Source organism: Desulforhopalus sp. IMCC35007 (assembly GCF_005116575.1).
Taxonomy (GTDB): Bacteria; Desulfobacterota; Desulfobulbia; order Desulfobulbales; family Desulfocapsaceae; genus Desulforhopalus_A.
The window spans coordinates 57,672-115,342 of record NZ_SWCN01000002.1 but is presented as its reverse complement, the minus strand read 5'-3'; the positions used below and the strand labels follow the sequence as shown (position 1 = coordinate 115,342).

Annotated in this window: 52 protein-coding genes and 4 tRNA genes (2 of these 56 cut by a window edge); 21 read left to right on the top strand and 35 right to left on the bottom strand. The window is 43.6% G+C overall.

All coding sequences use genetic code 11. The annotated features are described in order from the left end of the window. The 9 genes from FCL48_RS02370 to rlmKL all read right to left on the bottom strand — a co-directional run. Positions 1 to 470 carry the 5' portion of a hypothetical protein gene (locus FCL48_RS02370; RefSeq protein ID WP_136870638.1) on the bottom strand. It extends 406 nt beyond the left edge of the window, so 470 of the gene's 876 nt are visible here — the first part of the coding sequence; the start codon lies at positions 468 to 470; the stop codon falls past the left edge of the window. Further along, positions 463 to 729 (bottom strand): PqqD family protein, encoded by a 267-nt coding sequence (locus FCL48_RS02365; RefSeq protein ID WP_136870637.1) that lies wholly within the window; start codon positions 727 to 729, stop codon positions 463 to 465. Before FCL48_RS02365 ends, FCL48_RS02370 begins: the two co-directional genes overlap by 8 nt. 82 nt (positions 730 to 811) lie before the next feature. After that, positions 812 to 1,321 (bottom strand): PaaI family thioesterase, encoded by a 510-nt coding sequence (locus FCL48_RS02360; RefSeq protein ID WP_136870636.1) that lies wholly within the window; start codon positions 1,319 to 1,321, stop codon positions 812 to 814. A 6-nt stretch (positions 1,322 to 1,327) separates the two neighbouring features. Continuing rightward, entirely contained in the window at positions 1,328 to 1,525 is a 198-nt protein-coding gene (locus FCL48_RS02355; protein WP_136870635.1) for a hypothetical protein, read from the bottom strand. A gap of 31 nt (positions 1,526 to 1,556) precedes the next feature. Further along, positions 1,557 to 2,189: a hypothetical protein gene (locus FCL48_RS02350; RefSeq protein WP_136870634.1), complete on the bottom strand. Its 633-nt coding sequence runs from the start codon at positions 2,187 to 2,189 to the stop codon at positions 1,557 to 1,559. Further along, the gene (gene amrA, locus FCL48_RS02345; RefSeq protein WP_136870633.1) at positions 2,186 to 2,761 is read right to left on the bottom strand and encodes an AmmeMemoRadiSam system protein A; all 576 of its coding nucleotides are present in this window, start codon (positions 2,759 to 2,761) and stop codon (positions 2,186 to 2,188) included. Before amrA ends, FCL48_RS02350 begins: the two co-directional genes overlap by 4 nt. After that, complete coding sequence (locus tag FCL48_RS02340; RefSeq protein ID WP_136870632.1) at positions 2,755 to 3,789, bottom strand: 3-oxoacyl-ACP synthase III; 1,035 nt, start codon at positions 3,787 to 3,789, stop codon at positions 2,755 to 2,757. Before FCL48_RS02340 ends, amrA begins: the two co-directional genes overlap by 7 nt. Before the next feature lie 183 nt (positions 3,790 to 3,972). Continuing rightward, a complete protein-coding gene (locus FCL48_RS02335; RefSeq protein WP_136870631.1) occupies positions 3,973 to 5,649 on the bottom strand; it encodes a response regulator in 1,677 nt (558 codons plus the stop codon). Positions 5,650 to 5,892: 243 nt separating this feature from the next. Beyond that, on the bottom strand, positions 5,893 to 8,031 hold the full coding sequence (gene rlmKL / locus FCL48_RS02330) for a bifunctional 23S rRNA (guanine(2069)-N(7))-methyltransferase RlmK/23S rRNA (guanine(2445)-N(2))-methyltransferase RlmL (protein WP_136870630.1): 2,139 nt from the start codon (positions 8,029 to 8,031) through the stop codon (positions 5,893 to 5,895). Between the two features lie 274 nt (positions 8,032 to 8,305). Here rlmKL and FCL48_RS02325 point away from each other — a divergent pair, with 274 nt between their 5' ends. Next, positions 8,306 to 8,941: an OmpA family protein gene (locus tag FCL48_RS02325; RefSeq protein ID WP_169309044.1), complete on the top strand. Its 636-nt coding sequence runs from the start codon at positions 8,306 to 8,308 to the stop codon at positions 8,939 to 8,941. A gap of 57 nt (positions 8,942 to 8,998) precedes the next feature. Here FCL48_RS02325 and cmk read toward each other — a convergent pair whose 3' ends face one another. The 5 genes from cmk to FCL48_RS02300 all read right to left on the bottom strand — a co-directional run bounded on the left by cmk (position 8,999) and on the right by FCL48_RS02300 (position 14,823). Further along, positions 8,999 to 9,682, bottom strand: a complete 684-nt coding sequence (cmk, locus tag FCL48_RS02320; protein ID WP_136870628.1) for a (d)CMP kinase — start codon at positions 9,680 to 9,682, stop codon at positions 8,999 to 9,001. 82 nt (positions 9,683 to 9,764) lie between these two features. After that, on the bottom strand, positions 9,765 to 11,222 hold the full coding sequence (gene gatA / locus FCL48_RS02315) for an Asp-tRNA(Asn)/Glu-tRNA(Gln) amidotransferase subunit GatA (RefSeq protein ID WP_136870627.1): 1,458 nt from the start codon (positions 11,220 to 11,222) through the stop codon (positions 9,765 to 9,767). 70 nt (positions 11,223 to 11,292) lie between these two features. After that, entirely contained in the window at positions 11,293 to 11,577 is a 285-nt protein-coding gene (gene gatC / locus FCL48_RS02310) for an Asp-tRNA(Asn)/Glu-tRNA(Gln) amidotransferase subunit GatC (RefSeq protein ID WP_136870626.1), read from the bottom strand. Positions 11,578 to 11,595: 18 nt separating this feature from the next. Further along, positions 11,596 to 12,702 (bottom strand): HD domain-containing phosphohydrolase, encoded by a 1,107-nt coding sequence (locus FCL48_RS02305; RefSeq protein ID WP_240744717.1) that lies wholly within the window; start codon positions 12,700 to 12,702, stop codon positions 11,596 to 11,598. Positions 12,703 to 13,578: 876 nt separating this feature from the next. Further along, positions 13,579 to 14,823: a YeeE/YedE thiosulfate transporter family protein gene (locus tag FCL48_RS02300; RefSeq protein WP_136870624.1), complete on the bottom strand. Its 1,245-nt coding sequence runs from the start codon at positions 14,821 to 14,823 to the stop codon at positions 13,579 to 13,581. Positions 14,824 to 15,126: 303 nt separating this feature from the next. Here FCL48_RS02300 and FCL48_RS02295 point away from each other — a divergent pair, with 303 nt between their 5' ends. From FCL48_RS02295 to FCL48_RS24895, 4 genes are all read left to right on the top strand, one after another. Next, positions 15,127 to 15,384, top strand: a complete 258-nt coding sequence (locus FCL48_RS02295; protein ID WP_136870623.1) for a sulfurtransferase TusA family protein — start codon at positions 15,127 to 15,129, stop codon at positions 15,382 to 15,384. A gap of 123 nt (positions 15,385 to 15,507) precedes the next feature. Beyond that, the gene (locus FCL48_RS02290; RefSeq protein WP_136870622.1) at positions 15,508 to 15,822 is read left to right on the top strand and encodes a peroxiredoxin; all 315 of its coding nucleotides are present in this window, start codon (positions 15,508 to 15,510) and stop codon (positions 15,820 to 15,822) included. Between the two features lie 10 nt (positions 15,823 to 15,832). Then, a complete protein-coding gene (locus tag FCL48_RS02285) occupies positions 15,833 to 16,135 on the top strand; it encodes a hypothetical protein (protein ID WP_136870621.1) in 303 nt (100 codons plus the stop codon). Positions 16,136 to 16,153: 18 nt separating this feature from the next. Continuing rightward, the gene (locus FCL48_RS24895) at positions 16,154 to 16,327 is read left to right on the top strand and encodes a hypothetical protein (protein WP_169309043.1); all 174 of its coding nucleotides are present in this window, start codon (positions 16,154 to 16,156) and stop codon (positions 16,325 to 16,327) included. A 57-nt stretch (positions 16,328 to 16,384) separates the two neighbouring features. Here the strand turns inward: FCL48_RS24895 and FCL48_RS02280 are convergent, their stop codons facing one another. Beyond that, the gene (locus FCL48_RS02280; protein WP_136870620.1) at positions 16,385 to 17,482 is read right to left on the bottom strand and encodes a serine hydrolase; all 1,098 of its coding nucleotides are present in this window, start codon (positions 17,480 to 17,482) and stop codon (positions 16,385 to 16,387) included. A 363-nt stretch (positions 17,483 to 17,845) separates the two neighbouring features. Here FCL48_RS02280 and dnaN point away from each other — a divergent pair, with 363 nt between their 5' ends. The 4 genes from dnaN to FCL48_RS02260 are packed head-to-tail and all read left to right on the top strand — an operon-like array spanning position 17,846 to position 25,079. Beyond that, on the top strand, positions 17,846 to 18,976 hold the full coding sequence (gene dnaN / locus FCL48_RS02275; protein WP_136870619.1) for a DNA polymerase III subunit beta: 1,131 nt from the start codon (positions 17,846 to 17,848) through the stop codon (positions 18,974 to 18,976). Positions 18,977 to 19,017: 41 nt separating this feature from the next. Further along, positions 19,018 to 21,432 (top strand): DNA topoisomerase (ATP-hydrolyzing) subunit B, encoded by a 2,415-nt coding sequence (gene gyrB, locus FCL48_RS02270; protein ID WP_136870618.1) that lies wholly within the window; start codon positions 19,018 to 19,020, stop codon positions 21,430 to 21,432. Positions 21,433 to 21,478: 46 nt separating this feature from the next. Next, a complete protein-coding gene (gene gyrA, locus FCL48_RS02265; RefSeq protein ID WP_136870617.1) occupies positions 21,479 to 24,043 on the top strand; it encodes a DNA gyrase subunit A in 2,565 nt (854 codons plus the stop codon). Next, the gene (locus FCL48_RS02260) at positions 24,012 to 25,079 is read left to right on the top strand and encodes an NAD(P)H-dependent glycerol-3-phosphate dehydrogenase (RefSeq protein ID WP_240744716.1); all 1,068 of its coding nucleotides are present in this window, start codon (positions 24,012 to 24,014) and stop codon (positions 25,077 to 25,079) included. Before gyrA ends, FCL48_RS02260 begins: the two co-directional genes overlap by 32 nt. Before the next feature lie 2 nt (positions 25,080 to 25,081). Here FCL48_RS02260 and FCL48_RS02255 read toward each other — a convergent pair whose 3' ends face one another. Genes FCL48_RS02255 through FCL48_RS02245 form a run of 3 tightly spaced genes read right to left on the bottom strand, consistent with a single transcriptional unit; the run spans position 25,082 to position 27,889 of the window. Next, positions 25,082 to 25,756 carry an XTP/dITP diphosphatase gene (locus tag FCL48_RS02255; RefSeq protein ID WP_136870616.1) on the bottom strand — a complete coding sequence of 225 codons (675 nt, stop codon included), beginning with the start codon at positions 25,754 to 25,756 and terminating at the stop codon, positions 25,082 to 25,084. A gap of 25 nt (positions 25,757 to 25,781) precedes the next feature. Beyond that, positions 25,782 to 26,324 carry an epoxyqueuosine reductase QueH gene (locus FCL48_RS02250; protein WP_136870615.1) on the bottom strand — a complete coding sequence of 181 codons (543 nt, stop codon included), beginning with the start codon at positions 26,322 to 26,324 and terminating at the stop codon, positions 25,782 to 25,784. Between the two features lie 11 nt (positions 26,325 to 26,335). Further along, positions 26,336 to 27,889: a sigma-54-dependent Fis family transcriptional regulator gene (locus FCL48_RS02245; protein ID WP_136870614.1), complete on the bottom strand. Its 1,554-nt coding sequence runs from the start codon at positions 27,887 to 27,889 to the stop codon at positions 26,336 to 26,338. Between the two features lie 175 nt (positions 27,890 to 28,064). On the opposite strand from FCL48_RS02245, the gene FCL48_RS02240 reads away from it, so the two are divergent. Both FCL48_RS02240 and FCL48_RS02235 read left to right on the top strand, forming a co-directional pair. Next, positions 28,065 to 28,150: transfer RNA gene (locus tag FCL48_RS02240), tRNA-Ser, on the top strand. Positions 28,151 to 28,162: 12 nt separating this feature from the next. Beyond that, positions 28,163 to 28,254 (top strand) — tRNA-Ser (locus tag FCL48_RS02235). A 65-nt stretch (positions 28,255 to 28,319) separates the two neighbouring features. Here the strand turns inward: FCL48_RS02235 and FCL48_RS02230 are convergent. The 5 genes from FCL48_RS02230 to FCL48_RS02210 form a co-directional block, all read right to left on the bottom strand. Beyond that, positions 28,320 to 28,811, bottom strand: a complete 492-nt coding sequence (locus tag FCL48_RS02230) for an SH3 domain-containing protein (RefSeq protein ID WP_136870613.1) — start codon at positions 28,809 to 28,811, stop codon at positions 28,320 to 28,322. 34 nt (positions 28,812 to 28,845) lie between these two features. Next, positions 28,846 to 29,712: a ParB/RepB/Spo0J family partition protein gene (locus tag FCL48_RS02225; protein ID WP_136870612.1), complete on the bottom strand. Its 867-nt coding sequence runs from the start codon at positions 29,710 to 29,712 to the stop codon at positions 28,846 to 28,848. Between the two features lie 2 nt (positions 29,713 to 29,714). After that, positions 29,715 to 30,491 carry a ParA family protein gene (locus tag FCL48_RS02220; RefSeq protein WP_136870611.1) on the bottom strand — a complete coding sequence of 259 codons (777 nt, stop codon included), beginning with the start codon at positions 30,489 to 30,491 and terminating at the stop codon, positions 29,715 to 29,717. A 1,701-nt stretch (positions 30,492 to 32,192) separates the two neighbouring features. Further along, positions 32,193 to 32,270 (bottom strand) — tRNA-Glu (locus FCL48_RS02215). Positions 32,271 to 32,284: 14 nt separating this feature from the next. Next, positions 32,285 to 32,360: transfer RNA gene (locus FCL48_RS02210), tRNA-Lys, on the bottom strand. 271 nt (positions 32,361 to 32,631) lie between these two features. Here FCL48_RS02210 and rdgC point away from each other — a divergent pair. From rdgC to hemW, 5 genes are read left to right on the top strand one after another with little or no spacing between them, the layout of a single operon-like run. Further along, positions 32,632 to 33,237 carry a recombination-associated protein RdgC gene (gene rdgC / locus FCL48_RS02205; RefSeq protein ID WP_136870610.1) on the top strand — a complete coding sequence of 202 codons (606 nt, stop codon included), beginning with the start codon at positions 32,632 to 32,634 and terminating at the stop codon, positions 33,235 to 33,237. A gap of 51 nt (positions 33,238 to 33,288) precedes the next feature. Continuing rightward, the gene (locus FCL48_RS02200; RefSeq protein ID WP_136870609.1) at positions 33,289 to 33,837 is read left to right on the top strand and encodes a hypothetical protein; all 549 of its coding nucleotides are present in this window, start codon (positions 33,289 to 33,291) and stop codon (positions 33,835 to 33,837) included. A gap of 27 nt (positions 33,838 to 33,864) precedes the next feature. Then, on the top strand, positions 33,865 to 35,289 hold the full coding sequence (gatB, locus tag FCL48_RS02195) for an Asp-tRNA(Asn)/Glu-tRNA(Gln) amidotransferase subunit GatB (RefSeq protein ID WP_136870608.1): 1,425 nt from the start codon (positions 33,865 to 33,867) through the stop codon (positions 35,287 to 35,289). Positions 35,290 to 35,308: 19 nt separating this feature from the next. Further along, entirely contained in the window at positions 35,309 to 36,046 is a 738-nt protein-coding gene (gene radC, locus FCL48_RS02190; protein ID WP_136870607.1) for a DNA repair protein RadC, read from the top strand. Then, on the top strand, positions 36,047 to 37,177 hold the full coding sequence (gene hemW, locus FCL48_RS02185; RefSeq protein ID WP_136870606.1) for a radical SAM family heme chaperone HemW: 1,131 nt from the start codon (positions 36,047 to 36,049) through the stop codon (positions 37,175 to 37,177). Positions 37,178 to 37,268: 91 nt separating this feature from the next. Here hemW and FCL48_RS02180 read toward each other — a convergent pair whose 3' ends face one another. Further along, positions 37,269 to 37,940, bottom strand: a complete 672-nt coding sequence (locus tag FCL48_RS02180; RefSeq protein ID WP_136870605.1) for a GntR family transcriptional regulator — start codon at positions 37,938 to 37,940, stop codon at positions 37,269 to 37,271. A 234-nt stretch (positions 37,941 to 38,174) separates the two neighbouring features. On the opposite strand from FCL48_RS02180, the gene FCL48_RS02175 reads away from it, so the two are divergent. The 3 genes from FCL48_RS02175 (at position 38,175) to FCL48_RS02165 (ending at position 43,515) form a co-directional block, all read left to right on the top strand. Beyond that, positions 38,175 to 39,086 carry a proline dehydrogenase family protein gene (locus FCL48_RS02175; RefSeq protein ID WP_136870604.1) on the top strand — a complete coding sequence of 304 codons (912 nt, stop codon included), beginning with the start codon at positions 38,175 to 38,177 and terminating at the stop codon, positions 39,084 to 39,086. Between the two features lie 58 nt (positions 39,087 to 39,144). After that, positions 39,145 to 40,785 carry an L-glutamate gamma-semialdehyde dehydrogenase gene (pruA, locus tag FCL48_RS02170; protein ID WP_240744715.1) on the top strand — a complete coding sequence of 547 codons (1,641 nt, stop codon included), beginning with the start codon at positions 39,145 to 39,147 and terminating at the stop codon, positions 40,783 to 40,785. Positions 40,786 to 41,043: 258 nt separating this feature from the next. Next, positions 41,044 to 43,515, top strand: coding sequence for a bifunctional aconitate hydratase 2/2-methylisocitrate dehydratase (locus FCL48_RS02165; protein ID WP_136870603.1), 2,472 nt, complete (start codon positions 41,044 to 41,046; stop codon positions 43,513 to 43,515). Between the two features lie 61 nt (positions 43,516 to 43,576). On the opposite strand, the gene FCL48_RS02160 is transcribed toward FCL48_RS02165, so the two are convergent. Further along, positions 43,577 to 45,880 (bottom strand): response regulator, encoded by a 2,304-nt coding sequence (locus tag FCL48_RS02160; RefSeq protein WP_136870602.1) that lies wholly within the window; start codon positions 45,878 to 45,880, stop codon positions 43,577 to 43,579. Positions 45,881 to 46,136: 256 nt separating this feature from the next. On the opposite strand from FCL48_RS02160, the gene FCL48_RS02155 reads away from it, so the two are divergent. Beyond that, positions 46,137 to 47,597, top strand: coding sequence for a lytic transglycosylase F (locus FCL48_RS02155; protein WP_136870601.1), 1,461 nt, complete (start codon positions 46,137 to 46,139; stop codon positions 47,595 to 47,597). Between the two features lie 109 nt (positions 47,598 to 47,706). On the opposite strand, the gene FCL48_RS02150 is transcribed toward FCL48_RS02155, so the two are convergent. Both FCL48_RS02150 and FCL48_RS02145 read right to left on the bottom strand, forming a co-directional pair. Then, positions 47,707 to 48,453 carry a phosphatase gene (locus FCL48_RS02150; protein WP_136870600.1) on the bottom strand — a complete coding sequence of 249 codons (747 nt, stop codon included), beginning with the start codon at positions 48,451 to 48,453 and terminating at the stop codon, positions 47,707 to 47,709. Positions 48,454 to 48,526: 73 nt separating this feature from the next. Next, positions 48,527 to 49,243, bottom strand: a complete 717-nt coding sequence (locus tag FCL48_RS02145; protein ID WP_136870599.1) for a fumarylacetoacetate hydrolase family protein — start codon at positions 49,241 to 49,243, stop codon at positions 48,527 to 48,529. A 185-nt stretch (positions 49,244 to 49,428) separates the two neighbouring features. On the opposite strand from FCL48_RS02145, the gene FCL48_RS02140 reads away from it, so the two are divergent. After that, a complete protein-coding gene (locus FCL48_RS02140; RefSeq protein WP_136870598.1) occupies positions 49,429 to 50,268 on the top strand; it encodes a DUF4405 domain-containing protein in 840 nt (279 codons plus the stop codon). A gap of 407 nt (positions 50,269 to 50,675) precedes the next feature. Here FCL48_RS02140 and FCL48_RS02135 read toward each other — a convergent pair whose 3' ends face one another. The 8 genes from FCL48_RS02135 to nikC all read right to left on the bottom strand — a co-directional run. Next, positions 50,676 to 51,104 (bottom strand): hypothetical protein, encoded by a 429-nt coding sequence (locus tag FCL48_RS02135; protein ID WP_136870597.1) that lies wholly within the window; start codon positions 51,102 to 51,104, stop codon positions 50,676 to 50,678. 236 nt (positions 51,105 to 51,340) lie between these two features. Then, positions 51,341 to 52,483, bottom strand: a complete 1,143-nt coding sequence (locus FCL48_RS02130; RefSeq protein ID WP_136870596.1) for a diguanylate cyclase — start codon at positions 52,481 to 52,483, stop codon at positions 51,341 to 51,343. A gap of 401 nt (positions 52,484 to 52,884) precedes the next feature. Continuing rightward, positions 52,885 to 53,916: a dipeptidase gene (locus FCL48_RS02125; protein ID WP_136870595.1), complete on the bottom strand. Its 1,032-nt coding sequence runs from the start codon at positions 53,914 to 53,916 to the stop codon at positions 52,885 to 52,887. A gap of 18 nt (positions 53,917 to 53,934) precedes the next feature. Next, the gene (locus FCL48_RS02120) at positions 53,935 to 55,008 is read right to left on the bottom strand and encodes a dipeptide epimerase (protein WP_136870594.1); all 1,074 of its coding nucleotides are present in this window, start codon (positions 55,006 to 55,008) and stop codon (positions 53,935 to 53,937) included. 11 nt (positions 55,009 to 55,019) lie between these two features. Continuing rightward, positions 55,020 to 55,805 (bottom strand): C40 family peptidase, encoded by a 786-nt coding sequence (locus FCL48_RS02115; protein WP_169309041.1) that lies wholly within the window; start codon positions 55,803 to 55,805, stop codon positions 55,020 to 55,022. Between the two features lie 45 nt (positions 55,806 to 55,850). Then, entirely contained in the window at positions 55,851 to 56,627 is a 777-nt protein-coding gene (locus FCL48_RS02110) for an ABC transporter ATP-binding protein (protein WP_136870592.1), read from the bottom strand. Beyond that, complete coding sequence (locus tag FCL48_RS02105) at positions 56,614 to 57,498, bottom strand: ABC transporter ATP-binding protein (protein ID WP_136870591.1); 885 nt, start codon at positions 57,496 to 57,498, stop codon at positions 56,614 to 56,616. The genes FCL48_RS02110 and FCL48_RS02105 overlap by 14 nt, the downstream gene beginning before the upstream one ends. 12 nt (positions 57,499 to 57,510) lie before the next feature. Next, positions 57,511 to 57,671, bottom strand: partial view of a nickel transporter permease gene (gene nikC / locus FCL48_RS02100; protein ID WP_136870590.1) — the 3' end only. Its footprint extends 763 nt past the window's final position; 161 of the gene's 924 nt are visible here — the last part of the coding sequence; its start codon lies off the right edge, out of view — the gene reads right to left on this strand; it ends in the stop codon at positions 57,511 to 57,513.

Here is a 57,671-nt window from a genome sequence, read left to right as displayed (position 1 = left end):
ACGGGCCTTGTAAAAGGAATTATTTTCGGATTTGTACCTTGTAACAAAACCAGCTCATCCGTCAGATACCTCCATCCTCTGGACACCAGCCACGCGGTCAGAGTGCTTTTCCCGGAGCCACTCTTTCCAGGCAGTAATATACCGCCTTGTCCCGAATGAACAGCCCCCGCGTGAATGGCCAGCCCATCCTTTAAATCGACGATACATTGATAAATTATTTCATTTATCAAGGCGTAAGCCAACTCGTAACAATCATCTCCACAGTATAGTCGTCTCTCTTCACAGCCCAGCGTAAACCTTGAGTGAGCATAATCTACCTCAAGATCATAAACTGAACGTGGATTGTTCGACGTGTTATTTGGAAGATCACCACAAAGGAATTCAATCAGCTCTCGTGAATCACTGCCCTGCCAGTTAATTTTGATATTCTGCTCAGCAAAACCGACATGAAAACTCCCTGTATTATGCATTGTCTTTCAAGAGTGCATCACTTGCAGCAAGGGAGGTTACGGCTGTAAGGACATCTTTTCGAATCTCATTTCTCTGCTCCGGATATTCTTTTTCGAGAAATGTGATAATTTCTTCTATTGAAGTACCACTTTCACACATCTTCCAAACCAGATAAGCGGTTTGATTCAGATATATTCCTGTGGCATTGGATACGGTATACAGGAGAATTTCATTATCAAATTCTTCCACCTTAAATTCAGGATTTACTCTATAATTCATCGCGCATTAGACGGGTTATTTACTATTAACTGTTTAATATCATTAAAACTATACAACAAACCACCATAAGTTATATCGTCCATCAGGGAAGATCGACAAAATCAGGATCATCACCCTTGGGAAGCACCCTCCATTCCTCACCTTCGTGATCAAAATCGGCAATCTTGTCGATATCCATCTTCAGATATTTTCCCTGCGCTGTGACTGCAACGCTGCCATCAGCCAGAATAATCTCACCCTCGGCCAGAAAATACCTGCTTTTTTCTGAAACTACTCTCGCCAGAACCCGTACTTCTTCGTTGAGAGGTACGGGTTTTCGAAATTTCATTGAAAAATCAATGGTAACACCCCAGATATCCTCTGAGCCTTTCACCATGATAACGCGGCCAATTGTCTCATCAAGTATAGTGGCAGCGATGCCTCCGTGCAGTCGGCCCGGGTAGCTCTGGTGTTCTTCTGCCGGTTTGAAAATGGCCATTAACCGGCCATCCTCCAATTCATAAAAATTACTCTTTAAGCCAAAGTTATTCGCCACTCCGCAGACAAAACACATCTTCGAATTGGGTTGTTTTTTTATAATTTTCAACCGCATACACAGCTACCTTCTGTTGAGGTTACATTCCCGGGTAAGCTCTATGGCCTTATCAAGTTGATGGAAGAACCGGTTAATCTCTTTGGTTTCACCTTCCTGGGTCGCCAAATGTTCATACATGGCAAAGAGTTTTGTCAGAACGTGTACGGCCTCTTCATCGTCTATCTCACCCAGGGCTTCCCATATTTCATTTTGTGTCCGCATATTTCTTCTCCTGCCTCAGATCTCAAAGGGGCTACCCATTATTTTCCTCACCACAACCAAAAGATAACTCCGGCGGCCCTTTCACAAGCATTTCCGCTATGGTCAGTTTAACCTTTGGGTGAAGATGCCTTTTCATGTGGAGAAGTTTATTTTCCAGCAGTGCCAGACGTCGAAGCAGAGGGGTCCGCTCAACAGGCCTTACAGTATCTTTCATCCCTTGTTTTTCCACTATCTCCTGGCAGACAAAGCATCCAGGAAAGTGCATGGATTGACCATCCGGCCGAGTTATTTTTGCCGGAACCCCATGGGTTCTGCAGACAAGCAGCCGGTGTTTATAGAGCTGGCAAAGGCCATCCTTATTGACAGGACACATGACCTGGGGTCTTTGACCCGATAGCTGAGCCTGTTCGCAGGCTTCCAGATATTTTTTTGCCCTGTCAACGAGGGCTTCCTGCTCTTTTTCTGCAAGCCCCCTCACCCCTTCCCAGAGGTATGCCCACTCTGCATAGGTGTGATGAAGAAAATAGGAATCACAACAGTTATCCGGGCAGCCTGTACAGCTAAAGTTCAATTCATCTGCGACCCGTTCGTACTCTTTTTGCAGCTCGGCGTAAATATCTTCTAAATCTCCGATTTCATTCAGAGAAAGTCTTAATTCCTTCATAGTTTTTCCTCTGAAAAACTCTCTACCTGATAGGTTTCAATGGATATCTCATCTGTTATCCAGCACTCTTTTGGCAGACCAGCCTTCAGACACAGATGTGCTAAAAAGAGCGAGGGGTCTGTAAGCTGCTCCCACACCTGGGGTAAGAAGGTTGCACTCTGCCTCCCTTTTTTTAAAATCACACCATCAATACCCGGCCGCAATTTTTCCAGCAGATCAGCACCACCCGTGTGACGAAGCTCGACTGCTGGAGTAAGTACTGACACCTCTATTTTTACCTGCCCCAACTCTTTTACAGTAAGAGGAGAAAAACGCTGGTCATCAAAGGCCGCGTGTAGCGCGTTGTCGCTGACGCCCTGCCATAGCGGGCCAACAGGCACCAAGTTACCGATACATCCCCGCAGTTTTCCTGCAAGGGTCAAGGTGACGAACACCGCCCTTTGCTGCAGTAAATCAGGATCGTTTGGCACCGCCACAGGACTTCCACCAGAAAATTTATGCACAAGTGTTTCCCGTGCAAGCCGAAGGAGAACGGCTCCCTGTTCGTTGGTGAGATGAGTTTTATTTACCATTCTACCCCCAGCATCATACAGTTTATCCCGCTGCCAATCCCAAGCAGTGCTCCTTTTTGTCCCGGGGTGTATACCTGTTGCTCCATGGCCATTGCCATGGTGATAGGCGCGGAAACTGAGCCGACGTTCCCCAGAATTGCGAGGGTTTCAAAATTTTTATCAGGAGATAAACCAAGGTTTTCAAAGAGAAGTCTGGCGTGGGCGGATCCCACCTGATGGCAAAAATACCGATCTATATCCTCTCTCCCCCAACCCTTCTTCGCCGAAAACCGCGTCCAAGTGCTCTGAGCAGTTTCAACGCCCCGGTGCAGCAGTTCCTCAGAATTTGTTGCCATCAGGGTTGAGTTACTCTCTTTCCCCCCATGACAGAGATCACTATGGCTTGTGTTGGCCTGCCAGGCTCCGTGAACCAAACGTACCCCGTCTTCTGAACCCTTTGTTTTTCGCATAAAAAGACCCACTGATCCAGAACCTATGGTAAGCGATGCAAAGGCTGGTTTGATGGATTTGCGGCTGAGTGTCGGGTCGCTCAGCAATGTAACAAGAGTTGACTCGAGTAGGTCTTCTGCTGTTTCTCCAGAAACAATAAGACCATTGCTAACCTGACCAAGTTCAATCATATTGGCCAGCATCACCATGCCGTCCAAAAAACCCAGACAGGCATTGGAAATATCAAAGATGAGCGCAGACTGTGGTAAGCCAAGATTATTGTGAACAAATGAGGCGGTGGCCGGCTCCATCATATCCCTTGAAACCGAGGTGAAAATAAGACAATCAATTTCTTTGGCATTGACGCCCGCCTTTTCAAGCACCCTTCTGCCTGCCATGGTGGCCGCATGACTGGGCTGTGTCCCCGGGTGCCAGAGTCTGCGCTGTTTGATACCACTCATCAATTCCAGGCGTCCCGCTGGCAGGTGCAGCCGCTCATAGACGGGTGCCAACCTTTTTTCAATATCTTCTGAGGTTATGGTGCGAGGTGGTAATTCATAACCAAATGTATCAAGACATACTTGGGAATAATGTATCATCGAAAATCTTACGTTTTTTACTTATCTTTTTTAAGAAGCACTGTCCTGCCCCTCAATCTTTATGATGTGCAATGGCTGTAAAAACACCCCGGCTGCGATGTGATAACAAAATCACAACTGCTGAAAGTCTGCTGTCGTGATCCATAAATCGCGAAAAGCTTTACTTCCCGAATGGTTATAGGGTCACCCGTTGAGATGCTGTAAGACCTTTTCCCTGGTAGCTGGCCGGGTAATCACCCCGTCAAAATCATTTCCAGCATCTGTCTCAGCTGTTTCAGTAAGGTTTAAAATTTTTGCCCGTTGTCCTGTGTATTGCTCAAGCTGGCGGATCGTTTTCGCAGCCTCTCTTCCTTGAAGCTCAGGACTGGTGGTGTCCAGGATGATAAGATCAAAATGCGTCAGAGACGCCTCATACATCGCCGATCGCCAGGTTTCTGCAATAGTCACCTGCCATCCTGATTCAATGAGGCTGCGGACAAAAACATTCTGGCTTTCAATATTACTGTCCACCACAAGGGCCCTGTTTGTAAGGTGTTGTTGTAATACCTCTAATATCTCTTTTCGGACCAGAGGTTTGGTGAGATAGTCGTCCATTCCGGCCTGGAGACATTTTTCTCTGTCTCCCACCATTGCATGGGCGGTGAGAGCCACAATGGGAATATGCCCCCCATGGGCATGCTCGTAAGATCGAATCCGTCTGGTTGCCTCAAGCCCGTCCATACCCTCCATCTGGATATCCATCAGGACAAACTGATATTTGCCGCTGCAGGCCTCTTCCACCGCCTCTTCGCCACTTGCAACCGAAAAGACATCAACCCCCAGCTGAACCAGAACCGTTTCAATAAGAACACGATTTATGTATTCATCTTCTGCGAGCAGAACCTTGGCACCCCGCAGGGCATAGGTTGCTTCTTCTTTAATGTTTTCAACTGTTTCCGAGGTCTGCTCCTCAAGAAACGAGATATCAGCAACCTCTTTGTACGGAAGGATAAACCAGAACCGGGTTCCTCGCTTGCCACTTTCAACACCGATCTCCCCTCCCATAAGCTTCACAAGCTGAGAGGTGATGGTCAGCCCAAGTCCCGTGGTGCCAATGGACAACGGCATGGCGACATGAGGCTTGAGCTCCTGCTTAAAGTAGTAGTTGATCTGCTCGAGTTTTTCTGCTGCAATGCCACAGCCTGTATCCTGTACCGTGAATTTCAGACGCAGATTGTTGTCTCCATCGTAACCATGGTTTTGAATAGCAATCGAAACACTCCCCTTGTCGGTGAATTTGATCGCATTATTAACAATATTGGTCACAATCTGAACCAGGCGCCCCTCATCGCCATGGACATGGGTGGGAACATCGGCATCGACTGTGCATGTGAAGGAAAGATCCTTGTCCTGGGCCGCCTGGCTCATCACATAGAGATCATGATCAAGACTCTCTTTAAGGTTGAAATCCTCGGCTAGAAACTCAATCTCTCCGGTTTCAATTCTTGAAAAATCAAGTATCTCATTGACCACAACGAGCAGCCTGTCTACAGAGGAGCCGACCATCTCCAGATAGAGTCGCTGGTCCGGTGAGAGCTCGGTTTCAAGCACAAGATCCGTCATCCCGACGATCCCACTCATCGAGGAACGGATTTCATGGCTCACATTCTCTAAAAACACCGACTTTACCCGGCTGGAAAGTTCAGCTCTTTTGAGGCCAGCCTCACATTCCAGACGATCAGCCTCGCAGAGCTGGGCACTTCGATTGCCAATAATTGCCTGTAGAGCTCTTTTTTTCAGCAGTTTATTGGTACGTTTTTGTTCAACCAGTTCCGCCTCTAACTGTTGTATTCGTTTTTCTAACTTTTCTCGATCAGACACAAAACCCTCCAGTCGCTGTTGGTTGCCACAATCAGCCGTTCACCAGTTGATGAGGTTAAACTGCTATGATTATTTCAGAAAAACAATATATATGGTCTGTAGCAGTGTAAAAACTATTGCCGCTTCTGTCTACAAGAGTCTTGGTTCAGTGGCAATCTACTCAATTTTTGTTCGACAAGCACGAGCTGTGTGCAGCCTCATTTTTTAAATCCCGCTGAACTCAATATGAGTGCCCGTTGTACACTACCAGATTCTTTCTTTATGTCTGATTTCCCAACACCTGTGGATTTTCTTATTTCTGGAAAAATCAAAGGGAATTGTCTGAGCTGTTATTTCCTTTACTTCATACCTTTCCACTACCGTATCATCGAGCTGAAATTTTCTAAAATTTGTGGAAAAAATCAACAGTCCTTCTGTGTCCAGTCGTGCCATGGCGAGATCTATCAGACGCTGATGATCTTTTTGAACATCAAAAACACGATTGTCTTTTTTGGTATTTGAAAAGGTCGGCGGATCAACAAAAATAAGATCAAACTTGGAATGGGCAGCCCCCAGCCATTCAAGACAGTCACCCTGTTCCACCTTGTGTTTCACCTCGGAAAATCCGTTTACGGCAAGATTTAACCTGGCCCAGTCAAGATAGGTGGAAGAAAGGTCAACGGTGGTGGTACTCGCAGCCCCTCCCATGGCGGCCTGGACTGTCGCTGCACCGGTATAGGCAAAAAGGTTGAGGAACCGTTTACCTTTTGCCTCTGAGTATATTTTCTGCCGAACAGGTCGGTGATCTAAAAACAGACCGGTATCAAGGTAGTCTGTAAAATTGACCAGCAGGGAACATGCTCCTTCCCTCACCTCATACAGCTTTTTTTTGCTATCTTTCTTCTCGTACTGACGGGTGCCTTTTTGCCGCTCTCTTCTTTTGACAAAGATCCGGTTGGAACGAACGCCAAGAACATCACGGATCACCTCCAGTCCATGGCGCAGACGACTCGCGGCCAGTTCTTCGTCAACGGTCTTTGGTGCTGCGTACTCCTGAACATGGATCCACTTGGAATACAAATCAATACTAAAATTATAATCGGGTAAATCACTGTGGTAGATTCGGTAACAACTGACCTTCTCCCGCTCCGCCCATTTCTGCATTTTTTTCATGTTTTTCAGCAGGCGGTTGGCAAACTCCCCCTTTTCCGCTGTTTCAACTTCACCAAGACGCCACTCAAATTCAGGTTCTGCATCAGCGTGAACCTCACCGATAAGCAGTCTGCAAGGGATCGAGCCGTTATAGAGTCTGTATTTTTTTTCCCAGGCAAAAGTAAAACTATCGGTCAAGTCAGGATTGGAGATGAATGCTCCGAGACGCCAACCCACAAAACGTTCTTTGGCAATGCGGCCATAGGCACGGTAAAGACGGGCGACATACTCGGTTTCCGACAAACGCTCCCCATAGGGAAGATTGGATAAAACCATGCCCTTACTGCTTGGCGGCTGCAAAAAAGCTAGTTCCGCCTGTCTGATTTGTATATAATCCTCCAGACCCGCCTGTTTTATATTCTTTTTGGCCGCACTCACGGCAACATGATCAGAATCATAACCGATAATAACAGGCCATTTTTTGAGCAGTCCGGCATCCTCTCTTTCCATGGCCTCGTCAACGAGGTGACGCCAGAGTTGATCATTGTGACCTGCCCATTCGTAAAAGCCAAAATAATTTCGACTGAGACCCGGTGCCGAGTCTCCAAACATCATGGCTGCCTCAATAAGCAGGGTGCCGCTGCCACACATGGGATCGATAAGATCTCCCCCTTCTTTCGGCCACCCGGAAAGAGCAACAATGGCAGCTCCCAGGGTTTCTTTTAATGGGGCTATGGTTCCTTTTGCCCGATAGCCCCGTCTGTGCAGACTCTCTCCAGACAGGTCAATAAAGAGTGTTGCCTCACTTCCTTCAAGATGGAGCTGGAACTGTACACCGGGCTTATCCCCGCGAACAGATGGGCGTTCACCCAGGCTGTCCCGGAACGAGTCAACCAGAGCGTCTTTTACTTTTAATGCCGCAAATTTACTGTGGTTGATTGGAGATTTTCCACTGATGGTACAGTTTATTGCAAACGAAGTTTTGACATTCATGTGCTCCTGCCAGCACACCTTTTTTGCCTTTTGATACAAGGTTTCTTCATTTTCAACGGGAAATGATGATATTTTAAGCAGGATACGGGAGGAAAAACGCGACCAGAGACAACAGCGGTAGGCTGTTTCCAAATCACTCTCCCAACTCACAACCCCCTGTCCCACTTCTATGTTTTTCCCACCAAATTGAGTAATTTCCTCTTGAACCAGAGACTCGACCCCGGTGGCGCAGGTTGCAACTACATTGTACATTTTCATATATTATACCTTTCACCTTATTTTGATGGATAACTGCCAACCATACTAACAGGTGATTATATACAGTCATTTGGAATACTGTTTATGAGTCGCGGCTGTCAGACATAAAACCTGCAGCCAAAAAACAAATGTTTCTTACCGTTTTCTCTACGTTTCTTCTTGACCTCTACAACAATCAGACTAAATTAGATATTAATTTTGTCCCACTGTTACTTATATAAAAAAAACTGCGTCTACGATACTATAAATGCGTTTATCAACCACAGGAGCCCCAATGAAGAGAAAAATTTTAACAACGCTTGTTTTGGCATGTACCATCACCTCATTTTTTCTCGTTTCTGGTTGTAGCAAAAAAAATGTTGTCCCGCCCGACGTGGGCGGTGATGGATCGTCTATGTCGGGTGGTAATGATATTAATTATCCACTGGCTGGAGGAGGTTTTTCAGAAGACAACCTGCCTGCAGAAGGAAGGCTTGACGACTCCACATACGGTTCCGCAGGTCAAAGCGGATTAAACGACCCAAGACACAACGCGGACCAACAATCCGATGAGTACAAAAGAGCCAATGGAAGATGTTCTCCCGGTCTTTTTCCTATCTATTTTGAATTTGACCAGGCTGGTGTCGGCTCTTCAATGACCGAGATCCTCATTAAAAATGCAGACTTTCTCAACTCTATGCCCAACTCACATGTTGTCATCGAAGGTAACTCAGACGAAAGGGGAACCAACGAATATAACCTGGCACTTGGAGAAAGAAGAGCGATCAACACCCAGCAGTACCTGATCAACCTGGGCGTTGACCCAGCTCGTATGAGAACCGTATCATTTGGAGAAGAAAGACCTCTTTTCCATGGCCAGGATGAAGATTCCTACAGTCATAACCGTCGGGTTGATTTTGGTTTAGAATAAGAAAAAGGGCCCAGAGCAAAAGCTCTGGGCCCTTTTCGGTTGAAGACATAACAGCTCTTATCTTTCTTTTTTTATCTTTTTTAGAATCAGTGACACGACCTCATCAACACTGATTTCTGTGGTATCAATTCTCACCGCATCTGCTGCCTGCATCAGGGGAGCTATCTGCCGCTCACTGTCATTTTTATCCCTTGTACGAGTCATAGCAAGAATCTCATTCAAGTCGGCATCAACCCCTTTGGCTTTGAGTTGACTAAAACGTCTTCTGGCCCTTTCCTCAGCTTTTGCATCAAGAAAAAATTTATATGCCGCATCCGGAAATACCACGGTTCCCATATCCCTACCCTCAGCTACAATGCCACCTTTCTCACCATAGTTTCTCTGTATCGTTGTAAGATAGTCCCTTACAACAGGCAAAGCCGAGACATTGGAGGCGACCATCGCCATTTCAGGAGTGCGGATTGCATCACTGACATCTCTGGTATTGACCAGAACCCCCACGTCACAGTTCTTGTCAAAAGCCGGAAGTAACTGCAGGTCAAGTGTTGCCAAAAGTCTTTTGATCGCACTGGAATCAGTCAGGTCAACCCCCTGTTCCTGCAAAAAAAGACCGACCCCACGATACATGGCTCCGGTGTCAAGATAGGTAAAGCCCGTGGCGGCGGCCACCATCCTACTCACGGTCGATTTACCAACCCCAGCAGGGCCATCTATGGTGATTATTTGCTGTTTATCAGACATAAGAAAATTCTTCCTCAACCCCTCAATTCATTGTATCCGCAATGTCCAACATAGCTACGGGAAAAATTATCCTCTGAAGCACTTATATATCCAGTTTCCTCGGTTGAAGTTGTAGTGCCTGTTCCAGATTAAAACCAATTTTGAATAGTTTGTCTTCAGTGAAATGGGCACCCTGTAGCTGCACGCCAACAGGAAGACCGGCCTGGGTAAAACCACCGGGAATTGACATACCCGGAATCCCTGCAAGATTTGCAGAAATTGTGAGTATATCAGACATATATACCGCAAGTGGATCATCGGTATTTTCCCCCATTTTCCAGGCAGCCATTGGAGTGACCGGAGAAATGAGAGCGTCACAGCTCTCAAAGGCCTTTTTAAAATCATTGAGGATAAGCGTTCTCACCTGGGAGGCTTTTTTATAATACGCATCATAATAGCCTGATGACAGCGCATAGGTGCCTATTAGAATCCGCCGTTTTACTTCCTCCCCGAAGCCTAATGACCGGGTCTCTTTATACATCTCAAGAAGGCTCTGGGTATTTTCCTTTCGATAGCCGTAAAGTGCCCCATCATAGCGGGCGAGGTTGGAACTCGCCTCTGAAGAAGCGATAAGATAGTAGACCGCCACACAATATTCGGTGTGAGGCAGTGAAATCTCGACTATTTCAGCCCCTTTTTCTTTGAGGACACCGATCGCATTGTTAATAACAGCCTCAACTTCGCTATCAAGACCTTCTGTGAAATATTCCTTGGGTACCCCTAATTTCATACCTTCTAATCCGGCAGTAAGAGACGCTGTGTAATCGGGTACTTCTCTCTTAACAGAGGTGGAATCCATGAAATCATGACCGGCAATCACCTTCATTACCCTCGCACAATCCTCAACCGTTCTGCTTAATGGCCCTATCTGGTCAAGGGATGAGGCAAAAGCCGTGAGACCGAAGCGGGAAACCCGGCCATAGGTGGGTTTCATACCCACAACACCACAAAGAGATGCGGGTTGTCTGATCGATCCGCCAGTGTCTGAACCAAGGGAGGCAACACACTCAAAGGAGGCAACTGAAGCCGCTGAGCCTCCAGATGATCCTCCGGCTACATAGCCTTTTTTATACGGATTTTGCGGAACTCCGAAACAGCAGGTTTCTGAAGTTGATCCCATGGCAAATTCGTCCATGGTGACTTTCCCAAGAATAACACCACCGGCTTCTTTTATTTTTCTCACCACGGTTGCATCATAGGGAGGAATAAAATTTTCCAGCATTCTGGAACCACAGGTCATTTTTAGATTTTTTGCACAAAGAAGATCTTTGAGTGATACCGGAATCCCGCATAATTCTCCAACCTTACCCTGTTTTCTGTTCTTATCCGCCTGTTCAGCCTGCCCAAGAGCACCCTCCCGGTCAACGGTGATAAAAGCCGAGACGTTTTGATCAATAGCCTCAATTCTATCGAGATAGCTCCGGGTAAGCTCAACGCTGGTAAGTTCGCCGGCCGCCATTTTTTCCAGAGCCTCTGAGAGGGATAATTCGTAGAGTTTCATGTACACCTCAAAAAAAAGCGGACACCTCAGTGTCCGATTCATAATTCAAAATAAAAATGATAAAGAGTCGCTAAATAATTTTTGGAACCTGAAAAAACTCACTATTATGCTCTGGTCCGTTTTTGAGAGCATCTTCCTGGGAAAGAGATTCTTTCACCAGATCTTCACGAAAGGCATTACTCACAGAAAATACATGAGTGGTCGCTTTTACATCCGTGGTGTCGAGTTCACCCAGCTTATCCACGTAGGAAAGAATGGTGTCAAGCTGACCTGTCATTGTTTCAAGTTCCTCTGCAGACAGATTCAGTCGAGCCAGGTTTGCAACATGTTCAACTTCTTTTTTACTAATTTTCATTTAGGTAACTGTATAAAATTAATTATTATTCTGATAAAAAGCATCCATGTATTCAGGGTTGAAATAGTTCTTGCCAGGAGTGAAATTTACAACAGAACGGGAAAAATAGTCCACCATTGTTTTATCAAACTGTGTTCCACTGCATTTATCAAGTTCTTCTAATGCCTGTTCCATGGACATATTGGTTCGGTAGTTTCTTCTTGATGTCATTGCATCATAACTATCTACCACGATAATAATTTTAGTCAAATCATCAAGTTTATCCCCTGTCAGCCCATCCGGATATCCTTTGCCGTCCATTCTTTCATGATGATGACGGATGATAAACTGTTCCCGGCTCATAAACCCCAGAGGTTTAATGATGTTTGCTCCAACACTCGGGTGCTTGCGAATCAACAACCATTCTTCCTCCGTCAATTTACCTGGTTTCTGGATGCAGGAAAGATCTATGACCAGCTTACCTATGTCATGAAATTGGGCCGCTCTTCTTAAAATCGTTATTTCACTTTCAGGTAGGTCCATGGCGTTACCGAGCAAAAGAGCATATTCCGTAACGCGCATTGTGTGCCCTGCCGTATAGAAATCCTTTTCCTCCATGGCGTTCTGGAGGCTTGTCATCAGTTGTACCGTCGCTTTTTCAAGGCTGTTACTGTAAGTAATTAAGAGTTCGTTCTGTTTTTCCAGCTGAGCCGCTTTCACCCTGACATCATCCTCCAGGGCAAGTTTATACTCCCTTTCCTGGAGCACATACATTCTTTTTTCCATAGCTCTTCGAATTTTAACATTAAAGATATCGAGATCTTCTATGGGTTTTGTTAAAAAATCGTAGGCACCGAGATTAATCGCCTTTACCGCATAATCCATTGAACCCGCACCTGTTAGAAAAAGAACAGGTATATCATAATTGAGATCATTGAGTTTTTTCATGGTCTCAAAACCATCCATTTCTGGCATGTTTATATCGAGAATAACCACATCATAGGTGTCATCTATCGCCTGTAGAACACCATATCCGTCTGCTGCTGTCTCCACCGTGTAGCCAAACATTTTTAAGATTTTTGAGATAGTCGTGCGGACCATAACATCATCGTCGGCTATGAGTATTTTTTTCGGTTCTTTTGTCACTGCAATTCTCCGGAGTTTGCTGTCTTTGAAAGGCAAAGATATTTCATCTCTTAACATTCCAATATGTTTTTGCCACTTCTTTTACCCTTTTAATAGCGGAATGGGGTGACTGCCCGCTTTATAAAATACGGTACATTTTATCATCTGAAAATAAGGGAAAAACGTGTATAGAGTCTGATCTCTGCAAATTAACCAAATAGCGTAAAACACCTTCATTTGCAGGTGTTGCAGCCTAACCACCTTCAAGATTCATTAATAACCTGCCATGATCAGGGTAATACCCATCAAATTCAACTGATACAAGAATCATCAGAAGCTTATTCCGATGGAAAACCTTTCCACCATGCTATTTGAATAGTTGCATATTCAATATTTCCGCGGCCTCCTGGATGAAGGATGTTAAGGGTGTATCCCTCTCCCCACCCCAAAATCTGTGAGACCTGTTGCACCAGAAAACCAAGAGAAATTTTTCTAACGAATAAAAAGACACTTCTGTTCCCTTACCGTGATGCACTTGCCAGTTAAATATTAGTATCTTTTTAAGGCCAATATTTTATTATCTGTCCGGGCATTTAACATGGTCAAACCCCAATTCATGTTCTTTAATTCGCCCGTTGGTATACCAAGGAAACCGGAATACGGACCTTGATAAAGATCATTATTAAAAATATAGTTCTACACTTGGTCTTTTAAATGCTCTGCGCTGTATGTGTAAACTCCATGCAACTTGCCAAGTGCAGATACATTAATTTGCCAATGGTTGTAGTATAGCTCAACAGCTGTTGCAGAAACAACAAACAGCACTGAAAAATACAAAAAAAAACGCAGTCCATGTTACCATGAACTGCGTTTTTATAAGATATGTTGCTAATTCAATCACATCGGAACAATCAACTTGTTGGTCTCTTCATTCCAGGTAACAATCAGGTACCAAAGCACCATAACACCAGCAATTACAAAAAGCGTAGGTCCATAACCTAAGGCCTCGGGCAGATAGACATAGGAACCAAGCACCCCATCCGCTTCATATTCTGCATCACGGAACCAGGCGGTCATAATAGAGGAAGTGATACTAAAAAATGGCACAACCATCATCAGTTTCACCTGTCCCTCACCTACCCGCCAGAGAGTTCCTGAGCCACAACCGCCTGCAAACATGGCACCAAGGCCAAATATAAAACCACCGACGATACCACCCCAGCCAAAGGTACCACGAACATAATTCGCGGTAGCAAGCACAGATTCACCTTCAGCTCGCATTGGAACTGCGTACTTTAAAACAGCAGCACCAATCGCCACAATAACGATGGAGAGCATTACTGATTTTGCAAGGGTACAGTCACCGGTCATATGAGGCTCTCGAAAACCCTGAACCATACACCATCTACCACGCTGCATTGTATATCCAAGACAGGCTGCTATAAGAATAACACCACTCAAGGACGCTATGTAGTCACTGTCTTCATTACCGGCATAAGCATATGAGGCGGCGATAATTCCAATAATGCCCAGTACACCAAGACCGTAAATTACACCTTTTGGCAAAGAGATTGTTTTAGAACCACCATCACCCCAGGTGATATGTTCCATTTCAAGATAGAGCAGTTTCAGTCCAAGGATGACACCAAAGACCAGACCAAACATCATGGTAAAACCATTTCCGGCAAGGTTACCAAGGGCGTTATAGAATCCACCGACATTACAACCACCGGCAAGTGTTGCACCAATTCCCATGAGAATACCGGCTATAACTGCTTTAACCATCTCCCTGTAGGGTGGAATGCGTAGGGCAAAATCTTTTCCTAAGCAAGCAGAAATAAAGGCTCCTACCACAAAACCAATACCGATCACCGAACCCGAATTAACAAAAATTGATCCGGGTGCCTCATCGTAATATGCAAAAACTCCGGCTTCGGAGCCAAAAAGACTGGCCGCACCGTACATAATCCAGTCACCCCAGTTCCTGATAGCTCCAACAGCACCCCAAGGTCTCCACCAGGCCATCATCATAACCGAGAAAAAGGCTACAACAACTCCTGTGACATAAGGGTTCCACTCCTTTTCACATAATAATCCGAACAGCTCTTTAGCCTTATTTTTAAAAACAGACTCCTCACTCATAACAAATGTCTCCTGGTTAAAATAAGCATACAAATACATCGATTTTCATGATATTTTTTTTACACAGCACCTCTTTATTTGTCAAGATAAAGGACTATATTCGCTATACGCTAACATATTATAGTAGCATTTAAATAATAATGCTATTTCCGGTACTTAGAAATACGCTTTTTTAGCTTCTTGACAGATAAAATTTGCTACAGTATTTATCAGGGTTGGGAATTTACGTTTATATACGTTTATGTGTCTTAAGAGTGCAAGTTATGTAGATTCACTTTAATTAATTTTTGTAGGAGAACAAAAATGAGCGATTTCAAAACAGTTGCAGACGACGTAGTTGCTAAAAGCGTTCTTGATGCTAAAGGGCTCAGCTGTCCTATGCCTCTATTACGTACCAAAAAAGAAATTGGTAAATTAGCCGCTGGAGAAATTCTTCAAGTCGACGGTACCGATCCAGGCTCTAGAAACGATATACCTGGGTGGTGTGAACGTTCAGGTCACGAATACCTCGGAGAGAAAGAAGGTTCCGGTTTCATCAGCTTCTTTATCAAAAAAGGTTGATTTCAATACAGTCCAATAATGTATTGATGAGTATCCCGCTCTGAATGTGTTTTCCATTTTTCGAAAACACATTCAGAGTATTTTTTATTATACACAACCATCTTTTTTGTGGAGGAAGTAAAAATGGCAAAAAGTTTAGGTATTTTTGTTACCACTCCTGATAACCTTGATCACGTCATTGGCATAACCAAAGCTGCGAAAGCCAAGGGTTCAAACGTTAAGGTTTTCTTTACCTGGAAAGCCACCACCTTAGCAAAAGACCCCAAGTTCCCAGGTCTTTGCAAACTTGCCGACGATGTATCCATCTGTGTTGACAGTTACAAAAAACAGGGTTTTTCAGTTGACGATGTTCCTGAAGGTCTGGATCCGAAGAAAATGGCTACCCAGGCTCAGCATGGTATTATAATCGAAGATTTCGATTGCTATTTAAGTCTGTAAGGAGAGAGTAATGGAATATAAAAAAGTATGTTTAATGTACAGACACGAAGATTACGCTCTTGATGGAATCCGTTCTGCTCTTGGTCTTGCTGTAGAAAATATGTATGCCTATGGCGTCGTTATGGACAAAGAGATTGATGAACTTGATGAACTCAATCAAGAAAGTATTGAAATGCTCCGCGATATGGAAGGCGAGGTTTTTTCAACGGTTGCTGCTAATGTTGAAAAAAATGGATTCGAAGCCATTACTATCGAAGAACTTGGTGAAAAACTCCGTGAAATGACTCACATCGTCCCATACGGAATTAAATAATTTTCCAGGAGCATAAAAATGAAAATACTCAATGTTTACAGATCAGAGCCTGATGAAACTGTACAAAAGCTCGTAGAAATAGTCACCCGTGACCGTGAAGCTGATACCTTCGACCTTTATGCGGGTAATCCGGATTACGATGCTCTTGTTGATAAAATTTTTGCAGCCGATCAAACAATCTGCTGGTGGTAATATAATCCTGTTATCTCTTGCACTGACTTAGCAGGGAGCATCCTTTAAGCTCCCTGCTCATCTTTTCATTATAACATTGTGGATAAGTGGTCTGAATTTTTGAATACCCTCAATGTTACTACCACCACATAAAACACGGTTCGTCAGTAAAACAACTATCCTGTTTTGCATTAAATCCAACCAAAATGATGTGCCGGTAAAACCAAGATGACCGAGAGTCTGCTTGGAATAATAACTGCCACTGCTCGACCTGTTTTCACTGGGTGTGTCAAAGCCTAGGACCCACCGTCCTCTTCGGGCTATCATCCTGTTTTTTATTTGGCAAAAAGACAGATTCGGGTGTGAATAACTTCCCTTATATATTTTTAGCAGAATTGAACAAAATTCAAGAACGGCCTTGGCCGAACCAAAGAGACCAGCGTGACCTGCCACTCCACCAATTGATCTGCAATTATCGTCATTGACCAAGCCATACAACTCTTTATTTGACCACTGGCAATGTCCAGTTGAACAGAAGGTCATATCTTTACCTTTTTCATTTCTGTTGAAAAACAGCCCATTATTTAGGCCCACAGGAGCTGTTATTTTGTTTTCCCAGAAAATATCCAGTGGTTCACCGCTTATTTTTTCAACTATTTTACCAAGAAGAATATATCCCAGATCACTATACACCTCTCCTTCCCCTGGTAAATACTCGGCTTCCTCCTCCAATATACGTTCGATAAGTATTCTTTCTCTTGTTTCCATAGGATGGGTAATGAGCTCGTGGAAAAACTCCCTGTGGGCAGGTAAGCCCGATGAATGTTCAAGAAGATGGAGGATATGTATATCTTTCTGCCAGGGTTGAGTAAGGTTAAAAAAATCGGCTAAAGGATCACTGAGGGCAATTTTCTTTTCTTCCAGTAGGACAAGTATGGCTAAAACGGTGACCAGTGGTTTCGTCAGAGAAGCCAGATCAAAAACTGTCTGGTTATCAACCTGTTCAAACTGGAAAGATCTTCCTGAATAACCGTAGGAGTAAACAACCTGGTCGACTGGGTTCAGAGCGTTATAGGTATAACCTACAGAACAACCCGTAAAAACGTTGTTTTGTATATTCTCAATGATGTTTTTTTTTAGACTGTACTCTATATCTTGCCGCAAGGTTGTATCCATTTTATCCGACTTATTATTATATTGAAATTTTTGTCTATTTTTACTAGGTTAGAGCGAGCTGAATGGTATAAATATATGTATGATATTTCGATAAAATCAGCACATACTTTCGTGTCAATTTTTTAGATATCAACAGAACTATCAACAATCAATAAACAGACTCTTGTTCATACATTCTTGATAGGTTGTTAATCGTATTGTTAATAACTCGATATAAACAAAACCGAGTACATACTAACTATTGTTTTGTTAAAAATATTTCTAATATATTTAAATATTTATATTGGTAATTAACATCTTAGACCTGATAATAACAGTAATATAAAAATATATAATAAGGCCCTTTGTCAAAGGAGTTTTTCTATGGCACTTCACTGTACAGTCAGTAAGAATGATTTTCAGGACGGATTAAACAGTCTGCAAAACATCACAAATAAAAAAGGAACTCTGGCAATACTTTCCAATGTTCTTATCGAAACGGGTAATGGTGGACTTACTCTTACAGGTACAGATCTTGAAGTTGGTCTCAGACTCTTTGTTCCAGCAGAGATACATGGAGATGGTTCTCTTACCCTTCCTTCCAAAAAAATATTTGAAATTGTCAGAGAATCAGGTTCTGAAACGATATCCATTGAAGAAACGGATAACAGTTGGGTTAACATTAAAGCAGGCTTGAGTACCTACAATCTTGCTGGAATGCCAAATGATGAGTTTCCAGAGTTTCCAGCCTATGAAGATGAAAATTTTTTCAGTTTTCAGTCATATATTTTTCTTGAGTTGATAGAAAAAATTATCTACTCAATCGCAAATGAGCAGGAGAATATCTATTCTTTAACCTCAGTGCTCTTTGAAAAAGAAAAACGAGACAACACGAACTACTTGAAAATGATATCATCCGATGGACACAGACTTTCCATCATGGAAAAAGATGTTTCTATTGATCTCGAGAATATGCAGCTCAACGATGTTACTCTTATCCCTAAAAAAGGTATCCAGGAGTGGAAAAAGTTCTGCGAGGGAAGAGATACTATTGAGATCTCTTTTGAGGAAAAACAGGTTGTACTCCGTGATAACAAAGCCGTCATGGTTATTCGTCTGAAAAGTGGTGAATTCCCTCAATATTCAGCCATTGTTAATGCGGTTGAATTGACCAACTGTGTAAAAATTAACAGAATTCCATTCTTAGATTCTTTAAAAAGGATAAATTTATTCACTGAAGATATTTTTCACACCATATCTTTGCAGATAGAACAGGGTAAGATGATTCTTTCTTCACAGAATGCAGATCTTGGTAATGCCAAAGACGAGCAGGCCATTATTTACAATGGTGAATCTTTAACACTTGGTTTTAACTGTAGATATTTTATAGAAACGCTACAGGTTATGGAGTGTGAAACCGTTGAAGCGTATATAAACTCCAACGCTAGTCCATGTCTTATGAAATCCGAGGAAGATAAGGGTTTTATAAGTATAATCATGCCTATGCAGCTGTAAGACAAAGACAAAAAATAAAATTTTTAAATAGAGGTTTAAGTGTGACTGAATCAAGCAACAACTATGATGCACAACAGATACAGGTTCTTGATGGTCTTGAGGCAGTAAGAAAACGACCTTCGATGTATATTGGTAATACTGCCGAAGAAGGTCTCCATCACCTTATTTGGGAAATTGTAGATAACAGTATAGATGAGGCACTGGCTGGTTACTGTAGCCGTATTAGAGTGACTATACATGAAGATAATTCTGTATCCGTGGAAGATGATGGTCGTGGCATTCCTGTTGATAAACATCCCACTGAAAACATGACAGCTCTTGAACTGGTCATGACCACCCTGCACGCAGGGGGTAAGTTTGATCATTCGAGTTATAAAGTTTCTGGAGGCCTTCATGGTGTAGGTGTTTCCGTTGTTAATGCTCTTTCCACAGATGCAACTGCTGAAATTCGCAGAAATGGGAAAATTTATAAACAATCCTACAAGCATGGAGAGATTACCGGCCCCCTCGAGATCATAGGTGAAAGCGAAAAGACTGGTACCAGAATAACTTTTAAAGCGGATCCTGAAATATTTACGGAAACCACTGTTTATAGTTATGAAACAGTAAAAAACAGAATTCGTGAACTCAGTTTTCTCAATAAAGGCTTGAGAATAGTACTTAAAGATGAGCGCAGTGGAGAGGAAGATAAATTTCACGCTGAGGGTGGTATTGTCTCCTATGTGGAATATCTCAACCGGAAGAGAACCCCGGTATTTGATGAGCCTATTCTGGTAAGCGGTGAAAAAGATGACGTTGAAGTAGAAATTGCCCTGCAACATTTTGACGGTTATTCTGAACGTTTATTTTCTTTTGTTAACAACATTAACACCCGTGAAGGTGGCAGTCACGTGGCCGGGTTCAGGTCTGCGCTCACCAAATGTATTAACAGGTATGCAAATGATGACATCATTCCAAAGAACATGCGGGAAAAGGTTGGAGGTGATGACATTCGTGAAGGTCTGACCTGTGTTATTTCTGTACGGGTTCCCAATCCACAATTCGAAGGGCAAACGAAAACAAAGCTTGGAAACAGTGAAGTAAAGTCCATTGTTGAATCCATTTGCAGTGAAAAGCTGACTCTATTTCTGGAACAGAATCCGATTATAGCAAAAAAGATACTTTCCAAGGTTGTTGATGCTGCAAGAGCCAGAGAAGCCGCGAAAAGAGCAAGAGATCTCTCCAGGAAAAAAGGTTCAACCAGTCTCTTAATGGCAGGAAAACTTGCGGAATGCCAGGAGAAAGATCCTGCTAAAAGAGAGATATTTATTGTGGAGGGAGACTCCGCTGGTGGATCTGCTAAACAGGGTAGAGACAGGTCGAATCAGGCAATTTTACCGCTCCGTGGTAAAATACTTAATGTAGAAAAGGCCCGTTTTGACCGTATTTTAGGCAGTGAAGAGATAAAACATCTTATAGGTGCCCTTGGTTGTGGTATTGGTAAAGATGAGTTTGATCTTGAAAAGCTCAGATATCATAAAGTTATCATCATGACCGATGCTGATGTGGATGGGGCGCATATCAGGACGTTGCTTCTCACCTTTCTTTACAGACAGATGCTGCCTCTGGTTGAGGGTGGATTTGTATATATTGGTCAACCTCCTCTCTATCGTCTTGGCCGAGGAAAAAAAGAGCAGTATTTTCTCGATGAGAATAAATTAAACAGCCATCTCTTTACCCAGGCCAGTCAAAATCTCAGCCTGGAAGCAAAAGATGTTGAAAATACCCTGATTGAAGGAGAATTTTTTATAGAACTCCTTGAAAAAATATCGGTGTATCAGCGGATCACCGCTTATATGAACAGAATGAACATCTGGGATGAAATGCTTTTTTTCCTCCTTGATAACAGCATTCGTTCAGCGGATCAGTTTAAAAATGAAGATTTTGTCAAAGAGTTAAAAGAAAAACTTCCAGAAGATAAGCTGGTCATTGGTAACGTCCGTTCCTGCAGGTGGCGTCCTGACTGTTATGAATTTGATGCTGCTGTTCGTGGCAAGGTGCAGATAATGATGACGGTAGGGCCTCAAATTCCGCTCATAAATGAATATAGAACGGCCCTTGGAATATTCTCAGTTATTCGACCATTTCTTAATTCCTCTTTTACGATCAAACAGTTAACTGCTGGTGGGCAGGAAAAAGCCATAGAGGTGGCTGACTGGAAAGAAATGCTCAAACAGATTCGTGATGAATCTTTCAAAGGAAGCCATCTTCAAAGGTACAAAGGTCTTGGTGAGATGAATCCTGAACAGCTTTGGGATACCACCATGAACCCTGAAAATAGAACTTTGATGCAGGTAACTGTCGATGATGCGGAAATTGCTGATGACATTTTCACGACACTAATGGGTGATAAGGTAGAACCAAGGCGCGATTTCATCCAAACCCACGCCCTTGAAGTTACTGATCTTGATATTTAAGTATCACATACATTTTCGAATTTAATTTCTACCCAGATATACTCTTATGAGCACAGAAACAGATAAAAGTACAGAGCAATTCCCTACTATTTCAATAGAAAAGGAATTACAGAAATCCTACCTTGATTACGCCATGAGCGTCATCGTAGGACGAGCCTTGCCCGATGTTCGCGATGGTTTAAAACCTGTTCATCGCCGGGCACTTTTTGCCATGCGGGAACTCGGTGTCCATTTCAACAGGCCCTATGTCAAATCCGCAAGAATCGTCGGTGATGTCATCGGTAAGTACCATCCCCACGGCGATACTGCAGCCTATGACACGATTGTAAGGATGGCCCAACCTTTTTCTCTTCGATACCCACTTGTAGACGGACAGGGAAACTTTGGATCTCTTGACGGTGATTCTCCCGCTGCGATGCGTTATACCGAAGCGAGGATGACCAGGATCGACAGAGAAATCGTCAATGATCTTGAAAAAGAGACAGTAGACTGGATACCCAACTACGATAACTCTCTTATGGAACCTTCGGTAATGCCGAGCAAGATTCCAAATCTTCTGATTAACGGATCCTCCGGTATTGCAGTTGGAATGGCGACAAATATTCCACCCCACAACCTGACTGAAGTCATCGATGCACTCATTGCTCTCATTGACAATAATAACATGACGGTTCATGAAATAATGTCTGTTATTACCGGGCCTGATTTTCCAACAGGCGGGCAGATATGTGGTCGTGCAGGCATTCGTGAAGCTTACGAGACCGGTCGTGGAGTCGTTATTATGCGAGCTCTTACGCATATAGAGAAAATAAAAGAAGGAAAGCGTGAAGCAATTATCATAACAGAGATCCCATATCAGGTAAATAAGGCCTCTCTGGTTGAAAAAATTGCCGAACTTGTCAAGGACAAAAAGATTAATTCAATTTCGGAAGTAAGGGATGAATCCGACAGGCATGGTCTACGGGTTGTTATAGAGCTGAAAAAGGATGAAATGTCTGACATTGCCTTAAATCAACTCTTTACCATGACCCAAATGCAGAAATCTTTTGGAATCAATCTGCTTGCTATCGTTAATAATAAACCAGAACTCCTGAATCTTAAGCAGATTCTGGAACATTTCATTTCCCATAGAAAAGTAATTGTCTATAGGCGTACAGCGTATGAACTTCGTAAAGCTGAGGAAAAAGCCCATATCCTGGAAGGTCTCAATATAGCCATTAACAATCTTGATGAGGTTGTCGCTTTGATCAAGGCTTCTAAAAATCCTTTAGAGGCAAAAGAAGGATTGATCAGCAGATTTGATCTCTCTGAGATTCAGGCTCAGACGATTCTCGACATGCGTTTACAAAGACTCACCGGCCTTGAGCGGGACAAGATTGCTAGTGACTATGCTGAAATTATAGCTGAAATTATCAAATTAAAAGAGATTCTTGGTAATGAAGTTCTGATCATGAATATCATCAGAGATGAATTCAATGAAATTAAAGAAACCTATGGTGATGACAGAAAAACGGAGATCATCGACGCCATTGATGAGATTCTTCCAGAAGACCTCATCGTACCAGAAGATATGGCGGTAACAGTGACCCATTCCGGATATATCAAAAGAAATCCAGTTTCACTCTACAGGTCGCAACATCGCGGTGGCAAGGGTGTGACAGGAGTGAAAAACATTGAAGAGGATTTTGTATCGAACCTCTATGTAGCATCAACCCTGGATACCTTCCTGTTCTTTACCAATCATGGTAAAGTATTCTGGAGAAAAGTCTATCAATTACCTCTTGCAGGAAGAACAGCTCGAGGCAAAGCCATTGTCAATCTTTTAAATCTTGCAGATGATGAGAAAATTGCGGCAATTCTCCCTATTAGCAGTTTTGAAGATGAAACAAATCAGAAAACTATCCTGATGGTGACCAAGTCTGGACGTATTAAAAAGACAAGTCTTCAGGAGTTTGCAAGACCCCTGCGTAAAGGTAAACGAGCATTAACTATTAACGAAGGCGATGAGATAATAGCTGCACATGTGCTCAACGGTGAAGATACTATCCTTCTTGTAACCCAAAAGGGTATGTGTATTCATTTCCAGGAATCTGACATTAGGACGATGGGGCGTACAGCTGCTGGTGTACGCGGAATACGGCTTGGTAAGGGTGATATGGTTGTCAGCGCTATTGTGGTAGAATCGGACAACTCAATTCTTATAGCCACGGAAAACGGCTATGGAAAGCGGAGCCCGATTGAGGAATATCGCCTGCAAAATCGTGGTGGAAAAGGTGTTCGAGGAATTAAACAGAGTGTCAGAAACGGCGATGTTATAGCTGCAAAGCAGGTTGACGATGAGGTAGAAGTTATTCTCATAGCTGACTCAGGCAAGATGATACGAATGGATTTAAGTACGATAAGGGTGATAGGAAGATCAACCCAGGGCGTTCGTTTGATCAATCTTGATGAGTCCGAGAGGGTTGTAAGTCTCGATAGTGTAGCAAAGGACAATAGTGAGGATGACGAAGATTTGGATATCGACGGAGATGATATTGCCACAGATGTCTCCAGTGAAAATGATCCTGTAGAATCTCCTGATGAAACCGATGTATCCGAAAGTGATGATTGATCTTTCTAAAATCGCTGTAATAGGCGCTGGCTCATGGGGTACGGCTCTTGCCATACTCCTGGGTCAAAAATTTACTAACGTTCAACTGTGGGCCCATAGAAAGGCTCACACTGACAAAATTCAGATAGATAGAGAAAACCAAAGATATCTTCCTGGTATTAAATTTCCTGCCTCGCTTTTTGTAACCAACGATCTGCAGCTGGCGGTCACAGATGCCAGCCTGATTGTTATGGTGGTTCCCTCCCACTCGTATAGAGATGTTTTCACAAAATTAATAGGGTATGTTGGTCCTGGATGCCCGATCATTTCTGCTGTTAAAGGGATTGAAAATGACAGTATGCTAACCATGACCCAGGTTATGGATGAGGTACTGTCGGATTATATTGCTCAAAACTGCAATGGGGATCCTGCGAACTATTACAATATTGAATTTGGTGTTCTTTCAGGACCTTCTTTTGCCAAGGAAGTAGCTAATGGTGTACCTACAGCTGTTACTGTCGGTTTTAAAAATATTGATCTCGCAAAAGAGATTCAACATGTTTTTGTAACCGACTATTTCCGGGTATACGCGAGTACCGATGTTATAGGTCTTGAGATTTCTGCAGCACTGAAAAACATAATAGCCATTGCAACAGGTGTGTGCGATGGTCTTGGTTATGGCTTAAATACGCGAGCCGCTCTTATTACCAGGGGGCTTGCCGAAATGAAAAGGCTGGGTCTTGCTCTTGGTGCAGAGGAAGCAACTTTTATGGGGTTAAGCGGGGTTGGTGATCTCCTTCTCACCTGTACTGGCAGTCTGAGCCGCAATAGAACTGTCGGATTAAAACTTGGTGAAGGAAAAAATCTTGCACAGATAAAAGATGAAATGGAAATGGTGGCCGAGGGAATTAAAACCACCCGGTCTGTTCATGAACTTGCTCAGAAGATGGGAATTGAAATGCCAATTCTTGAGCAAGTATACAAAATTATCTATGAAGATAAAAATTGCGCGGAGGCCGTAAATGACTTGCTCAAGAGAGAACTTAAAGTTGAGTAATTTTATTGATCGGACCAATCGTTGTTGGTGAACTCACTGTGGTCTGGTTTGGGAGGTTTTTCTTCAAAAAGACGTTGATCAAGCCATTTTTTAATCATATGTACTTCTTCCTTCACCTGGGCAAGGGCTTTTCCACGATGGCTTACTTTATTTTTTTCATCCATGGAAAGTTCAGCAAATGTCTTGTCAAACTCCTCAAAATAAAAGACGGGATCATACCCAAAACCGTTAGCACCTCTTCTTTCATCAATAATAATTCCTTCGCATCGCCCCTCATATGTAAGAGCAGGCCCAGATGGAACGGCAATAGAAAGGACACATTGAAAATATGCTTTTCGGTTGTCAACTCCCTTAAGTTCTTTCAAGAGCTTAGTGACATTCTCTTCATCGCTTGCATTTTCTCCGGAATAGCGGGCAGAGTAGACACCAGGGGCTCCATCCAATGCTTCAACAACCAGCCCAGAATCATCTGCTATGGCTGGTAATCCAAGAACCTTAGCAGTATGCAGGGCCTTTTTGTAGGCATTGTCATCAAAGGTTGCACCATCCTCTATTACATGTGGGATGGGACCAAAATCAGCAAGGGATCTGACTTCTATATCGAGATCTTTTAATATCTCTTTAAACTCACGAAGTTTATTTTGATTTGTCGTAGCAATGACGAGCATCGATAACATATTATTTTCCTTGTTATTATGTAGATTATTTGCTTCTGAGGCTTTTGTCGTACCTTTCCTGTTCACTGTAGATACAACCGCAGTACGGTTGTCTGTACAACTCTTTTTCAATAGAGAGGTCGATGCCCTGTTGCCAACCGGTTCTAAAGTCTTCATAGAGAAAGTTCAGCGAATACTGCTCGGCAAGTGTTTCACAACTTTTTTTTAGAAGCTCATGGTTTTGATAGCGGCTGTAGAGTAGTGTCGTCGTAAAACCATCATAACCATGTTCTGCAGCATATTCAGCGGTTTTCTGCAGGCGCATCTGATAACAGATGGGACAGCGAACCTCTTCTTTAAAAACAACTTTTTGCAAGAATTCGGTAAGGCCATACTTGTCTTCAGTAACGAGTGGTAGTTTTTCGGCGGTGGCATAGTCTTTTAAGGTGGTTAACCGTCGTTTAAACTCCTTAAATGGATGGATGTTCGGGTTATTAAAATAAGCGGTTACATCGTGGTTTTGTGTCCTCAGTATGCTAAGTGGATATATAGTACAGGGAGCACAACAGGCATGGAGAAGGATATTCACGTCTTTACCAGCTAAATTTTATAGTTTTTCGGATCAATATTATATTGATGTATTTTGTAATTGATAATTCTCAGACTGGTGTCGAGATCCTTTGCGGTTTTTGTCTGATTGCCATTATTTCTTTTGAGTCCCTCTATAATGAGTTCCTTTTCAAAATTTTCAACCGATACAGACAGAGAATAGGGATTATCTCTATGAGAGGATTCGGCAATCTGTAGTGTCGGTGGGAGATGTATGCCCTTAATGGCGTCTCCGTCACATATAATGACAGCCCGTTCAATGCAATTTTGCAGTTCCCGTACATTACCCGGCCAATGATATTTAATGAGCATATCTATTGCTGATGTAGATATGCGTTTGATTTTTTTGTTATTTTCCGATGAATATTTTTCAAGAAAAAATTCGGCAATGAGCAATATATCTGTTCTTCGTTCGCGCAAGGGTGGCATATAAACAGGAAAGACATTGAGTCTGTAATACAGATCTTCACGGAAATGCTTTTCAGCAACTGCATTTTCGAGGTCTCGGTTGGTAGCTGCAACCAGGCGAACATCACAGGTCATCTGTTTTGTCGAACCAAGCCTTTGAAATGTCCTTTCCTGGACAACATTGAGGAGTTTGACCTGGACGGAATTACTTATTTCACCAATCTCATCAAGAAAGAGAGTTCCTCCTTCAGCCTGTTCAAAGCGGCCAATTTTACGGTCAGTAGCTCCGGTAAAAGCTCCTCTTTCATGGCCGAAAAGTTCACTTTCAAGCAGGGTTTCAGGAAGAGCGGAACAGTTTACAACTACAAAAGGATGATCCTTTCTTTTACCGTTATAATGTAAAGCCTTGGCGACCAGAGTTTTTCCTGTTCCAGATTCGCCACGGAGCAGGACCGTGGCATTAGAATCGACAACCCTGTGAATCATCTCGTAGACATCCTGCATCCTTGAAGAATTACCGATTATGTCATTAATCTTGTTTTTTTCGGAGAGCTCTCTTTTAAGTTTGAGGTTTTCCGTAAACAGCTCTTCGGTTTCCCGGTTTACCTTTTGGATTCTAACCACAGTCTGCGCAATAATTGAGGATAGAACTGTCAGATATTGAAGATCAGTATTTGCCTGTTCTCCAATTCCGTCTTTATAGAATCTGTCAATACTGAGAGCACCTATGACGTTATGGCCGTTTTTTATAGGTACACAGAGAAACGATCTTTTCTGTTCAATAACATTTCCCCTTGCCCTTGTTCTATTGAGAAAGAGGGGTTCTTCTGATATCTGCGGAACTATAATGGGTTCACCCGTCGATACTACTCTGCCTGTGATGCCCTCACCAATTTTGTATTTCCCGCGTTTTCTGCTTTCTGCAGTAAGGCCGTAGGCAACTTCTATTTCAAGTTTGCCGGTCATTGGGTTGACTATGGTGACCGTACCGTTTTCCATCCCTTTCATTTCAGAGAGTATCTGCATCGCTTTTTCAAGGCAGTCTCGTAATTCAAGGGAAGAAGCCAGTTGTTTCGTAATTTCATAGAGAGCAGTTAGATCTTCCAACTGTTGTGATATATCGGTGTGCACAGCCATTATGTAAGATATTTTAAATTAAGGTTATAATATTATGTAACTATCAGGGTATTATAACAGGGTGGAGATATTTATCGAACCTTTATTACAAAAATGTTCTATATAGCATTAAATACAATTTTTTCAAAATCATATTATTGACAGATTATTTAACTAATGGTACAAAGTCTTCCACGGAGGAATGGCCGAGTGGTTGAAGGCGGCGGTCTTGAAAACCGTTGTACGAAAGTACCGTGGGTTCGAATCCTACTTCCTCCGCCAATCATATATTTCGGAGAGGTGACCGAGAGGCCGATGGTGCTCGCCTGCTAAGCGAGTGTGGGGGTAAAACTCCACCGAGGGTTCGAATCCCTCCCTCTCCGCCATATAAATTAAAAGAGCCCGTGAATTTTAACAATTCACGGGCTCTTTTTTGTAGAATGGTTTACAATCAATATCCCCAGAGTAAACTTTCCTTTATCCACCCTGTTAATCCGGAATCGTGTTTGATATTAACCCAACCGGATTTTCGTTGTAGTGTTTGAAAAACCACTCCATACTGAGCCTTTCCTACAATATCTGATTTTGTGCCAGGTTCTTTCCGTATATTAATCTTTTCCTCACTATTGCGGTTTACTTTAACAATGACGTGTGGACTATATTGGGTGAGAGATTTGTGAATCCAGCCTGAATCATTTTCAAAGTCTTTCACTTCATACCAATTGCCTTTTTTGCTTAATATGGTAAGAGGGTACCCGTCACCATATTCCCAAACTATAGAGTATTTTGTTCCTGGACCTTTGCGTAAATTAACTTTGTCGCCTTTTATACTTATCATCTCGGCGGACGCAGAAATAGCAGATATTAACAAGAACACAGAGACAAAAATTGTAGCTAGTGAAACCTTTAAAACACTGAATTTATTAGTAAATATTTTATCCATCTTGAAAAAACCACCTAAAAAATTTTAGTATTAATTAATCACCTAAAAGCATAGCTGTGACTCTATCCAGATCATCTAAAGAATAATATTCTATTTCAATTTTACCCCTGCTGCCATTTTGTGAAATAATAACCTTTGAGTTAAGTCTATTAGTGAGTTGAGTCGTTAATGCCATTCGATAAGACTTTGGAATTTCTTCGGTTATTTGTTGAGGACTTTTATGGCCAGAGGTTGTGGAAGGGGGTGATCCTGCTTTTTTTATTATTTTTTCCGCCTGCCGCACGGATAACCCGTTCTTAATTATGAGATCTCGTATTTCTCTCATTGCCATGGGATCATCAATGAGTTTCAACAGTGCTCTTGCATGGCCTTCAGAAAGTATTCCTTGTATAACATCTTCCTGGAATTGTTCGGGGAGTTTAAGTAAGCGGAGCAGGTTAGTAATTGTCGAGCGTTTTTTACCTACCCTTTTTGCTGTGTCCTCCTGGGTATAACCAAAACGCTCGATAAGTTTCCTATAAGCCTCCGCTTCTTCAATAGGATTTAAATCCGTCCTTTGAATGTTTTCAATAAGGGCCAATTCTAAAAGAGAATCGTCGTCTTCAACATCAAAGACAACAACAGGTACTACAGTAAGCCCAGCAAGTTTAGAAGCCCTTAGACGTCTTTCACCAGCTATTAGTTCATATTTACCATCAACTCCGTTTTTCACTATCAGGGGTTGTATAACGCCTTTTTCTTTGATGGAGTCGGAGAGTTCCTGAAGATCATCTTCTTTAAAATGAGTACGAGGTTGAAATTTATTTGGAATAATATCTTTTATATTACACTCAAAAAATTTTTCACTTTCATCTCCAAACAGTACGCCAACTCCTTGCCCTAATCCGGTTTTCATCACCATACTTATTTCCTTTGTTTATTAAGAAATTCCTTGGCAAGTTTCGTATAAGCAACTGCTCCAGTAGAGGATTTGTCGTAATCTAAAATTGATTTTCCATGACTTGGGCATTCGCTTAATCGAACATTTCGAGGTATCACAGTTGTAAATAGTTGATTTACAAAATGGTTTTTTAATTCTGCAGCAACTTGATGAGTAAGTTTGTTCCTTTTATCAAACATAGTCAGTACCAACCCCTCAATATAAAGTGCTTTGTTGAATGATTTTTTAACGGAACGTATTGTAGAAACAAGTTGAGCTAAACCTTCCATTGCGAAATATTCACATTGCATAGGTATCAAAACGGAATCACATGCAGTTAATGCATTGATTGTTAACAACCCTAAAGAAGGTGGGCAATCAATTAATATGTAATCATAATCCTGCGCAACTGGTTCCAGCATATATTTAAGTCGCAACTCTCTGTTTTCAACGCCGATCATTTCAATTTCTGCGGCAACCAAATCAATACTGGAAGGAACTATATCCAGATTAGGGGATTGAGTCGGCATGCGAACTTCTTGAACCGAATACCCGCTTGAATATGCATGATAAAGATGAATATGTACTTTTTTCATATTAATTCCAACTCCACTTGATGAATTTCCCTGTGGATCAGAATCAACAATTAAAACTTTTTTCTTTCGTTGAGCGAGGGCCGCTGCAAGATTAATTGACGTAGTTGTTTTACCAACGCCACCTTTTTGGTTTGCGATTGCAATTATTTTAGCATTTTTGTTCATTTATAACGTCTACCTCCATAGTATTTCGCTAAAAATAATCGGTTTTCACAAAAATATCTTCAAAATAATGAAAAATGTGCGAAAATTAAAGAAATCAGTAAAAAATCACTTGAACCGCATCAAGCATTATTAATGTTTCACGTGAAACATTGGATGAGAAGTATAATGAGTCCTGATTTTCTGATTATCAGTTTTTAGACTGTAAGAGAAGTGTTTGTTTTGAATTGGAAAGTATTTCAAAAGATTGTCGAGAGGGTGATGTTGTTAACATTACCGTGAGAGATGGGTTGTAGAAGTTTTGGTTGACCATCTTTTAAAACATTCTTGAATTCTCGGACGAGACTTATCTGGCAGGTAATTATATGGATCATACAAATGGATCCAAGGAGATATAATGATGGTCGAAAAGATTGTTAAACATCGTAAAGAGAACGAAAGACCTTTTTTTAGAGAATCTCACTATATCTGAGGAAGAACAATAGTTCACTGCCTTTAAATCTCACTTTTAGAAAGGGAGTTGATTCTAATCATGATAGCATAATAATTTTGCTATTGTTTGTGAAATAGAAAATTAGCGAGCAACAGTTATTAAAAACAATAGTATCAGGTTGTATGAGCATGATGAAATGAAATTATTTTCTGTGTTTGAATATAACAAAGAATTTATGACCGGTGACATTTGGTGAGATATTGCAAACGCACTATCAATATCATTTTGAGGAGTAACAGAAGTTTGGCAGCGATGCATCAACACAATAGCCTTGCATGTATATAATATCCTATCAAATAGAAAAATTGCGGTGAAAGAGAATAAAGGGTCTTCTGGTTTTGAAGAACCAAAGAAAAAATTCTTGAATTGGATCTGTCTTAGAAAAGGAAGAGGGGGTGAGAGTTTTCAAAAAACTTTCAGATATTTTTGAACAGGGAGAGACACCCACACTACCCAATTAATATCATCATATAAATTACGGAAAAGCCGAATTCCCTGTGGATAGATACATAGGACACATTAACCTTGGGGTTATGGAAATTATCATCGCCTATATGAGAACAACCTTTAAAAAATTTGTTTATCGAGAGGAGGGCAGCCGCTGAACTGCTTGGATGTTTTGTTGATTTTCTATGATCCTGATCATGTTGAGAAAATCAATTAAAAAGAGACCAAACAAAATTAAGAGATAACCTTGGATTTTCCCCCACCAAACACAGGAGAGAGATGAAGAGACTGTCGTCAACGTTAGCTGGATATATAGCCGTGGAATATAAAAGATGACGTAGATGTGTTCGGAGGTTAATTTTAGTTACGTTTAAGGAAAATGATAACTCAATATTCAACGTAGTAATTATAAAAACAAATATGGATTACGATTATTTTTAATGATTCTAATATGTTCGGTTAAATATAGTTCATCACGAAAACGCGTACCTGGGAGCATGAAGGTCATACTTTCTAGTGATAGTATAATTTACTCAAAGGTGAGCCCGAAACGAACAAGCTTTTAAATGTGTGTTGTTTTTAAAAACCTTAAATATATCAAAGACATAAGTGTAAAGTACTACTGTTTCTCGGAGAATTGTTAAGAACAGCAAATTATGGAAGGGAAATAACAACAAATGTACATTGACCGAAATTTATACTGCTCTCGCACATGATAATAAAAAAGGCCTTTAGCTCTTAATGAGCTAAAGGCCTTCTATATATGGCGTCCCCAACCGGATTCGAACCGGTGTTGTCGCCGTGAAAGGGCGATGTCCTGGACCTGACTAGACGATGGGGACAGTACAATTTTCCATGGTGGGTCGTGCGCGACTCGAACGCGCGACTCTCTGATTAAAAGTCAGATACTCTACCAACTGAGTTAACGACCCGTGGAGCGGTTTATATACAAAAACCTCGAAGAGGTGTCAATAAAAAATTAACATATTTTTGTTTTTTTTCCATCTAGGTCAAATAATCAGGAGTAAATTATACGTTTTCTTACGACAACAAATCCAGTAAGAACTATAATAAGGTTGTCGGTGATAACAAGTAGTGCTATATGAATCACTGTTAAAACATCGTTATTTTCCACAATAAAGTGGCGTCTTAGAAGTGTTTTTCTCTCTTCTAAACCTCAAGAAATTTTACATATATTATATTATGGGTTTGTTAAAGGGTTCGGGAAGTTTTGTTCGGTTCTCAGTGGAAGGCGAATTACCTGAAAATTTGCTTGATTATGTTGCAAGCCGGGTAGCCTCTTTTTCTTTTCAGGATATTGATGATACCTACGATGAATATTCAATTGGCTGGGTTTCCATTCTGAACATGTTTGATTCGCAATTCAAATACGCTTCATACGTGGCTGGTGACTATATAACCTTGACTCTTCGGGTTGATGAAAGAAAGGTCTCACCAGCAATTCTTAAAAAAGTCGTCCAGAAAGAAGAAGAACGTGAGCGCCTTGAAAAGGAGTTGCCCAAATTGAGTAGATCGATGAGGGTGCAAATTAAAGAGCGTGTACGTACAGAGTTGATGAGAAAGGCAATACCTATCCCCACCACCTATGAATTATGCTGGAGTCTAACGGATTCGACTCTTCTGTTTTTCAGCACAAATAAAAAGGCACAAGCTCTTTTGGAAGATTATTTTAAGGAGAGTTTTGGACTTCTTATCCGCCAGCAAATTCCTTATATAACGGCTGAACATCTTCTCGATGAGGAACAGGTCGCACAGCTTGCACGGATAACTCCAGAGATATTTGTCTAATATATTCAAAAATTAAGATGGGTTTGCCACTGAATGTGGCATATATTACATATGGATTTAGTTGATTTAATAGCAGAAAAACGTTTTCTGGGTCAGGAATTCTTAACCTGGCTTTGGTGGAAAAGTGAGGAGAGAGGTGGTAGTATCGAATTACCTGGAGATGGTGATATCACGGTGGTCTTTGAAAAGCATATGTTGCTCGAATCGGGTGAAGGTGAATCGAGCGAGAAGATAATATGCACAGGACTGCAGGCAGAACTTCAGGAGGCACGAACCGGTCTTCAAATGGGAAAAAAATTGGAGCAGGCCAGGATACTCATTAATCATAGTAATTATGAGTATAGCTTTACCCTTGCTGGTGCTCTGATGGAGTTCAGGAATGTTCGCTTGCCGAAAACAGAAGCCACAGAAAACGACAAAGGAGAGAACCCGGAAGAGGTCGAAGGGATGATTCTTGAACGTATTTATCTGTTTGAAGAGTTGATACGGGTAGTTAATACCTTGTTCAAGATGTTTCTCGTGGTACGGGTATCGGCTGAATGGCGGGAAGAACTGAGTAAAATAAGGAACTGGGTGGAAAAATCCGCTGTGGTTGTCTGAAAAATAATGTTGAACGGTAGGTAAATTATGGAGTTTGAAACAGTCATTGGGCTTGAAATACATGCTCAGTTGAATACGAAAACAAAGATTTTTTGCGGTTGCTCAACGACTTTTGGTGCTCCACCAAACAGCCACACCTGTCCGATCTGCCTTGGAATGCCTGGGGTTCTACCGGTGCTCAATAAGGCAGTCGTCGAGTCTGCGATAAAACTTGGTCTTGCGACCCATTCGGTGATTAATCGCTTTAATCAGTTTGCCAGGAAAAATTACTTTTATCCAGATTTGCCCAAAGGTTACCAGACCTCCCAGTTTGATCTACCTATCGTTGGCAGGGGTGAGATAGAAATAGAGGTAGACGGGGTAAAAAAGACCATAGGAATTACCCGAATTCATATGGAAGAGGATGCCGGAAAGCTCATTCATGATGAGGTTGAACCTGTATCCCATGTTGATCTGAACAGAACGGGTACCCCTCTTCTTGAAATCGTCTCCGAGCCGGATATGCGTTCTCCCGAAGAAGCGGTCGCCTATTTGAAGAAACTACACGCTATTGTCCGTTATCTTGGAATATGTGATGGCAATATGCAGGAGGGGAGTTTTCGCTGTGATGCGAATATATCACTTCGCCCCGTCGGCCAGAAGGAGTTTGGTACAAGGACAGAGCTGAAAAATATGAATTCATTTCGGCATGTTCAGCATGCTCTGGAATATGAGGTTCGACGTCAACGGGATATGCTCCTTGACGGGGAGACGATTGTTCAGGAGACTCTTTTATGGAATCCAGACAAGAACTGTTCTGAATCCATGCGTGGAAAGGAAGATGCGCACGATTATCGATATTTTCCCTGCCCTGATCTTGTCCCGGTGGAAATAAGTGATGAGTGGATTGAGCAGGTACGAAAATCCCTGCCTGAACTCCCCGATGAGAAAAAATCCCGCTTTGAATCGGAGTATGGTTTACCCGAATACGATGCTGTGTTGTTGACATCGGATAAAGAGTTGGCTGATTATTTTGAACAGGTCGTGGCAGCTGGAGTACAGGCCAAGAAGGCTTCCAACTGGATGATGACCGAACTCTTGCGAGAATTAAAAGGGGAGGAGATTTCAGATTGTAAAGTGACGCCTGCTCAACTTTCTTCGCTGCTTTTAATGGTAGAAAAAAATACTATCAGCGGCAAAATCGCCAAAACAGTATTTTTAGACATGATGGAGTCAGGTAAAGATCCCGAAACGATCGTCGAGGAGAAAAACCTGATTCAGGTTTCAGATGAGAGTGAGCTCATGGCGATAGTTGCAGAAATAATAGCAGCGAACCCGACCCAGGCGGAAGATTTTCGCAATGGTAAAAGCAAAATAATGGGATTTTTTGTTGGACAGTTAATGCAGAAGACAAAGGGAAAAGCAAACCCTAAAATGGCTAATGACCTGTTTGTAAAAGCACTTTCAGAGTAACGTCAGCTATCTGGAGATTGTGGATAAAGAACAATGGCAGCATAAGGGCGCGGGGCACAGAGGGCGTCTTCGTGACCGTTTTCTCGTCTCTGGAATAGCAGGGCTCAGTGATGCCGAGGTGTTAGAGCTCCTGCTCTCCTTTGGTACTCCCCGAAGTGACTGCAAAGAGGCTGCACGGGCACTGCTTCAACAATATGGAACGTTCTCCAAGGTGCTCGATGCCCCACCCGTCTCTCTTGCTAAAATCAAGGGAATAGGGCCAAAGAACAGCTTTGCCATACAGTTTATCCAGGCGGTTGCAGGTCATTATCTGAAAGACCGTATCCGAGGAAAAAGATACCTCCATTCATCAAAAGATGTGGCTGATTATCTCATTTATTCAATGAGAGGGCTTAAAATCGAGGTCCTCACTGTTTTATTTCTTGATTCTTCACATGCTATTATAGATTCAGAAATCGTCGCTGAGGGCACATTAAATGTGAATACCGTTTATCCACGGGAGATTATTAAACGGGCCTTGGATTTTCATGCGGCTGCCATTATCCTTGCCCACAATCACCCCTCAGGGGAGCTCAGACCTTCTCACCAGGATATCAGACTGACCAAGACGCTTTTTCTTCTCTGTAGCTGTATGCAAATACAGCTGCTCGATCATATTATTATCGGTAATGGCACTTTCAGCTTTGCCGATGATGGCATGATGACCACCATCCGGGAGACCTGTCAGCGAACCTTAAGTTCATTAACATCTTCGTAGATGACCAGTCTTTATCTGCATATTCCATTTTGTCTGCGAAAGTGTCTGTATTGTGCTTTTTCGTCCCGTGTGGCACCTTCTGCACTCCACGGTCGTTATGTCGACGCCCTGATGTGCGAGATCGATTTTCTACAACATCACCCGTCGGTGCAGGATCCCCTGAAAACGTTATTTATAGGCGGGGGGACACCCACCTGCATACCATCAGACCAACTAACCTCAATTATCGATCATTGCAGGAATACTTTTGGCTTTAGTGCGGGAGCAGAAATAAGCGTAGAGGCGAATCCTGGCACAGTGGATGAAGGCTACTGCGAAAGCCTGCTTATGGCAGGTGTCAACCGCCTCTCCATGGGTGTACAGTCTTTTTTTGATGAAGAGTTAAAGATATTAGGACGACTACACACAAGTTCTGAGGCCGAAGGTGCGATACTGGCGGCAAAACGGGCAGGTATAGCCAACATAAATATAGATCTGATGTATGGGCTCCCAGGACAGACGCCCAAGAGTTGGGTTTTGTCGCTTGAAAAGGCCCTTTCGTTAACACCGCAGCATCTCTCTTTATATCAGTTAATGGTGGAAGAGGGGACGCCTTTTCAGGTAATGGATGGAAAAAGTGAGCTCCTGCTACCGGTAGAGGATGAAATCCTTGAGATGGATGAAATAACCAGAGAGCTGACGGAAAATAGTGGCATTATCCAATATGAAACGTCAAATTATGCAATAGAGGGGAAGCAGTGCCTCCATAACATCAATTATTGGGAAAACCTGGATTATTTAGCAGCGGGAGCTGCAGCTGTAAGTTTTATAAAGGGTGTTCGGGAAAAACGCACTACAGATCCAAACCACTATATCAAACAGATTTCCACAGGAAAATCGGTCATTGTTGAAGAGGAACAGTTAACCATGGAAGAATCTTTCCGGGAAACAGTGATTATGGGGTTGCGATTGAAAAGAGGGGTTTCTACCAAAAATCTCCTCACAAGATATGGTCTAACCCCGGAAAAACATTATGGTTCAATTCTCACTCGTCTGCAACATCTGGGAATGGTAGAGCAGACCCCGTCACATTTAAAGATTACCGATAAAGGCTGGCCACTCTCCAACCAGATAATGGCTGAACTGGTATAATAAACGTTCCCGCTGTAACTTAAAAATATCGACGTATTCTGTAAATTCAAATCTTTGAGTTGTGCCTGATGGCTACAGCGACCACCTTTTTTTAAAGGGTAATATAATCTTCGGGTAGTTCCCCTACAGCCTGCAGACCATTAATAGAGCTGTTGATATGGGCTCGAACCGCGGCTCTGGCCTTTATACGGTCTCCGGTTGCAATAGCTTCCACAATATCAAGATGCTCTGTTGTGGGACTGTACTCAATCTTGAAAAAGGGATCGTAGAGGATCAGGTAGATTCGGGTTTTGTCGAGCAGTTCTTTAATGTAGGAACTCAGAACCTTGTTGCCCGACATTTCTGCAATTCTCAAATGGAAACTGTCGTTGGCTGCATAGTAATTATCAAGATTTTTCTTATCAAAGACTGCGGCTTCAAAATCAATAAATCCGTGCAGCTCTTCAATCTGGGCCCTGGTGCAGTGTTCAGCAGTTAAGCCAACTGCCATGCATTCAAGTTCTGCGCGAACCAGAAATGTCTCCTCAATTTCGCGTTTGGTGGGGGTTATGACAAAGGCCCCTCGATTAGGAATACTGTTGACCAGTCCTTCAGCTTCAAGTCTTTTTATGGCACTCCGCACGGGAGTACGACTTACGCCGAGTTTTTGTGCGAGAGTTACTTCCACAAGTTGACTTCCCTGTTTGATATACCGTTTTCTGATAGCTGTTTTCAGCTTGTGGTACACAGAATTCTCAGAGTTTTGTTTTGTTGAAGAGATCATTCTACAGAGTTGGTTGATGTTATACAGAATTTGTAGACCAGTGTTTATATTCCTTCAAAGACACATGTAACTATTTTTAGCACAATACACAAAATAAGTTGACATTACCCCTGTAAACAACGTACTAAATGTGTATTCATATATTGTATACAATTATCCAGTGCAACACAAGGGTTCCGAACATAAGAAATGGAATCACCTGTAGAGCATCAAAACCTACCCAAGGGAACGACCATGATTAACTCAATGATTGCAGGGATTCTGCCATATATGCCTAAAAAATTGGTGTGGATGTTTTCAAAAGAATACATTGCGGGACAAACCATAGAAGAGGCTATTGTAAATGCAAAAAAACTCAATGCCGAAGGAGTCATGACAACAATAGATGTCCTTGGTGAGTTTATTACCACCCTGGAAGAGGCTGAGAACAACAAGAACGAATATCTTCAAGTTGTAGATGCAGCCGAGAAAGCAGGGGTTGATGGAAATTATTCTCTTAAGCCGACTTTTTTCGGCCTGTTAATAGATAAAGATGTGGCCTATACTCATATACGCGAGGTCGTTGCAAAAGCCGCTTCATATAATAACTTTGTCCGCATTGATATGGAAGATTCTCCCTGTACAGATATGGAAATCGAAATGTACAGGAAGTTAAAAGAAGAGTTTCCCCGTAACGTCGGTCTGGTTGTGCAGTCCTGCCTCAGAAGGACCCACCGGGACATTGAAAACCTCAAAGCGGTCAACACAGAAGAAAGTCCGGTAAATCTCAGGGTCTGCAAAGGAATTTACGTGGAACCAGAGGCGATTGCCTATAAAAAATATGAAGAGATCAATGCACATTTCCTACGGGATGTTGAATTGATGTTCCAGGAAAAAATGTACCCGGGGATCGCCACCCATGATACCCCGCTTATTGAAGGGGCGTTTAAGCTTATTGAGAAATACAATGTACCCAAAGAGAGTTATGAATTCCAGATGCTCTATGGGGTAACCCCGGCCTTGAGAAAATCGATTGTGGATAAAGGGCATAGGATGCGTGTTTATGTTCCTTTTGGTAAAGACTGGTTTGGATATAGTACAAGAAGACTCAAAGAAAACCCAAAGATGGCAGGAGTAGTGCTGAAAGCACTTTTCAAAAAAGGTTGAGTTCAACCGTTTTCTTGGTGAGACAATGAACGACTAAAGACACCAGAGGAGTATAGTTATGAATCTTATGAATAATGCAGTTATCAACACCCCCCAGCCTGTAAATGAACCAATTTTAGGGTATGCACCAGGGAGTCCTGAGAAAAAAGCGGTGAAGGCTGCTCTTGCTGAAATGGCTGGAAAAGAGTTGGAAATACCTCTCATTATTGGCGGCCAAGCGGTGAAAACCGGCAATATGGGTAAAGCAGTCATGCCCCATGACCATAAACATGTACTGGCAACGTATCATAAAGCTGGGGCCAAAGAAGTTCAGATGGCCATTGAGGCGGCCATTAATGCTCAACAGATGTGGCAAAGTTTTCGCTGGGAAGAGCGATGTGCTATTTTCTTAAGGGTAGCGGATCTTCTGTCTACAAAATATAGGGCGTTGATCAATGCAGGTGCCATGCTGGCCGGTGGCAAAAACATCTTTCAGGCAGAGATAGATGCAGCCTGTGAATTTATTGATTTTCTCAGGTTTAATGTTCGTTATGCACAGGAAATCTACGAGCGACAACCCGTATCTTCCCCAGGCGTCTGGAACTATGTACAGCACAGACCACTGGAAGGCTTTGTGTTTGCGGTGACGCCTTTTAACTTTACAGCTATCGCAGGTAACCTGCCGACAGCACCCGCGATTATGGGTAACACTGTGGTGTGGAAACCTGCATCATCTCTTGTCTACACCCCCTATCTGATCATGCAGATCCTCGAAGAGGCTGGTTTACCCCCTGGGGTAATTAATTTTGTTCCGGGTTCAGGTGCCAGTGTCGGTGATGTCTGTCTGGCCGATTCACGCTTGTCCGGGGTACATTTTACCGGCTCCACCAGGGTTTTTCAGTCAATGTGGAAAACCATAGGCAGCAATATAGCAAATTACAGATCCTACCCACGAATTGTTGGGGAAACTGGAGGAAAAGACTTTGTTTTTGCTCATGCCAGTGCCGAGATAAAACCTCTTGCCACAGCCCTTGTCCGGGGTTCTTTTGAATATCAGGGGCAAAAGTGTTCTGCTGCCAGCCGCGCATATATTCCAAAATCGATCTGGCCTGCTGTTGAGGCCGAGGTGAGAGCACAGATGACCCGGATTAAGATGGGCTCACCCGTTGATTTCACAAATTTTGTGGGAGCAGTTATCGATAAAGCCGCTTTTGATTCCATCGCCGGCTACATCGACTATGCAAAAAATAATGACGGTGCCGAGGTTATCATCGGTGGAAATTGTGATGACAGTGTTGGTTACTTCATTGAGCCCACAGTAATTCTTGCATCAGACCCCCATTTTAAAACGATGGTTGAAGAAATATTCGGACCGGTTCTGACGATCTATGTCTATGAAGATGACAAATTTGAAGAGACCCTTGATTTGTGTGATACCTCATCCATGTACGCTTTAACCGGAGCAATTTTTGGTAATGACCGCAGGGCGGTGAGCTTTGCTGCAGGAAAACTCGAGCATGCAGCGGGTAACTTTTACATCAACGACAAGCCCACAGGTGCGGTGGTTGGTCAACAGCCCTTTGGTGGTGGTCGAGCCTCAGGAACCAACGATAAAGCAGGTTCTCAGGCGAATTTGATGCGCTGGGTGTCCACCCGAACCATAAAAGAGACCTTCGTCCCTCCCGCTGATTTTGTCTATCCATTTATGGATGAAAAATAGTAAAAAACGTCGTATTGGCCCCGCTTTCTCCCGGGACTTGTTCCTCCCCGGGAGAAAGTGGGCTGGCCTCCCGATTTTTTCCAACAGTTCTGTTCTTGCTCTTTTTTCTTCGTATATTTACTAAAATCCGCCGCATTTTTTTCCACCTTGGTTCGAGCAAGGTTTATTGCTATACTGCCTGTTCTGTCGGTTATTACCCATAAGATTATTTGAGCGAAAAATATCGGAAATTTAAAGAATACGCGAAGAGGTACATCTATGTTAGATGCATATAAACGAGACGCTAAAGCACGTAAGGATAAAGGATTACCACCATTACCACTGACACCACAACAGACGGAGGGAGTAATAAAACTTCTTCAACAGGGCAGTAGTGAAGGTTCATTTTTACTCGAACTGCTTGCCGGTCGAGTAGAACCTGGAGTGAGTAAATCCGCAAAAATCAAAGCAGCGTGGCTGAAAGCGGTCGCTCTTTCAGAGCTGAGTGTACCGGAGCTTACTCCTGCACAAGCGGTGGCCCTGCTGGCTGAGATGGGGGGGGGTTATAATGTTGAAGCCCTGGTCGAGTTACTGGAAGTTGAAGCCGTAGCTGAAGAAGCCGCCAACGCCTTGAAAAAACTGATTAAAGTGTATGATGGCTTTGACAGGGTTGCAGAGCTGTCCAGAACCAGCGCCTCCGCAAGAGATGTCATAGAATCCTGGGCTCAGGCGGAATGGTTCACCCTCGCTAAACCCCTTGCCCAAAAGATGGAGCTTACCGTTTACAAGGTTGATGGCGAAATAAATACCGATGATTTTTCTCCGGGAAACCAGGCGCAGTCCAGAGCAGATATTCCTCTTCATGCAGATTTTTTTGGTATGAAGAGGTTTCCCGATGGAATACAAACCATAGCAAAATTTCGCAGTGAGGGAAAACAGGTTGCCTTTGCAGGGGATGTGGTTGGTACCGGATCATCAAGAAAATCGGCGGTCAATTCCCTTCTCTGGCACACCGGTGACGACATTGCCGGGGTTCCCAACAAGAGGGTTGGCGGGGTTGTATTTGGGGGTACCATAGCTCCGATTTTCTATGCCACAGCCAGAGATGCGGGGATTATGCCCATCGAGTGTGAAATGGGTTCAATAAAAACCGGGGATATCCTCACTCTGGATGTGAACAACTGGCAACTGGCAGATCAGGCTGGAAATGTAGTACCAATGAAACCTGCATCTCCCGCTATTCTAGATGAATACCGTGTTGGCGGGCGTTTGAATCTGATTATCGGCAAACAACTGACCCGCGCTGCCTGTGACTTTTTAAACCGGAGTTTCCCGGATATCTTTGCAGAAGTGACAAACCCTCAACCAAAACCGGGCCAGGGGTACAGTCTTGCTCAGAAGATTGTCGGTAAGGCCTGCGGGCTTGAAGGTGTACTGCCCGGCACCGTTTGTGAGCCGAAAATGACCACCGTTGGCTCCCAGGACACCACCGGACCGATGACCATGCAGGAAATTGCGGAACTTGCCTGTCTTCGCTTTAAAGCAGGCATGTTTATGCAGTCGTTCTGTCATACGGCAGCCTATCCGAAGGCCTCTGATTTTGGTCGCTGGGAGATTATGCAGGAGATGACAGTCGCCTGCGGGGGGCTGAGCCTGAAGCCGGGGGATGGGGTTATCCATCCATGGCTCAACAAGATGTTGGTACCCGACACCGTTGGTACCGGTGGTGACTCCCATACCCGTTTCCCCCTGGGAATCTCTTTTCCTGCTGGATCCGGGTTGGTGGCCTTTGGAGCAGCGCTTGGGTTTATGCCCCTTGAGATGCCGGAATCGGTTCTGGTGCGTTTTAGCGGTAAACGAAAAGCCGGAATCACCGTAAGGGATATGGTCAATGCCATTCCTTACACGGCAATTAAAAAAGGACTGCTCACCGTTGAGAAGAAGGGCAAGAAAAATATCTTTGCAGGGGCTGTTCTAGAAATTGAAGGAGTGGATGATCTTTCTGTGGAGGAGGCTTTTGAGTTGACCGACGCATCAGCGGAACGAAGCGCTGCAGGTTGTGCGGTTCGTTTGCCTCTTGCTACAGTTGTTGCCAATGTAAGATCTAATGTTGAACTTTTGCAATCTCTTGTGGCAGACGGTTATCAAGATGCAACCTGCATTAACAGGCGGATTGCAGAGCTTGAGACCTGGTTGCAGAAACCTTCCCTGCTCGAGCGGGATGAGAATGCCCAGTATCTTGAAATTATAGATATAGATCTTGATAAGATTACCGAACCAATCCTTGCCTGTCCGAACGATCCAGATGATGTGAGACTTCTTTCACAGGTAGCTGGTCAAAAAATTGATGAGGCCTTTATCGGTTCCTGCATGACCCATCTGAGCCATCTCCAGGCGGCCTCAAAAATTCTCGAAGGTGAGGCTTACGCAAAGGCACAACTCTGGCTGGCACCGTCGACCCGTATGGATAAAAAGGCCATAGAAAAAGAAGGTGGTCTTTCTGTCTTTGGTCAGGTGGGAGGCAGGGTTGAAATTCCAGGCTGTAGTTTGTGCATGGGAAATCAGGCACGGGTTCGCCCTGGAGCGACTGTCATGTCGACCTCCACCCGAAATTTTGATAACAGACTGGGGGACGGTTCTCAGGTGTATCTTGCATCAACGGAGCTGACGGCAATAACGGCTCTTCAGGGGGTTATTCCGACAGTTGATGAGTACTTTGAGCTTTTTAAAAATAAACTGGAGATAAATTAACTCTTTACTCTGTGCTTAGCCCCTGGTCTTCAAGGGGCTAAACACAGAGTCTCTATCATATTTATAACGGTTCTGCGGGAGGGTGGACTGGACGGGTTTGTTTGATGTGGGCGGGTACCTGCTGCCGTTCCAGTACAGTTGCTATCTCAATACGGAGTTGATCCGGACATACCGGTTTTGATACATATCCATCCATTCCCGCAGCCAGACATTTTTCCCTGTCTCCTTTTACAGCATATGCCGTCATGGCAATTATTGGTACATGACGTCCCGTATTCCTCTCATCTCGACGGATAAATCGTGTTGTTTCGTACCCATCTAGCTTAGGCATCTGAATATCCATAAAAATGAGATCGAATTCCTCTTGTTTGTGTATTCTGATTGCCTCAAGACCATCTTCAGCGATGGTTACCTCCCAACCTTCTCTCTCCAGAATGGTTGTAGCAAGGGTTCTGTTGATATGTTCATCTTCGACCAGCAGGATGTTAAGCGGAGAGTGTTGTATATCAATTGATTGTACAGGCCGATTCTTCGGGGGGTGGGAAAGGGGAAATTCTCTCGCCTTGCCAGGAGAAAAGCAGATGGCAAATTGAAAACAGGTACCGACACCATGTTTACTGGTGACAGAGATCGTTCCTCCCATTATTTCAACAAGTTCTGCCGCTATAACCAGACCCAGACCAGTCCCGCGGTTATTTGAGTTTCTGGTCGTGCTGATTTGACTAAAAGCCTTGAATACCTTGGAAATTTCATTTTCAGGAATACCTATCCCCGTGTCTTTGATGAGAAAATCAAGTTCAACAGTTCCACCCACAATAGAGGTTTTTTCATATACAGAGATAGAAACTTCACCGGATTGGGTAAATTTTATACCATTACCAACAAGATTGATGAGTACCTGACTGAGTTTATAGCTGTCACCGATAAGAGCATCGGGGATCGATTCATCACATTCTACCCTGAGAGCTATGTTTTTTTCTGCAGCACCAATGGCCAGGATTTCAAGGGCTTCGGCTAAAACGTTGCGCAGACTGAAGGGTGCGAGTTCCAGTTCGAGCTTTCCTGCGTCAATTTTAGAAAAATCCAGGATATCGTTAATGAGTTTTAACAACCTGTCTGCAGAGCTGTGCACCATTTCCAGGTATGTTCGCTGTTGAGGAGAAATATCCGAGTGCAACACCAGGTTGGTCAACCCTATGATACCGTTCATGGGTGTGCGTATCTCATGACTCATGTTTGCCAGAAATGCGGATTTGTTTTTCTCTGCATTTTCAGCTGTTTCCTTGGCTTTTTTGAGTTCGTCAACGGCAAGTTTGCGACTGAGGGCAGCTCCAATCTGGCGGGCGACAAAGGCCATAAGGTCTTTATCTTTTTCTGTGTAGACAGTGTCATCGTAACTTTGGACGGCCACAGCACCAGAAATCTGATCCAGATAGAATGGGGCGCCAAGCCAGCTGGTGGGCCGACTTCCACGGGCGACAATTTTGTTGTTTCTACATATTTCATCAAAATTTTCCGGTGTGAGAAGAAGTACTTGCCTGTTCTGGAGTAGGTGACTGGTGAGGCTGAGCGGATCGTCGTTGAATTTGAATTCCAACCCCTGAAAATGCGGATCGTTATCGTCTGCAAAATAAGGAAACTGGATAAAGCGGCCCTCATCGGTGTTTTTCACCAGAGCGATAAAAAAATTTGGGGCGTGAATAATCCTACTTACAAGCTGATGGAGTTTGGCATAGAGAGAGTTAACGTCCACAGCATTCTGGGCCTCTTCGCTGATCTCATGCAGGGCGATCCTGAGCCGCTCTGAATATTCAACTTCAGCTATGGATTTCTGGAGTTCGAGGATGGTTCCCATGCTTTTGATCCGGGAGCCGATAACTTTGGCTAAGGTTTCAAGGGTGTTACAGAAATCAAGAGTGAAGGAGGAAATATCTTGTGTTCCACAATAGAAAATCGCAAAAAGATTGTTATTTATGAAGATAGGAACAAGAAAATGCCCCAAATGTGGCAACTTTTTCAGAATTGAAGATTGGCAGGTCGCTTTCTCTACTTGCAGTGGGGCTTTGTGATTCTCCAGCTGTTTGATTATGGGATCGTTCGCAGGCAGATACTCCGGCACTATCCGGTGCACATTATCCTTGAGGGCAAGGTTATTTTCAATTGGTGCTTGATAGTTTTGAGAATTCTTTTTTTTCAAAAAAATTTCGATGGAATATAATTGGAGACCATCAATTATTTTCCTGCGAAGAAAAGCTGCGAGTTGTTCCGTAGTTTGAGCCGAGGATTCACAGGTGGCAAGTTCCTGAATGAGCTCCAGAATTTTTGAGAGTTCAACGCTGGGGGAGTGGACGTGGGAAGTGTTCATTAAATACTCTCGATAGCAGATAAGTCAGATAGAACAAGCATAATTTGATACTCCCTTCCCCGGCCCCTCAACTAAGTACTTATGTATGATATCAAAAAAAAAGTCCGAGATGAAGGAACATCTCGCATTATTTTTTCCAGTTGCCTGTTCGTTTGCACAAATACTGTGCACTTTTGGGTTTTGTTGTGCTGTAAGACACTAATATTTGAATGATTTCGAATTGAGGTGAAACTAAATTTAACAAGAGGGTATTTCCATGCGTAGAGCAGAAATAAGGCTGAAACTTGTTTTGCTGGGCTTGATAATGATTGGACTGATGCTCCCCGAAGTCTCAATGTCTGCATTTAAAAGCGATACAAACTTGCATGAAATAGAGGGTGCCAACGACAAGTTTACAGGCGATTATTCCCAGATGGTAAAGCGGCGATTGATTCGGGTTCTGGTACCTTATAATCGTGCTTTCTTTTTCTTTGATGGAGCACAACCTAAAGGAATTTCGTACGAAACCGGCATCCAGTTCGAAAAATTTATCAACGAAAAGCAAAAGACCAAGAATTTAAAAATTAATGTGGTCTTTATACCCACCTCAAGAAGTAAACTCCTGGAAAAACTGGCCGAGGGGCGTGGGGATATCGCCATTGGCAATCTTACCATAACGGATGAACGCAGAAAAATAGTGGATTTCAGCACTCCATTTGCCAAGAATGTCAGTGAGATTGTGGTAACAGGGAGTTCGGTGGCAACATTGAAGAGCCCATACGATGTTGCAGGAATGGAAATTCATGTACGGAAGTCGAGTAGTTATTACGAGAATCTTCAGACCTTCAATGGGGTCTTAAAATCCGCAGGAAAGCAACCCGTTACAATCGTTGAGGCGGATGAACATCTTGAAGATTCGGATCTCTTAGAAATGGTTAATGCAGGCGTGATTCCGGCAGTGATTGTAGACACCCATAAGGCAAAACTCTGGAAAGAGGTTTTTGCCGATATTACCCTCCATGAACAGGCGAAGATTCATGACGGTGGCGAGATTGCCTGGGCTGTGAGAAAGAATAGTCCCGAACTGCAAGGGATAATTACAGAGTTTGCCAAAGGTCACAAAGCGGGAACACTCATTGGTAATGTTATTATCAACCGCTATCTCAAGAGTGCAAAATATATAAAGAATGCGGCCAGTGGTGCAGAAAGGAAAAAATTTGAGGAGACGATAGATTTTTTTAAAACGTATGCAAAAAAATATGACTTTGATTATCTGATGCTGGCAGCCCTTGCATATCAGGAATCAACCCTTGACCAGAACCTGGTAAGCTCTGTTGGTGCTGTAGGTGTTATGCAGATATTGCCCAGTACTGCAAAAGACAAGAACGTAGGGATATCAGATGTAAAAAATGTTGATTCGAACATTCATGCAGGCACCAAGTATCTCCACTTTATGGCGGACAAATATTTTCCGCCGGAAGGGGACCTTGATCCACTCAATCGGGCGTTTTTTACTTTCGCCTCCTATAATGCAGGACCGGCCAAAGTGGCCAGACTTCGCAGTGAGGCTAAAGAAATGGGGTTAGATCCTAACCTCTGGTTTGATAATGTTGAGGTTGTAGCAGCCAAGAGAATTGGCAGGGAAACGGTTCAGTATGTCAGTAATATTGTGAAATATTACGTTTCTTATAAACTGCTGTCTGAAAAATTTGACCAGGAGAGTGGACAAAAGCAGTAGCAGGGTAGCTACTCCTCGGCTCAAACCTGTTCTTGCGGAAAGATGTTTTTCCAAGAGAACAGGGTTTGTGGTATCGAGGATCGTTTGGCTGACCGAAGTTCTCTTTCGATTAAAACAAGGTTGCAAATTCACTCAGGTCCGTTTTCTTGTTTTTGCTTTTCAGAAAGTCTAGAAATGTAGCCCCCCTCTGGCTGAGAACTCTTGACTCTTCGACTCCAACGGTTCTGATAAACTTGATACACTCTTCAAAACCACCAACTTTTTCTGCTATATGGGCATCGCTGCCAAAGGTGAGATAGCCGTTATGTCTGGCTACGGCTGTGGCAAGTGCTGCACAGTTTTTCATACTTCCCTTGCGGGATGTGGTAAATGAGGAATTATTGATTTCCACAAGGACATTATAGTGGGCAGCCGTTTTTGCAACCTCATCGACGTCAATTGGGAAAGCGGGGTTGCCACCGTGAGCAAATACGTCTATTCTGCCCGATGCCATGGCCTGTATCACAGCCTCTGTATGCTGGTTTTTGGTGGTCGGGGTGATGATTGGTTCATGGAGGCTGCCGAGCACGATATCCAATTGCTCCTCAATGGCAGCATCAATGTCGAGTTCTCCTTTTATGTTCACAATATTGGCCTCAATCCCACGAAGAATTCCTACACCATGAAGGATTCTCGGGATAACGCGCATATTCATAAAATACCAGAAGTGCGGCGCACCAGGCATCTGCGGGCCGTGGTCTGTTATGGCCAGTAGTTTGATTCCGCGGGCTGCTGCAGCCTGAATGTTTTCAGCAAGAGTACTGTAGGCATGGCCACTGGCGATGGTGTGTGTGTGACTATCGACTTCAATGTGCATGGGTGAAACAACTCCCCGGTAAAGGTAATGCTTTTATCGCAATCTCAATTGGTGATCTGACAGAAGTGGGTGTCTACCCCTGTTCAGCCTTAACCCTGTTAATCAGTACGCCTATTTTTTCGATTTCCACCTCAACAATATCGCCGTCTTGAAGGGGACCTACACCATTGGGTGTTCCCGTAATGATGATATCTCCAGCCTCAAGGGTGAACATTTTTGAGACAAAGGCGATGATTTCAGGAATGGAAAAGATCATATGTCTGGTGTTGGACTGTTGGCGCACCTCACCGTTCACCCTGCACTCAATGTTAAGGTTCTGGGGATCTCCTATGTCTTCTACAGGTACAATGGCCGGTCCGATGGGGCCGAAAGTGTCGAGAGATTTTCCCCGATACCAGCCTGAGATGTCACCTTTTTGCAGGTTTCTCTGACTGACGTCGTTAAAGCAGGTAAAGCCGAGAATATGGTCCATGGCTTGTTCGACCGGTATATTTTTGATCCGATCTTTTATAATGATGGCAAGTTCCCCTTCGTGGTCCGTTCTACAGTTTGGAAAGTTATAATCGTCGAGGAAAGCCGGAAGAATAATCGTTTCTCCCGGTCCAATCAGGACATTGGGCGTTTTGGGAAAGAGCACCGGTTCGGTAGGAATTTTTTCATCAATGTTGCCGGTTTTTGAGACAGACTGGCTTTCTTTAATATGTTCAAGATAATTCAGTCCTAATGCCACAATCTTTGAAGGTTGGACCGGGTAGATGGTGCCATCGGCCATTGGCAGTTGCACGTTCATGGGGATCTCCTTGGAATACTGAATCTGAAAAAAGTTTACGTTAGGTGTGATGGATTATAGTTTTATCGCTAATAATTATAATTGTCATTTGTTTTGTGACTCAACCCCTTGTATAACGTTTTATTGGTGCGTTATCTTAATCTTGATCGGGGGTGACAATTGTCAAAGATATTATGGAGGTTACAATGAATATGCGCAGGGTAGTGTCACTGACACTGGTTATCTCTCTTGTACCGTTACTCATTACTTCTGTGGTTTTATATATTGTCCCTGAAGGCAGAGTTGCCTTCTGGTCAGACTGGAAAATGCTTGGTCTGACCAAAACTCAGTGGGGTGATATACACATCAATCTCGGTTGGCTTTTTCTACTTGCGGGTCTGTTACATCTGTATCTGAACTGGAAACCGATTGTACTCTATATGAAGAACAAGGCCAAAAAGCTGAAGGTCTTTACTGTTGAGTTTAACATAAGTTTTTTTCTGACTGTGGTTTGTGTTGCGGGAACTTTGATGGGGATTCCACCATTTTCTACCATTATTGATTTTGGTGCGTCTTTTAAGGAAGCTGCTGCCCTAAAATATGGTGAGCCGCCCTACGGTCACGCCGAACTTTCATCGTTGCAGACCCTGACCAGAAGAACCGGTCTTGATCTTGAACTGGTTATGGTTGAACTGTCGGCGGCCGGGCTTAAAAGCGAAGGGGAACAGCAGACGGTTCTTGAAGTGGCCCAACTCAACAAGGTGACTCCAAAAGAAGTATGGCAGATCATGCAAAAAGCCCAACCTGTGGCAGCAGTAGGGGAGAGACCGGTGTTTCCGGATGAACCGTTTCCAGGCTTTGGCAGAAAAACCCTTGAAGAAATCTGCAACACTTATGGATTTGATTGTAAAAATATAATTGCTGCACTCAGGGACAAAGGAGTTGTGGCCGGGAACAATCAAACGATAAAAGACATAGCAGACACCAACAACACTGATCCCCATCTTTTGTTTGAGTTGCTTCGTACCATTGTTACCTCGAATTAAACAGATTGAATGTTTAAGCGAAGAACCAGCTGTATTTGTACGGATACTCATAAAATATATGTTGCCTGTTCGAGAATAGTTAATGAATAAATCATAAGGTGTGCACACGATTCGATATGAAAGCAGCACGTAACTGCGGAGTAAGATATTGAGTGTAACAGCTGCAATCTGGAAAGTGGAATAATGTAAAAGATCTCGCTGCTGACCGGCATTTGGCCAGATCAAAGTCAGATATTGTAAAAGGAGTGAGGAGGTGTTCTGCTCGGATAAGGTTGGCTAAAACTGAGACGACGCAGATTTCTCTGATGCCGGTCTCACGACGATCGGTGACAGGCTGAGCAAAACAGGGGGCTGAGGAATTCGTTGAAGCAAGAAGTTGCCCCGTTTCTATGTTTTGGCAGAAAAGGCTAACCTGAAAATTGTTTTGATTTTAAACCGACCCTCTGGCCGTTAACATTTTGTACAATGAAAGTTCCGTTGGATATGAGGCGCGGGTTCCAGGTGCAGCGAAGGCGGACCTGATTGCCCACCCCAATTCTGTAGGTACGGGCTGAACCGACGTTTATGTTAAAACCCAGGCCCTGGCTTGAGACATCGTGGAGCATCACATCTATCTCTCTTCCAGCACTTGTCTCTAGAATAACTATACCACTTTGACCTTCTCTTGGTTCCACCCGTCTATTGAAGTTACACCTTGTCAGTTCAGCGCATTTATGACAACGAATGGATTTTTGCCTGACATCGGCAGGAATGGTGACATTTCTTTTGGCTTTACAGGCTGAACATCTAAATAATATCCGGTTGTTTATAACCTTAAAAATTACAGATTTTCCCATATGGCAGCCTCCAGTCGCAATGTACTTTCCGGGTTACCGTGAAGACATAAACATTTATGCTTCGCCTATGTGCTATCTTTAATACATTTTGTTCCTTTGTGAAAGGTAGTGCCTATCAAAATAAAGCTCAGTGAAGTGTTGATGTGCAAAAATTTAGCAGATTACTGTCCAACCAAATTTATGCTGTGCTGCTGCTTCAACAGTCTGGGAATGAGAGATAGCGATTGCCGTAATGCTTACAGGGAGGGACTCTTGACAAAAAATTCACAACGATTACGACCGTTTTTCTTGGCGCTATACAAAGCATTGTCAGCCATTGCCACGATCTGTTCAGGAGTAACCGGGTCTTCACCTGTGGATATAGTAACCACACCAAGACTTATGGTAATGTGATTCGCCGTTGCAGATGCAGCGTGTGGAATTGCCCGTTTTTCAATTGCATCCCTCATCTGTTCGGCTATATTTATAGCCCCATTTCGGTCGGTTTCTGGCAGCATCACCACAAATTCCTCTCCCCCATATCGAGCGATTACGTCCGGAACACGACAGATGACGTTTTTCAATACTGATCCAACCACTTTCAGACAATTATCTCCGGCCAAATGTCCATAAAAATCATTAAACTGCTTGAAATGATCAATATCCACCATGATAATTGATAAGAAGGCTCCTGAACGCTTTAATCTGTAGAATTCGGCGCTGATTGCACCATCAAAATATCTACGATTTACCAGGCCCGTCAGGCTGTCTGTCACTGCATTAAGCTGTGCTGTATCTCTCTCGACTTCCAGTTGCTGGACCAGTTTGTGGATCTGCAGCTCAGTCTCTTTGTGCTTTGCTATCTCGTTTGTAAGCTGTTCATTGATCCGTTCTAATGTCTCCTTTGCATCGGAAAGTTGAGTAGTACGTTCGGAAACCATCTTTTCTAAAAACTGATTTCGATCAACCAGCTCTTTCATCGGGTAGACTTCACCCTCTCGAACCAGATGGTAGGGAATAGATATACTGCTGTGGGTGATTTTCCAGCCTGCTGATTCCAGGCGGAATATTAACACCAGGCGTGCTGTCTCTCTTGATAAAATTTGGTCATCGATTGGCAGGTTGATGGTGAAAAATCCGGTCGCAACGGCAATTGTATCTGCCAATGACTGAATGGAGAGGTCTTTAATTTCGATACGTATGGGATCTTTTATCTGGGCGAAGTCCTGGCGGGTAATCGCAACCCATTCCTCTCTTTGTTTCACCAAAAAATCCCCCCCACCAGTAAAACCTGAGAAATCCTCGCTAAAATGCGCAGTGAGCTGATCATCGCGGGATGAATACATTCGTATGTAATCGTCAAATAGTTGTTGGATTACTTGGTGGTCGTTTTTTTTCATAGAGATGAATATTGATTTTCTTTAGTACTTCTTACAGAGGTTTCAGTGAAGAGGAGACATTTACTTTCTCTATTCATCAGACGGATATTGCAATGCGGTATTGTAGTATTTTCTTTTACCTGAGGCAGGTCGTCAAGAGTGAAGACTCCATTATTTAAAAAAACTCAATTTTACAGCTCAGGAGGCAGTCAGAAAAACCTGAGAAACAATCATCATTGGCCTTGTTCCTGAGAGGAATTGGAAGGAATTTATGCCATTTTGAGCGAAAATATTGCTCGATTATTGGATGAGATCGAGCAAGACAAACACTTGTAACATGATAAGACGACCCAGTGGTCTGACTGTATCTTCTCTGTAGTATAGTGGTCAGACTATGTATCCTGCCTGCAGTTGTTTGCTCTTTAATCGATGGTTTCCTGGTAGATTCGTAGAAAATTTCCTCCGAGTATTTTTAGTATATCGTCCTCGCTGTAGTTTCTGCGGAGGAGTTCTGCTGTAAATTTACCCAGTCCTGCATGGGTTTCAATCACATCTTTACTGGGGAGTTCCTGTTCGATCTGCAGGTAGTCTTTAAAGCTGTCACAGAGATCAAAACCAATACCAACATGTTCGACTCCCGCTATGGAGACAATATGATCAAGGTGGTCAACCAGATGGCTGACATCGATACCTTCATCCTCGTCACGGACAAACTTGTTAATTGAGTTCATGCCGATGACTCCGTTTTTTCGAGCAATGGCCGTGATTTGAACATCGGTGAGGTTACGCATCGATGAGGCAAGACTTCTGCAGTTTGAATGTGAGGCGATAACAGGTTGGCTGGTAATATCGATGACATCCCAAAAGCCTTCGTCGTTGAGGTGACTGACATCGATGAACATGCCAAGTTTTTCTGCCTCTTCAATCAGCTGGATTCCAAAGGAACTTATCCCGCTGCGCTGACCACTTTTTTTTGTGGTAAAAAAGGCTCCATCACCAACATAGTTACGACGACTCCAGACAAGCCCGAGTCCCCGTACCCCGAGTTCATAAAAGATGCGCAACAGGTGAATATCATTTTGTAGCGGCTCTGCGCCCTCAAGGGAGAGAAATATTGCGACCTGATTATTCTTGCGGGCTTGTACAGCTTCTGCTGTTGTTCTGCAAAGACAACATTTTCCAGGGGATTCATCGATTTCTTCGTGGAGGCAGGCAATCTGATCAAGGGCCCTTCTCAGCCCCATCTCGGGCAGAAAATAGTCGTGGATGAAGATGGCAGAGACAATCAGATTGAAACCTCCAGCCTTAAACTGTGGCAGGTAATCCCGTTCAATAACTTGTCTCTCCCCACGTTCACGCCGGTTGTGAACCTCGTAGGTGAGATCAAAATGGGCATCGACGATAAATGCCCTGTCATGGAGTTTTTGTATCTGTTGCTGCAAAGAGCTGTCCATTTCAGTATATTCCAATTTTTATAAAGTGATGGAACCTGTACCCAGGCCGGAGAGGTCAGACAGGCACACCGTAGATCCCATGTAGGAGAGACCGTTAGCAAGTGGGTTGGTCTGGCAAAAAAGTGGGGCGTCAAGATCAAAACGACTGATGACCGTCTTACAGCTTGCAAGCTGAGCGGCAGCCAGGACACTGAGGGGCGCCTCCATCATGGAGCCGATCATACACGGCAGGTCTGCTGATTCGGCTATGGCAATAATTTTCAAGGCATTATAGATGCCGCCGCATTTCATCAGTTTGATATTAATACCGTCAATGGCTCTCTGTTCGATGAATTTCAGGGCGTCCTGCGGTGAGAAGATACTCTCATCTGCAAAGACAGGAAAGAGAGTGTTTTCCCGCACAAATCTCATCCCATCCACGTCACTTGCAGCAACGGGTTGCTCTACAAGGTCTATGGGTACCTTTGCTCCCTCAAGTGCCCGGCAGACATACACCGCTTCTTTTGCTTTCCACCCCTGATTGGCATCAATACGGATCAAGACTTTCTCTCCGTAAGCATCGTGAATTCTCAGCAGTCTTTCTATATCGGTATCTGGATTCCCGCCTACTTTAATTTTAATGACACGATAGCCCTCTTCGATGCGCTCCCTGCATTCCGCCAGCATCTGATCAGGGCTGCCGAGGCTGATGGTGATATCTGTGTTGAGCTCCTGATTTTTTCCTCCGAGGAGCTGATAGAGGGGGACCCCCATGCTTTTTGCCAGGAGGTCATAGATCGCCATATCAATGGCAGCCTTTGCCGACATTGAACCGATCATACAGGAGTTGAGCTTTTGGAAAATGAGCTCGGCGTTTTCAAGTACCATTCCAGACAGCTGCTGACCAATATAATTAACCGCCCCCAAAATAGACTCCACTGTCTCACCGGTTATGACAGGAACAGGGGCAGCACTTCCGTATCCCGTATGGTTTTCGTCTGTGTGGATGATGACCAGAATGGAATCAACCTGGGAGATGGATCTCAGTGATGTTGTAAAGGTTCTGACCAGAGGAATGGGGACAAGCTGGCTGGTGATATGGGTAATTTTCATGATATTTTGTTTTACTTGGAGAGGTATCGATTAACTGAGATGAAGGTGTCGATATGATATTGACTGAAATCAGGGTCTTCGGGGTTGAAACTGTTTTCCCTGACCCAGCCACTTGCGTGGATAAATCTGTTTCTGCCGATACAAAGGGCAACATGGCTTACCTTACCCTTGGTTTTTCCAAAAAAGAGCAGGTCCCCGGGCAGAGCGTCGTTGTAGTTTTTTGAGAGAAAATTGTGACGCTGCTGCTCTATGGAATCCCTGGAAAGCTCAGTCGAGCAGAGGCGAAACACTGTCTGGATAAGTCCGGAACAGTCAAAACCTTTTGGGGAAATGCCTCCCCAGGTATACTGGTAGCCAAGAAAATCCTTTGCCTGTTGAACAAGGTTTTCCGGGCTCAAGGTCCTGTACGTTCCAAGACAGTTCTTCTCAACCCAGCCAATGCTGTGGTCGGGCAGGCAGACCCGGTACCAGTTGCCGTCTTCACCGTCTATTGTCAGTGTGCAGCCGATAACTCCATCGCGCAATCTCGGAGCCTGGTGAATTTTTTCCTGAAAAATAGTGGTGAAATGAGATGTTACCAGACCTTTATGGCCCACGGGACTTGGTAAAAAGCTGAGCTGGTCAGTGCTGATCCAGCTGCTGTAACCGTCTGCCTGGATAATGCGGCTGAAAAGTGGCTGGTGGTCGACAACCTCGACTTCTTCTCCAAGCAGGCCCTGGGTGGTTATCTCGCTGTTGTAGGAAGCTTCACGGTAATGGCTGCTCACACCGACGTTAATGGTTGCTTTTGTCGTCATAATCGCTGTCTCCATTTTCACTTATTAGGTCTGCCTGCCGCCTTGTCAATATTCTTTAAACTGATCGATGGCCTGTCGATCGTATCCTCTACTGGCAAGCAACAGCTGTCTGGTATACTGGTTCTGCGGTGTGTCCTGCTGCAGCTGTTGTTTCGTTATCTTTTCCACAATCTGCCCACGGTTCATAACTGTTACGTTTTCACACATATGGGAGACGACAGCAAGGTTGTGGCTTACCAGGATATAGGTGAGATTGCGTTGTTCGCGGATATCCTGGAGGAGATTGAGTACCTCCGCCTGGATGGAGACATCAAGGGCTGAGGTTGGTTCGTCTAAAAGCAGCACTTCCGGTTCAAGAATGAGTGCCCGTGCTATGGCCACCCTTTGTCGTTGGCCACCGGACAGCTGGTGAGGAAAACGAAAGCGGAATTTTGGATCGAGACCCACCTCTTTAAGAACCTGGGCCACCCGGTCATTGCCGTTGCCGAGGCGATGTATAGCCACAGGTTCTTTTAAGGTTTTATCTATGGTGTGACGTGGATGGAGAGAGCCATAGGGATCCTGAAAAACCATCTGTACCCTGCGATAAAATTCAATTGGCCGTTTTCTACGGTGCACCGTTTTTCCATCCACTTCAATCAAACCCGTCCAGTTCTGCAAAAGTCCTGCGATACAGTTCAGTACCGTTGATTTTCCGGAGCCCGACTCCCCCACAAGGCCAAAGCTTTCCCCCTTCTTGACGGAAAAAGAGACATCTTTCAGTGCGTGGTTTTTAGCCTTACCGTGGCCAAATATAATGTTGAGCTTATCAACCAGAAGCATCGGAGCCTCCAGTAATGTGTTGATTATAGTGCGCATCGAGCCAGGAGGCGTCACGTTTTAAAACGGGAAGACGTGTACTGCCGCCCTCAATTTTGGGGAGACAGTTGAGGAGGCCCCGGGTGTAGGGGTGGGTGGAGTCGTGAAGATCGGCAGCATTTATTGTTTCCATGATTCTACCACCATACATGATGATAACCCTGTCGCAAAAAGATGCGACGAGTTCAAGGTCGTGGGAAATCAAGATAAGTCCCATTCCCCTTGTTGTCACAAGATCATCGAGGATTGCAAGCACCTGAAGCTGGACGGTGACATCCAGAGCTGAGGTTGGTTCGTCGGCTATGAGCAGGCTTGGCTCCGGGATAAGCATCATAGCAATCATTATCCTCTGGCCCATGCCGCCGGAAACCTCGTGGGGATAGAGGTTGTACACCTGTTTGGGGTTTCTGATCTGTACAGCTGCCAGCATTTCCAGGGTTTTTTCTTTGGCCTCTTTTTGAGAGACCCGCCGGTGAATGGTATAGGCTTCCATGATCTGGTGGCCGACGGTGCGAACAGGATTGAGTGAATATTTAGGGTCTTGCATGACCATGGATATTTCTTTTCCGCGGATCCTGCGCATCTCTTTTTCTGACAGAGTGAGAAGGTCTTCTCCCTTAAAACGTATTTCGTCACAGACGACCTGTGCATAGGGTGGAAGCAGGCGCAATATGGCGCGACCGGTGACCGATTTCCCCGATCCGGACTCACCTACGATCCCGATTTTTTCCTTACCAAGGGAAAAGCTGACACCACAGGCGGCGGAGACATCACCTTTCGGGGAAGGGAAGGTGATGTTGAGGTTGGTTACGGTAAGAAGGTTTTCTGTATTCATCGGAGGCCTGAGTTAGCTGTCACTTTTTGGGTCGAGTACTTCTCTCAGACCGTCGCCAAAGAGGTTAAAGGCGAGGCTGACAATAAAAATTGCAGTTCCGGGCATGGTGATCACCCACCAGTGGTCGAGGATAAAGGCACGGCCACTGGAGGTCATGGCGCCCCACTCTGGTG

Bases quoted from the DNA above. Each gene is read 5' to 3' on its own strand.
- FCL48_RS02365 (WP_136870637.1), bottom strand. From the start codon at position 729: ATGAATTATAGAGTAAATCCTGAATTTAAGGTGGAAGAATTTGATAAT.
- FCL48_RS02360 (WP_136870636.1), bottom strand. From the start codon at position 1,321: ATGCGGTTGAAAATTATAAAAAAACAACCCAATTCGAAGATGTGTTTT.
- FCL48_RS02355 (WP_136870635.1), bottom strand. From the start codon at position 1,525: ATGCGGACACAAAATGAAATATGGGAAGCCCTGGGTGAGATAGACGAT.
- FCL48_RS02350 (WP_136870634.1), bottom strand. From the start codon at position 2,189: ATGAAGGAATTAAGACTTTCTCTGAATGAAATCGGAGATTTAGAAGAT.
- amrA (WP_136870633.1), bottom strand. From the start codon at position 2,761: ATGGTAAATAAAACTCATCTCACCAACGAACAGGGAGCCGTTCTCCTT.
- FCL48_RS02340 (WP_136870632.1), bottom strand. From the start codon at position 3,789: ATGATACATTATTCCCAAGTATGTCTTGATACATTTGGTTATGAATTA.
- rlmKL (WP_136870630.1), bottom strand. From the start codon at position 8,031: ATGAAAATGTACAATGTAGTTGCAACCTGCGCCACCGGGGTCGAGTCT.
- FCL48_RS02325 (WP_169309044.1), top strand. From the start codon at position 8,306: ATGAAGAGAAAAATTTTAACAACGCTTGTTTTGGCATGTACCATCACC.
- cmk (WP_136870628.1), bottom strand. From the start codon at position 9,682: ATGTCTGATAAACAGCAAATAATCACCATAGATGGCCCTGCTGGGGTT.
- gatA (WP_136870627.1), bottom strand. From the start codon at position 11,222: ATGAAACTCTACGAATTATCCCTCTCAGAGGCTCTGGAAAAAATGGCG.
- gatC (WP_136870626.1), bottom strand. From the start codon at position 11,577: ATGAAAATTAGTAAAAAAGAAGTTGAACATGTTGCAAACCTGGCTCGA.
- FCL48_RS02300 (WP_136870624.1), bottom strand. From the start codon at position 14,823: ATGAGTGAGGAGTCTGTTTTTAAAAATAAGGCTAAAGAGCTGTTCGGA.
- FCL48_RS02295 (WP_136870623.1), top strand. From the start codon at position 15,127: ATGAGCGATTTCAAAACAGTTGCAGACGACGTAGTTGCTAAAAGCGTT.
- FCL48_RS02290 (WP_136870622.1), top strand. From the start codon at position 15,508: ATGGCAAAAAGTTTAGGTATTTTTGTTACCACTCCTGATAACCTTGAT.
- FCL48_RS02285 (WP_136870621.1), top strand. From the start codon at position 15,833: ATGGAATATAAAAAAGTATGTTTAATGTACAGACACGAAGATTACGCT.
- FCL48_RS24895 (WP_169309043.1), top strand. From the start codon at position 16,154: ATGAAAATACTCAATGTTTACAGATCAGAGCCTGATGAAACTGTACAA.
- FCL48_RS02280 (WP_136870620.1), bottom strand. From the start codon at position 17,482: ATGGATACAACCTTGCGGCAAGATATAGAGTACAGTCTAAAAAAAAAC.
- dnaN (WP_136870619.1), top strand. From the start codon at position 17,846: ATGGCACTTCACTGTACAGTCAGTAAGAATGATTTTCAGGACGGATTA.
- gyrA (WP_136870617.1), top strand. From the start codon at position 21,479: ATGAGCACAGAAACAGATAAAAGTACAGAGCAATTCCCTACTATTTCA.
- FCL48_RS02260 (WP_240744716.1), top strand. From the start codon at position 24,012: ATGAAACCGATGTATCCGAAAGTGATGATTGATCTTTCTAAAATCGCT.
- FCL48_RS02255 (WP_136870616.1), bottom strand. From the start codon at position 25,756: ATGTTATCGATGCTCGTCATTGCTACGACAAATCAAAATAAACTTCGT.
- FCL48_RS02245 (WP_136870614.1), bottom strand. From the start codon at position 27,889: ATGGCTGTGCACACCGATATATCACAACAGTTGGAAGATCTAACTGCT.
- FCL48_RS02230 (WP_136870613.1), bottom strand. From the start codon at position 28,811: ATGGATAAAATATTTACTAATAAATTCAGTGTTTTAAAGGTTTCACTA.
- FCL48_RS02225 (WP_136870612.1), bottom strand. From the start codon at position 29,712: ATGGTGATGAAAACCGGATTAGGGCAAGGAGTTGGCGTACTGTTTGGA.
- FCL48_RS02220 (WP_136870611.1), bottom strand. From the start codon at position 30,491: ATGAACAAAAATGCTAAAATAATTGCAATCGCAAACCAAAAAGGTGGC.
- rdgC (WP_136870610.1), top strand. From the start codon at position 32,632: ATGGGTTTGTTAAAGGGTTCGGGAAGTTTTGTTCGGTTCTCAGTGGAA.
- FCL48_RS02200 (WP_136870609.1), top strand. From the start codon at position 33,289: ATGGATTTAGTTGATTTAATAGCAGAAAAACGTTTTCTGGGTCAGGAA.
- gatB (WP_136870608.1), top strand. From the start codon at position 33,865: ATGGAGTTTGAAACAGTCATTGGGCTTGAAATACATGCTCAGTTGAAT.
- hemW (WP_136870606.1), top strand. From the start codon at position 36,047: ATGACCAGTCTTTATCTGCATATTCCATTTTGTCTGCGAAAGTGTCTG.
- FCL48_RS02180 (WP_136870605.1), bottom strand. From the start codon at position 37,940: ATGATCTCTTCAACAAAACAAAACTCTGAGAATTCTGTGTACCACAAG.
- FCL48_RS02175 (WP_136870604.1), top strand. From the start codon at position 38,175: ATGATTAACTCAATGATTGCAGGGATTCTGCCATATATGCCTAAAAAA.
- pruA (WP_240744715.1), top strand. From the start codon at position 39,145: ATGAATCTTATGAATAATGCAGTTATCAACACCCCCCAGCCTGTAAAT.
- FCL48_RS02165 (WP_136870603.1), top strand. From the start codon at position 41,044: ATGTTAGATGCATATAAACGAGACGCTAAAGCACGTAAGGATAAAGGA.
- FCL48_RS02160 (WP_136870602.1), bottom strand. From the start codon at position 45,880: ATGAACACTTCCCACGTCCACTCCCCCAGCGTTGAACTCTCAAAAATT.
- FCL48_RS02155 (WP_136870601.1), top strand. From the start codon at position 46,137: ATGCGTAGAGCAGAAATAAGGCTGAAACTTGTTTTGCTGGGCTTGATA.
- FCL48_RS02150 (WP_136870600.1), bottom strand. From the start codon at position 48,453: ATGCACATTGAAGTCGATAGTCACACACACACCATCGCCAGTGGCCAT.
- FCL48_RS02145 (WP_136870599.1), bottom strand. From the start codon at position 49,243: ATGAACGTGCAACTGCCAATGGCCGATGGCACCATCTACCCGGTCCAA.
- FCL48_RS02140 (WP_136870598.1), top strand. From the start codon at position 49,429: ATGAATATGCGCAGGGTAGTGTCACTGACACTGGTTATCTCTCTTGTA.
- FCL48_RS02135 (WP_136870597.1), bottom strand. From the start codon at position 51,104: ATGGGAAAATCTGTAATTTTTAAGGTTATAAACAACCGGATATTATTT.
- FCL48_RS02130 (WP_136870596.1), bottom strand. From the start codon at position 52,483: ATGAAAAAAAACGACCACCAAGTAATCCAACAACTATTTGACGATTAC.
- FCL48_RS02125 (WP_136870595.1), bottom strand. From the start codon at position 53,916: ATGGACAGCTCTTTGCAGCAACAGATACAAAAACTCCATGACAGGGCA.
- FCL48_RS02120 (WP_136870594.1), bottom strand. From the start codon at position 55,008: ATGAAAATTACCCATATCACCAGCCAGCTTGTCCCCATTCCTCTGGTC.
- FCL48_RS02115 (WP_169309041.1), bottom strand. From the start codon at position 55,805: ATGACGACAAAAGCAACCATTAACGTCGGTGTGAGCAGCCATTACCGT.
- FCL48_RS02110 (WP_136870592.1), bottom strand. From the start codon at position 56,627: ATGCTTCTGGTTGATAAGCTCAACATTATATTTGGCCACGGTAAGGCT.
- FCL48_RS02105 (WP_136870591.1), bottom strand. From the start codon at position 57,498: ATGAATACAGAAAACCTTCTTACCGTAACCAACCTCAACATCACCTTC.